This is a genomic window from Bradyrhizobium sp. HKCCYLS20291, assembly GCF_051167715.1.
Lineage (GTDB): Bacteria > Pseudomonadota > Alphaproteobacteria > Rhizobiales > Xanthobacteraceae > Bradyrhizobium.
In genome coordinates this window covers 283650-341320 of sequence record NZ_JBNPTO010000007.1, presented here as the reverse complement: position 1 = coordinate 341320, position 57671 = coordinate 283650, and the positions used below count along the sequence as shown (strand labels likewise).

Genomic DNA, 57671 nt, shown 5'->3' with positions numbered 1-57671 from the left:
ATGCGCTATGCGCCCTTATTCCGATGCCGGTTTGGTACCCCTACCGAACCGACAGATTCCCATTTGTCGTTCGCTTGTAGCCAATTTGAACCCTATGGCAAACGCCGGATGTCTCCGAATTTCCAAATTCGTTTCAAAACGTTGCCTATCGGCCACGTCGTAAAAATGCCTCGTTCAAGAGCCGGCGAGATGAAGGATGTCGTTATAGGTGGCGAACACCATCAGCATCAGGACGAGCCCAAGCCCGATTCGGAACCCCATCTCCTGCGCGCGCTCCGACAATGGGCGGCCGCGGACCGCCTCAACCCCGTAAAACAACAGGTGTCCGCCGTCGAGCAGCGGAACCGGGAACAGGTTCAGGAGGCCGATCGACACCGACAGCGTCGCGCAGAGCTGCACAACGAACTGGAAGCCCAGGCTCGCCGCCTGTCCCGAAAGTTGTGCGATTCGAATCGGGCCGCCGACGTCGCCGGCGCTCCCGGCGCCCGCGAATAGCGAAGCAATGAACTTGAAAGTTGTAGCGATGATGAACCAGACCTGCTCGAAGCCGATCTTGATCGATTCGAAGAACCCCACCGGGATCGAGCGCGATTCGTCAGGCTTGGCGTTGTACTGGATGCCCAACACGCCGATTCGGTGGCTGTTGCCGAACAGGTCCTTGACCTCCTTCAGCGCCGGCGTCGCCTTCAGCGTGAGTTCCGTGCCCTCACGCTTGATCAGAAAGGACAATTCGGTGCCGGCACTGACCGAGACGATGCGCTGCATATCGGCGAAGGTCTCGATCGCCCGGCCGTCGATGGCGGAGATCACGTCGCCGCTCTTGAAGCCCGCCGCGGCTGCGACGCTGTCCGGCTGAACCGCATCGACCCGGGGCGTCGTGTTCGGCTTGCCGAAATACAGCGCCATGCCGGCAAAGATGATGACGGCGAGGATGAAATTGGCGATCGGGCCGGCCGCCACGATGGCGGCGCGCTGGCTGACCGTCTTGTGATGGAAGCTGTCGGCCCGCTCCTCAGCGGTCATCTTGGCGAGCGCATCGGCCGACGGGGTGGACGCCTCGGACTCGTCGCCGAAGAACTTCACATAGCCGCCGAGCGGAATCGCCGAGATCTTCCAGCGGGTGTTGTGGCGGTCGTTGAAACCGATCAATTCCGGACCAAATCCGAGCGAAAACGTTAGGACCTTCACGCCGGCCCAGCGCGCGACCAGGAAGTGGCCGAGCTCGTGGAAGAAGACGACGATCGTCAGCACGAACAGGAACGGGACGATGGTGCCGAGCAGGCCGCTGCTCAACGTATTGAAAATGTGGTGGAAAAATTCGGACATCCCATAACCTTCCCGCGAGCCGGCGGCTCGCTCAACCCTCTAAGATGCTTTTGCGGCGATTTGAGGCAAGAGGCTAGCCGCCCTTTTTCGCGCATCATGGTCAATGGCGATGGCGTCGTCCGCCGAGCCAAGAGGTGCCTGATTACCTGATCTGGCCCAATGCTCGAGCGTCGCCTCGACGAGGCGGGCAATGGCGCCGAAGCGGATCTGCCCGCCGATGAAGGCCGCCACCGCGACCTCATTGGCCGCGTTGAAGACCGTCGTCGCGCCACGGCCGGCACGGAGCGAATCGTAGGCCAGCCGCAGCCCCGGGAACCGCTCGAAATCGGGCGCCTCGAACGTCAAGGTGCCGATCTTGGCGAGGTCGAGCCGCGCCGACGGTCCCTTGATGCGCTCCGGCCAGCCGAGGCAGTGGGCGATCGGGATGCGCATGTCGGGCGCGCCGAGCTGGGCGACAACCGACCGGTCGGAGAACTCGACCATGCCGTGGACGATCGACTGCGGGTGCACCAGCACGTCGATCTCGTCCGGAGACAGTGCGAACAGGTAGGACGCCTCGATCACCTCGAGGCCCTTGTTCATCATCGAGGCCGAATCGATCGTGATCTTTTGCCCCATGCTCCAGTTCGGATGCTTGAGCGCCTGCGCCAAGGTCGCCTGCTCGATGTCCTTGGCCGCCCAGGTCCGGAACGGACCACCCGAGGCGGTGATGATGACCCGGACCAGCTCCTCGCGATTGCCCGAGGACAGCGCCTGGAACAACGCGTTGTGCTCGGAATCGGCCGGCAGGATGCAGGCGTTGGCCTGGGCGGCGCGCTGCATGAAGAAATCGCCGGCACAAACCAGGCATTCCTTGTTGGCGAGCGCGACGGTCGCGCCGCGGTCGACCGCCGCCAGCGCCGGCTTGAGACCGGCGGCGCCGGAGACGGCGGCCATGACCCAGTCGGCGGGACGTGCGCCCGCCTCGATGATCGCGCTCTCCCCGGCCCCGCATTCGATTCCAGTGCCGGCGAGCGCCTCGCGCAACTCGCCCAGGCGAGCCGGATCGGCCACCGCCACGTACCGGGGATTGAACTCGCGGGCGAGCTTGGCGAGCCCCTCGATGTTGCTGTTGCCGGTCAGCGCCTCGACCCGGTAGCGCTCCGGCGCCCCGCGCAGGAGGTCCATGGTCGAATCGCCGATCGAGCCGGTGGCACCGAGCACGGTGATGCTGCGCACCTCCCCCGCCCCGGCCTTGTTGTTCCGCAATGGCACTGCACTCATGTTCTCACCAAACAATCTCGACCGGTCGGCAAATGCCGGTCACCAAACCAGAAGACCGCGGCCGACGCCATCGAGGCCGCCGCGCAACAAACCCACGATTGCCGCGAGCGCGATCGCCGCGACATAGCCGTCCAGGCGGTCCAGTAGGCCGCCATGACCGGGAATGATGTGACCTGAGTCCTTGACGCCGAACCGCCGCTTGACGGCGGACTCGGCGAGGTCGCCCAACTGCGACACTACCGACAGCACCGCCGCCAGCACCAGCATGGCGACGAGCCCGCCGGCACCGGCGAGCGACCATCCGGCCGCAGCGGCGAGGCTGGCGGCGAAGCCGCCGATCGCGCCGGCCCAGGTCTTGTTCGGGCTGATGCGCGGCGCGAGCTTGGGCCCGCCGATGCCGCGTCCCGCGACATAGCCGCCGATGTCGCTCGCCCACACCACCAGAAAAACCAGCACGAGCGAGTGCCATCCCTCGGACGCATCGAAGCGCAGCAGCACGGAGGCGAGCTCGGCCGCTGCGGCATAGACGAATCCGGTCGCGCTCCACAGGCGGCGGCCCGCCGCGAGGATCGTGACCAGCACCAGCCCGAGCGCGAGCACGGCAACGGCGAAATCGATCAGGCCGAAAGCGCAGCAGATGCCGGCGAGCGCAATCGCCAAGGCGCCGGCCGTGCCGACGCTCGTGGTGCGGACCTCGCCGACCACCATCAGCCATTCGAGATAGAGGCCGACCGCGACGACCGTCACCAATGCGGTCCAGAACACGCCGCCGGCATAGGCCGCGCCGAGCGCCAGTGGCACGAGAACGAGCGCAGCAGCGATCCGCATCACGAGATTGCTGGGCGCAGACTTTTTCGGCGGCGCGGCCTCATGGCCGGGCGCGGCCTCGTGGCCGTCCTTGGCGGCATCTTCCACGGCTGCGGTGTCCGGTTTGCTCACGAGGCGGTTTTCGCCACGAGGCCGCCGAAGCGGCGCTCGCGCCGGCTGAACTCGGCAATCGCGCCTTCGAGCGCGGCCTTGTCGAAGTCGGGCCAATGCTGGGGCACGAACACCAGCTCGCTATAGGCCGCCTGCCACATCAGGAAGTTCGACAACCGCTGCTCGCCGCTGGTGCGGATGATGAGATCGGGATCGGGAATGTCGGGCGCATCGAGATGGCTTCCGATGGTGTCGGCATCGATCGAGGACGGGTCGCGGCGTCCTTCGGCCACCTCGCGCGCCAGACGCTGCGCCGCGCGTGCGATCTCCTGGCGCGAGCCGTAATTGAAGGCGACCACCAGCGTGAGCCTGGTGTTGCTGCGGGTCAGTTCTTCGGCCTCGTTCAGCAGCGCACAGATGTCGGGCTCGAGCCCATAGCGCTCGCCGATCACCCGCACGCGCACGCCGTCACGATGCAGCGTTGCGAGATCGTTACGGATGAAGCGCCGCAGCAGGCCAAACAGATCGCCGATCTCACTCGCCGGGCGCGACCAGTTTTCCGACGAGAACGAGTAGATGGTGAGATAGCGGATGCCCAGTTCATGCGAGGCACGCACGACGCGGCGCAAGGCCTCGACGCCGCGGCGATGACCTTCCGCACGCGGCAGCCCGCGCGCCGCAGCCCAGCGGCCGTTGCCATCCATGATGATGGCAACATGGGCCGGCGCATCGGACCGGTCAGGCGCCTCCGTCGCGGGGGCCGCGGCATTGGACATGAAAAGCATCCTTCAGACGGTGAGGATTTCCTTTTCCTTCGCCGCCAGCAGCTGGTCGATCTCCGAGATCACGCTGTCCGTCGCCTTCTGCACGTCCCCGGCGAACCGCTCCTGATCGTCCTCCGACATCTCGTGATTCTTCTCGAGCTTCTTGAGCGTGTCGAGCCCGTCGCGGCGGACGTGACGCACCGCGACGCGGGCAGCTTCCGCATATTTGTGCGCGACCTTCACCAGCTCCTTGCGGCGCTCCTGGTTGAGCTCGGGGATGCGCAGCCGGATCACCTGGCCTTCGGTGGCTGGCGACAGGCCGAGATTGGAATCGACGATCGCCTTCTCGACGGCCTTGACCATCGAGCGGTCCCACACCTGCACCGAGAGCAGCCGCGGCTCCGGCACGGAGACCGTGGCGAGCTGGTTGAGCGGCATGTGCGAGCCATAGGCCTCGACCTGGACCGGCTCCACCATGGAGGCCGAAGCGCGGCCGGTGCGCAGGCCGCCGAGCTCGTGCTTCAGCGCCTGCGTCGCGCCCTGCATGCGGCGCTTCAGCTCGTTGAGGTCGAAATTGCCCGTGCTCATCACGCTTTCCTTTCCTGCAACCCGGGGCTCTGCGGCCGGTTCTGCCGGACCCTGAAGGGCTGGCGGCCGGACTCACGCTATTCCCCGATGAATTCCTGTCTCGCTTACGCTTCTACCGTAGGCTGGAGACCCGTCCAACACCGGCCGGCCGCGGACTTACCCCGCGACGATGGTACCGCGCCCGGCGCCCTGAAGCATCGCAACGATCGATCCGGGTTCGGCAATTGAGAAGACAATGATAGGCAGCGACGTTTCCCGGGCAAGGGCGAATGCGGTCGCGTCCATGACCTTGTAGCCGCCCTCGATCGCCTGCGAATGGGTCAGCCGGTCGAAGCGCTTGGCGGCCGGATCCTTCTTCGGATCGGCGCTGTACACGCCGTCGACATTGGTGGCCTTCAGCACGGCCTGGGCGCCGATCTCGGCAGCCCGCAGCACCGCCGTCGTATCGGTCGTGAAATAGGGATTGCCGGTGCCGCCGCCGAGCACGACGATGCGTCCTTCGGCGAGCGCCTTGTGCGCCGCAGCGCGCGTGAACAGCTCGCAGACCTGCGGCATCACGAAGGCCGACAGCGCCACCGCCGGCGCGGCCTTGCGCTGCAGGGCGGCCTCCAGGGCCAGGCTGTTCATGACCGTGGCCAGCATGCCCATGGTATCGCCGGTCGCGCGCGAGACACCTTGCGACGACACCTCGACGCCGCGCACCATGTTGCCGCCGCCGACGACGACGGCGATCTCGATGCCAAGCTTCTGGGCCGCGATGAGGTCGTCTGCGATGCGATCGACGGTCGGCTGGTCAATGCCGAAGGAATGCGGGCCCGCGAGATACTCGCCGGACAACTTGACCACGACGCGACGATAGACCGGCTCAGCCATGTGCCAATGCTCTCCTATCCCGCGCGTTGAGATCCGGCGCGAAGGCCGCGCCGGACCGTGACCGTTCCCAGTCGTTACTTCTTGCCGCTGGCGGCGGCGACTTCGGCGGCGAAGTCGGTCTCTTCCTTCTCGATGCCCTCACCGAGCGCGTAGCGCACGAAACCGGCCACCTTGATCGGACCGCCGACCTTGCCCTCGGCTTCCTTCAGCGCCTGCGCGACCGACTTGCCGCTGTCGTGGATGAAGGCCTGCTCGAGCAGGGTGACTTCCTTGTAGTAGGTCTTCAGGCCGGACTCGACGATCTTCTCGATCACGTTCTCCGGCTTGCCCTGCTGACGATACTTGTCGGCGAGCACATCCTTCTCGCGCTTGACGATGTCCGGATCGAGACCGGCGGCATCGATCGCCTGCGGGTTGGCGGCTGCGACATGCATCGCGAGCTGACGGCCGAGCACGGCGAGCTCGTCGGTCTTGCCCGGCGACTCCAGCGCCACGATGACGCCGAGCTTGCCGGCACCCTCGATGACCGCGCCATGGACGTAGCTCGCCACCACGCCCTCGCTCACTTCGAGCGCGGCCGCGCGGCGCAGCGACTGGTTCTCACCGATGGTCGCGATCGAATCGGCGATCGCCGCCTCGACGGTGATGCTCCCGACCTTGGCGGCCTTGATCTTCTCGACATCGGCGCCGACGTCGAGCGCGACCTGGGCGATCATCTTGACCAGCCCCTGGAAGTGCTCGTTGCGCGCAACGAAGTCGGTCTCGGAGTTGACCTCGACGACAACGCCCTTCTTGCCCGCGGTCAGCGCGCCGATCAGGCCCTCGGCCGCGACGCGGCCGGCCTTCTTGGCGGCCTTCGACAGACCCTTCTTGCGCAGCCAATCCTGCGCCGCCTGCATGTCGCCGCCGGTCTCGGTGAGCGCGGCCTTGCAATCCATCATGCCCGCGCCGGTCGACTCGCGCAGGTCCTTCACCATCGCTGCGGTGATATTCGCCATTGTTGAACGTCCTTTTGCCTGTCCAAAGCGCGACGCAGCGGATGGCTCATCGCCGTCCGCTGCCAGGAAAACCTATCTCAGTCGCGATGGCCGGCGTGCGACGCCGGCCAGATTCGTGTCGTGTCGTCTTAGGCGTCGGCGAGCGACTTGGCCTGGGCAACCCAGGCATCCGCACGGCTCGGCAGACCGACTTCTTCGCCGATCTTGTGCGCCGTGTCGTGGTTGAGCTCGGCGAGCTGCCAGTAGTGGAAGATGCCGAGGTCGTTGAGCTTCTTCTCGATCGCACCCGACACGCCGGTGAGCTTCTTGAGATCGTCGGCGGTGCCGCGCGGGCCAGGCAGGCCCTGGAAGGCGGACGCGGCCGGAAGATCTTCCTCGAGCGGAGCCGCCGAGGCGCCGATGTCGACGCCGAGATCGCCCTGCGCACGCGAGATGCCATCGATGGCGGCACGCGCGATCAGGTCGCAATAAATCGAGATGGCGCGGCCGGCGTCATCGTTGCCGGGGACCACGTAGGTGATGCCCTTCGGATCGCAGTTGGTGTCGACGATCGCGGCGACCGGAATGTTGAGGCGCTGGGCCTCCTGGATCGCGATGTCTTCCTTGTTGGTGTCGATCACGAAGATCAAGTCGGGCAGACCGCCCATGTCCTTGATGCCGCCGAGCGAGCGGTCGAGCTTGTCGCGCTCACGCTGCAGGGTCAGGCGCTCCTTCTTGGTGTAGGAGTTCGCCTCGCCGGAGGACAGGACCTCATCGAGGTGACGCAGGCGCTTGATCGACGCCGAGATCGTCTTCCAGTTGGTCAGCGTGCCGCCGAGCCAGCGCGAGTTGACGAAGTACTGCGCGCAGCGCTTGGCGGCGTCGGCGACGTTGTCCTGAGCCTGGCGCTTGGTGCCGACGAACAGGATGCGGCCGCCCTTGGCGACGGTGTCGCTGACGGCCTGCAGCGCCGTGTGCAGCAGCGGCACGGTCTGGGCGAGGTCGATGATGTGGATGTTGTTACGGGTCCCGAAAATGAAATCGGCCATTTTCGGATTCCAGCGGTGAGACTGGTGACCAAAGTGAACGCCAGCTTCGAGCAGCTGGCGCATAGTGAAGTCGGGCAGCGCCATTCTAATATTCTCCGGTTGATTCCTCCGGAAACGCGTGAGCAAAAACAGGCCGTTCGGCCCGGTTTGCCACCGGACGCCCTCTGGGAGAGCCAAGTTTCCGTGTGAGATGGCGCGCTATATAGCCGGATTTTGGCGCAACGCAAGGAAAATGGGCCCTATTCCGTCTGGAGCAGCTCCGCGATCGCAATCCGGGCGCTCGGCTCATCCAGCGGCCAGAGGTCGACCGGCCCCTGGTTGGGGTTGCTGGAACTCGCAACCGCCATCACCAAGGTCCGGTCAGGCCGCCGACGGGCGGACCGATCTTGCGCGAGACAGCCGCGTATTCCGTCCCTTCCTTACCCGTGGCGCATCTGGATACCATGAACGAGGCTACGACGGGAACTCGGGACCTTCGAACCTCAGGCCAAGAGACTCACGCTCTGCTCAGCGGTCCGCACCCGCTCCCCGTGCCTCGGCGCGATCGGCGTCGAGCTTGGCCTTCAGCCGGCCGACATCGTCGAACAGGGCCTCCTGGTTCCGCAGCGGGACCAGGCGCAGCGAGGGCGGCATGAGCAGGTGGCTGAGATTGGGCCGTCCGGAATTTGCGTAGGCTTCCGACCGCTGCAGCGTCTGCACCGCGATCGCGACGATCAGCAGGAGGCCGACAACGACGGCCTTGGCGAGCAGATGCGTCCGCCCCACCTCGCGCAGATGCAGCAGGCACGCTGCCGCCAGGACGATCCAGGAAACGACGTAGCCGTAGGTGAAGACGGCCGTCCAGTTCAGCGCGAACGAGGCGATCTGCGCGAGCTCGCTATACAGCCAGAACACGACGAGCCCGGCCTCGGCGATCAGGAGATGGCGCAGGAAATGCGAGCGCCCTGAGAACAGCCGCGCCAGCAGCGCCCAGACGCCCACCCAAGCCACGACCACCCCGATCATGGTCAGCGTCGGCACGAGATAGTCCGACAGATGCGGTTCGGAGACCTGTGCGAACCACACCAGGATCGCATTCATCGCAAGCAGCACCGCGCCGAGTGCGACGGCGGCGACGATCGGGAGCGCGCTGCTCTCGGATCCCGCGAGCCGCTCCGGCTCGACGGCATGGCCGGCGTCGCGCACCCGCAGCAGCGTTTGGCCGATGCGGATCGGCTTGATGCCGTCGAGCACGAGTTGCGGCTTGCGGCTCTTGCCGCGGTCGAGAAACAGACCGTTGGCGCTGCCGAGGTCCTCGGCAACGAGGCGGCCCTCACCGTCGCGGAAGATGCGAAGGTGGCGCGCGGCGACATAGGGATCGTCGAGGATTACGTGATTGTCGTAGCCGCGGCCGATGCTGATCTCAGTGGCATCGACACGGAAGCGGCCGGCGACGTCGCGATGCTTGGAGAGGATCTCGATCCAGATCATCGCGCGACCTGCAGCCGTTCGAGGAAGCCCTTGCCGAGCCGCAACGCGTCGTCATAGGCGATCGCCTGCAGGCTGAGCCGCGACACCAGGGCCTCGTCGGCGTGATCCTGCGTCACCGCGACCAGCACGACGTCATAGAGCCCCTCGAACTCGCGATAGCCTTGCGCACACCACATGACGCGCAACGGCGGATGATCGGCTGAAGGCGTGAGGCCGACGAAATCCTCGTGGCAATGCTGTGGCGTGTACCATTTGCGGAACGAGCCGCCCATCGTGAGCCGCGGCTGCGCCAGTTGCGTCAGCGCGGTCGCGAACTGGAATTGATTGAGGTCGATGGACTTGGCGTAGGAGTGATTGACCTCGACGGTGCCGGTGTTGAGGTCGGAGGCGACATAGACGCTCGCATCGGCCTTGCAGCTGGTCGAATTGATGCTGGCGCGAGGCTTTGGCGAGGCGCTGGCGTTGGTGCTGGCCCAGCATTCGAACCACGCCGCACGGGTTTCCGGTGCCTGATAGGACCCGAACACGCGATCGCGAAATCCCTCGTCACCGAGGGACTTGTAGAGCGCGGCGCGCCAGTTCGCGAGTTGCGCGATCACGTCCTTGCGCAGATCGCCGGCGGCCGGCCTGGCATCCTTGCGTTCGAGAAGCGCGGCGGCGAAACGGGCCGGCACCAGGAAGCTGATCAGTTGTCCGCCACGGCGCGTGGCCACGTTGACGCCGACCACCTGCCCCTGCGCATTGACTGCGGGACCGCCGCTCATGCCGGGATTGAGCGCGCCGGTGAAGTGGATGTGATCGTTGTAGCTGTGCTCGACCAGCCCGTTATACGTGCCTTCGATGATGGTGAAGCCGAGATCGAGCGGATTGCCGAGTGAATAGAGCCGCTCGCCCTTCGGCAGAGGGCCATCCAGCGCCGCCTTGTCGAACGCGAAGAACGGCGCATCCTGTTTGTCGACGCGAACCAGAGCGAGGTCGTTGGGAAGATCGACAGCCAGCAGCGTGACGGCGCCCTGGCTGCCGTCGGCTCCAGTGTATTCGAGCCGATAGGTCTTCGGCTCGAGCGCGGCGTCGGACACCACGTGGTAGTTGGTGATCGCAAGTCCGTCGGCGGAGACCAGGAAGCCCGACCCGGTCGAGGTCTGGCGGCCGGCATCGGCCAGCAGCGTGCGGATTTGCAGCAGGCGCGGCGGTGCCGAGGCATAGACGGTATCCGCGCCGGGCAGCGCCTGGGCTGCGGCCGGCGAGGTGAGACCCATCACGGCAGCGCAACAGACGGCAGCGATGGCGGCGCATCGCCACACCAGTGCGCGCAAGGATCCAACACGCAACAGTCCAAGACGCAAGGATCCGATGAACGCAACCACTGATGCCCCCGCAAGACGTCGTCGGCTGCCGACGTTCTGCGCCCACGATCGATCAGTCCGGCGGTCCGGCCAATATCGAAAACGAGCCGGCGTTGCAACCGCTGCGCCGCGAAAGCCGCGCGCGGCATCAACAACGCGGAACGTTCGGCGGACACTTCTTTCCGGCCGCAGGTGGGGGCGCCGGCCGTGGCGGAGGCGGCGGCGGCGCAGGCCTTGCCATTGGCGGCGGCGGTGGCGGCCGCGCCACGGCGGCCATCGGCGGCGGTGCCGGTCGTGCCATCTGCGGCGGCGGACTCGGACGCATCATCTGGGGCGGCGGGCTCGGGCGCGCCATTTGCGGCGGCGGCGGCGCCGGCCGTGCCATCGGCGGCGGGCCAGGCGGACGCATCATCGGCGGTGGAGACGCGGGCCGGGACGGCGCGGCGCGGGCCACAGGCGCAGACGGCGCCCGCGGCGGCGGCGCACTGAATCGGGTTGGCGGCGGTTCACGACGCTGGACCGGCGGCGGCGCGGCGTGCTGCATGCGCCGCGCGTCAGGACCGCGCGGTCCGGCCGATGGCGGCTCTGGGCGTCGCGTTGCCGATGGAGGCAGCGCGGCCGCGCCAGGCTGGGTGCGGTTCGCTTGCGGGCCCGACAGCTTCTGTCGCTCTGGCGGTGGGCCCGCCGACTGATTGGCGTGCGCCGGACCTGGCGAGGGCGACGGCGAGGCCGTCAGCGGCGCGCGCGGGTTCGGCGGGTTGGCGGATGGCGGAACCGGCGGCGCACCGCGGCCCGGCACCGGCAGCGCGTTCGCGGCCGGCGGCCCGCCAGGGCCTCCTGGCCTGCCCGCTTGCGGCGGCGGTCCGCCAAGCGAGGGATTGATAAACGGGCCACGTCCTCCCGGCTGCGCGCCTGCGCCAGGCAGCGGCGCCTTGCCCTGCTGAATCAAAGTCGCGCGCTGCATGGCGGCGGGCGGCAACGCCGGAGTCGCTACGGCGGCCGGCGTCGTCGCGGGAGCCGGGCCGGTCGGCAGTGGGCCCCCTCCCCCCGGTCCGGCGGGCGCAGGACGGTTGATCACGGTGTTGATGACGGTGGTGTTGTGGATGTTCTGATAGATGATGTTGTTCGGCGGCGGCACCACGATCGCCGGCGGCCGGACATAGACCGGGATCGGCACGAACACCGGCCGCGGCAGGATGAAGACGCCGACCGGTTCGTAGGGCGGCGCCAGGTCGATGAAGTCAGGTGGCGGCGGCGGCAGCACGTAGACCGGCGGCGGTGGCGGCGGCACGAAGTCGAATTCGGGATCCGAGAACATCAGCACCGGACGCTCGACATAGGTGATCTCGTCGAGCGGCGGCGGCGGCACGTCGTACTCGATCATCGCAAAGCTCGGCGGCGGCGCCAGCTGCGCCGACAACATCGACAGCCGGCGCCGGGCGTCCTCGGCATGCGCGCCATACGGATAGCGTTTCAGGTAGGACCAATAGGCTTCCGGGCTGTCGTTGCGATAGGTCCGGCGCCACGTCAGCGCCTCACGACGGGCGGCCACGATGGCGCGCACGCGCCGCGCCAGCGGATCGCCCGGATAGGCGGCCATGAAGTCCTCATAGCCCTGCAGGGTGTCGCGCTCCAGCGCGGCGGCATAGGCCTCCTGCACCGGCAGTTCGCGGATCGGCCGCGCACGCAGTGCCGCGGTCTGCTCGGCCGATGCCTGCGGCGCGGGCGCGTCCGGCGCGCGCTCGAAGAAGGTGAAGGCGGCCTGGACCTTCTGCGCATCCCACGGCACCTGCGCGCCCTTGGTCTCCTCGTTGACGCGCAGCCGCAGCCGGTCGAACACCTCCGGCAGCGACAGACCGCCGGTGCGGATCATCTCCGCGAGCGAACGCGCATAGACGCCGTAGGCGCCGGTCTCGTTCGGCGCGATCGTGCCCGGCGCCGCATTGAAGGCGATCAGCATGTTGTTGTCGGGCTCGACCAGCGCCAGTCCGCCCGCGATCGTCGTGGCGTTGGCGATGAAGGGCTGCTGGCGTGCCGCGTCGACGACGACGACGCCCGCCTTCAGCGGCGTCGCAGCAAGCTGGCGGATGTAGTCGCTCAGACGCAATCCCTCGGTCGGGATGTCCACATCGGCGGTGATGTTGGCGTCGACCGGGATGAAATAGTTCTCGCCGGCAAGCTGCATGCCGTAGCCGGCGAGATAGACCATCGCGACCGTGTCGCCATTCGACGACTGGGCCTTGTGAATGAAATCACGAAAGCTCTTGCGCAGGGTGTCGGCATCGAGGTCGCGGGCGCCGACCACGTCGAAGCCCGCCGCCTGCAGCGTCTGCGCGATCAGGCCGGCGTCATTGGCGGCGGTGGCCAGCGGCCCCTTGGCATAGGCGCTGTTCCCGATCACGAGCGCGATGCGCTTTTCGGTTCCCGGCTGCTGCGCTGCGGCAGGACTGGCCAGAGCGGCCAGCGCCAGCAGGCAGAACGAGACACTCAAGATGATCTTGGCCGTGCGCATCGCTTCGAGCCCTTTCAAGGCACCATCAACCGGATTCAGCGCGAGCATGGCTGAACCGCGGTTGAACGGAGGCGTGTCAGGACAGCCCGCGGCGAGCTTTTTCGTTCCGCATCATCCGTTCGGACCGTCAAACAACCGCGATCGGGGCTGCAGCGACGGGCACGACCGCTGACGGTCAGAGTTGCTGCACGTCGACCACGCCGGTCACCGCCTTGATGGCGCCTGCAATTTGTGGCGAAACCTTGAAGCGGCCCGGCAGCTTCATCTCCACCTCGGTCTCCAGGTCGAGCATCATCACCAGCGAGACCTCGCCCTCACCAGCCGCCGCCCGCGGCGCGAGCGGCGGTGCGGCACTCTTCGTGAGCGCGCCATGACCGTTCGCGGCCTCCGGCCCCTGCAGCCGCTTGACGATGGAATCGAGCGGCTTGGTGTCGCGCAGGAAGATGCGCAGGCCGCGCTGCGTCTTGGCGGCGGCATCATCGAGCGGCTCGGCATGCAGCACGCGCGCCCGCACGTCCTCGCCCTGAAGCTCGGCGCCGAGCTGCAGCAGCACGGCCGCGCCCGGCTCGAGCACGTCGCGATACTGCGCGAGCCCCTCCGAGAACAGCACGGCCTCGAAATGGCCGGTCGGGTCCGACAGGCCCATGATGCCCATCTTGTTGCCGGTCTTGGTGCGCCGCTCCATGCGCGACACCACGGTCGCGGCGACCTTGCCCGCGGTGGCGCCGGTCTTCACCGCGCGCGAGAACTCGGCCCAGCTCTGCACCCGCAGCCGCTTCAGCGCCGCGGCGTAGTCGTCGAGCGGATGGCCCGACAGGAAGAAGCCGATGGCGTCGTATTCGCGCCGCAGGCGCTCGGCCGGCAGCCAGTTCTCGATGTTCGGCAGAATGATCGCGGGGGCATCGGCGGCGTTGCCGAACATATCGTTCTGTCCGGACGTCGCAGCCTCGTTGGCGCGCTGGCAGGCGGCGACGATGGCGTCGGCGCCGGCGAACACGCGCGCGCGGTTCTTGTCGAGACAGTCGAAGGCGCCGGCGGCAGCCAGCGTCTCGATGATACGCTTGTTGATGGCGCGCGGATTGACGCGGGAGGCGAAGTCGGCGAGCGACGTGAACGGTCCGCCCTTGTTGCGAGCCTCGACGATCATCTCGATCGCCTGCGGACCGACGCCCTTCAGCGCGGCGAGCGCATAGAAGATGGTGTTGCCGCTGACCTCGAAGGTCGGGCCTGACCGGTTGATCGACGGCGGCTCGACCTTGATGCCCAGGCGCTGCGCCTCGGCGCGAAATTCCGAGAGCTTGTCCGTATTGTTGAGATCGAGCGTCATCGACGCCGCGATGAACTCCACCGGGTAATGCGCCTTCATATAGGCGGTGTGATAGGACACCAGCGCGTAGGCGGCGGCGTGCGACTTGTTGAAGCCGTAGTCGGCGAACTTCGCCAACAGATCGAAGATGGTGTCGGCCTGGTCCTTCGGCACGCCGTTCTTGACCGCGCCCTCGACGAAGCGGACGCGCTGCTTGTCCATCTCGGCGCGGATCTTCTTGCCCATGGCGCGGCGCAGCAGGTCGGCTTCGCCGAGCGAGTAGCCCGACATCTGCTGCGCGACCTGCATCACCTGCTCCTGGTAGATGATGACGCCGAAGGTTTCCTTGAGGATCGGCTCCAGGATCGGATGCAGATATTCCGGCTCCTCCTCGCCGTGCTTGCGGGCGCAGTAGGTCGGGATGTTGGCCATCGGGCCCGGGCGATACAGCGCCACCAGCGCGATGATGTCCTCGAAGCGGTCCGGGCGCATGTCGATCAGCGCCCGGCGCATGCCCTGGCTTTCAACCTGGAACACGCCGACCACATCGCCCCGCGCCAGCATCTGGTAGCTCGGCGCGTCGTCGATCGGCAAGGTCGCGAGATCGACATGGATGTCGCGCTGCTTCAACAGCTTCACCGCGACGTCGAGCACGGTCAGCGTCTTCAGGCCGAGGAAGTCGAACTTGACGAGACCGGCCGGCTCGACCCACTTCATGTTGAACTGGGTGACCGGCATGTCCGATTTCGGATCGCGATACATCGGCACCAGCTCGCTGAGCGGCCGGTCGCCGATCACGATGCCCGCGGCGTGGGTCGAGGCGTGGCGCGTCAGGCCTTCGAGGCGCATCGCGATGTCGAAGGCGCGCGCCACCACCGGGTCCTCGTCGCGGAACGCCTGCAGCTTCGGCTCGCCCTCGATCGCGGCGGCGAGCGTCACCGGCGCGGCTGGATTCTGCGGCACGAGCTTAGTGAGCTTGTCGACCTGGCCATAGGGCATCTGCAGCACGCGGCCGACGTCGCGCAGCACGCCGCGCGCCTGCAAGGTACCGAAGGTGATGATCTGCGCCACTTGGTCACGGCCATAGCGCTGCTGAACGTAGGAGATCACCTCGCCGCGGCGGTCCTGGCAGAAGTCGATGTCGAAGTCCGGCATCGACACGCGCTCGGGATTGAGGAAGCGTTCGAACAGCAGCGCAAAGCGCATCGGGTCGAGGTCGGTGATGGTCAAGACCCACGCGACCAGCGAGCCGGCGCCGGAGCCGCGGCCCGGTCCGACCGGGATGCCGTGCGCCTTGGCCCATTTGATGAAGTCGGACACGATCAGGAAGTAGCCCGCGTACTTCATGCGCATGATGACGTCGAGCTCGAAGGCGAGCCGCTTCTGATAGTCCTCTTCCGTCATGCCCGGCGCCATCCCGTGGACCTTGAGGCGGCGTGCGAGGCCCTCCTCCGCCTGACGCTTCAGCTCGGCGGCCTCGGCGCTGGCCGCGTCCACGGTATCGCCGCTGCCCGCGCCGACCGTGAAGAATGGCAGGATCGGCTTGCGCGTGCGCGGTCGGTAGGAGCAGCGCTCGGCGATCTCCACCGTCGACGCGAGCGCCTCCGGAATGTCGGCGAACAGCACCGCCATCTCCGCCCGCGTCTTGAAGCGATGCTCGGGCGTCAGCTGCACGCGCTCGGTGTCGGCGATCAGATGGCCGCCGGCGATGCACAGCAGCGCGTCATGCGCCTCGTAGTCGTCGGCGGTCGCGAAATATGGCTCGTTGGTCGCAACCAGCGGGAGCCCCTTCTCGTAGGCGATGTCGATCAGCCCGCCCTCGACGCGGCGTTCGCGCTCGATGCCGTGGCGCTGCAGCTCGATGTAGAGACGGTCGCCGAACAGGCTCGCCAGCCGCTCGCAGCGCTGCATGGCCAGCGCGGCCATGTCGTGCTGGAGCGCGAGCGAGATCGGCCCATCGGGACCGCCCGTCAGCGCGATCACGCCGTCGACGCCTTCGGTGAGCCAGTCGAACTTGATGTGCGGCGCCTGATGCGTCGGTGTGTCCAGGAACGCGCGCGAGTTCAGCCGCATGAGGTGGCGGTAGCCCTCCTCGCGCGCAGCCAGCAGAACGATTCGCGACGGCTGCGCCACCGCCCCCGCGTTGCGGGCGTTGGGGTCCATATCGCCGAAATCGATCGCGAGCTCGCAGCCGACGATCGGCTGGATGCCGTAGCCCGCCATCTTGTCTGAGAATTCCAGCCCGCCGAACATGTTGTCGGTATCGGTCAAGGCCAGCGCCGGCTGGCGATCGGCCTTGGCGAGTTCGCCGAGCTTGCCGATCTTGATCGAGCCCTTCAGCAGCGAATAGGCAGAGTGGACGTGGAGATGGACGAATCCGGCGCTGGACATGCTCGACTTGCGACTTCCCTGGGGGCGTTCCGAGATCACGGTGCGGTCCGGGGGCGCGCTCCGGTGTCATGAACCGCAGCCGTCAGGCGAGGTCATGAACCGATGCCAACCGATGTTCCCGACCGACTCGCTACGCATGATATCGGACGCCCGCGAGCGAGTCTGGCGGTCCGGCCCGCTGTCCGGCTTTTCCCCAGCAGCGACGGCCGCAAAAACCTACAGCTGCGGAATGATTTGGGCCCAGAGCGCAATCATCCCAACGAACAGCGTGATCGACGCCAGTGCGGCGGCTTCTTCGACGAAAACCTTCAGCATGGAGACCTCCCCGAGTCAGAACATATGAAGAACAATGTTCCTTTTTTGTTCTCAGGTCAAGCACACTGAAGGGCATAGCGACCAACCCGTGCAGCACGTGGTTAATCGGCACGGGTCAACTCACGAAAAAGCCCCGGCGCGAACGCCGGGGCTGGTCGATTCCGCCGATCTCAAATGGCCAATCAGTACTTGGAGATGGTCGGGCCGCCGAAGCGATAGTTCAGGCGGGCCGTGAACAGGTCGACGTCCTGCTTGATGCTGTCGGGACCGAACGCGCCGAAGCTGACGGTGTGGCGATCCATGAACAGATGGTCGTACTCGACGCCGAGCGACCAGTTCGGAGCAAAGCCGTACTCAAGGCCGGCACCGACCACCCCGCCCCAGCGCGTATCGGTGTTCGAGGCGAGGAATGCCCCGTTCACCGCGTTGGTGATCGTGTACGTGTTGCTGGTCAAGGCCGCACCGCCCTTGGCGTAGAGCAGCACGTTGTTCCAGGCGTAGCCGATCTGCCCGGTGAACAGACCGAACGCATCGGTCTTGGTGCGGTTGCGGGTTGCGAACACCGCGCTCAGATTGTCACCGGAGAAATCCGCCCAGTTGCCCTGCGCCTCGACGCCGAACACCACCGGACCGGTCTGCCAGCGATAGCCGACCTGGCCACCGACAGTGCCGCCCGTCGAATCGTGCGAGCCTTCGCGGCCACCGCCGACCAGATCCCACGTGTTGTGGCTCCAACCGCCGCCACCGTTCACACCGATGTAGAAACCGCTCCAGTCATAGATCGCCGCCATCATGGCCGGCGGTGCCTTCGTGTAGGGACGCGCGGCGAGGTCCGCAGCAAGCGCCGGCGAGGCCAGCACCACGAGCGCCGTCGTCGTCAACAGAAGTTTGTTCATCACAGGTCCAGTCTCGTCTCATTTGGCCCCCAGGCCAGCCGCACGTCTTACCGATCCGCGCCACAATTGCTGTAGCCGCGATGTCACAGCTGATGTTTGGAACGCCTCCGGACATGACACGAAATGTTGTTTAATCACAGTGTGTTGATGGAACTTCTCGGTACCGCCCAGCGGCGCAGCAAGGGAAGACTTTTGCGCCGCCGCCGCGACAGGCGGGGGTTCCAGCTATCGAGCGATGTGAGGGAGATCGGTGGCGTTTGAAATCTCTTTGCCGCCTTGTCCGCGCCGACCTCTTTGTCGAAACCCACGATCCGGAAGAGACAGCCGGCATCAGGTCCGCGCTCTGTCTGCAGGAGGACAAGTTATCCCCTGCTTCGCCGGCGTGAGCGACGATTCGCGCGCCGCCCTGTCCTGCCCCGATCGGCAATGCATCAAGCCGCGGCCAGCGCGGCTGGCCCCCCCGCCGCGACCTATCCGCGCGTGTTCGAACAGAACTGAGGAGTGCGCGACGGCGCCCGGCGCGTTGCCGACCTCATAAACGACAACGGGCGCCCGCCGCTCTACGCGACGAACGCCCGTTCTCGTTAAGAACGAAGCCTTAGTGCATCATTCCGAAGCCTGGGCCGAACTTGTAGTTCAGCTTCACGAGCCCGATGTCGACATCCTGCTTGATGCGATGGGTCATCGCGGGCTGGCCTGCGGCTGCCACGAAATTCAGATTCTTGTTGCCCAGGAAGATGTGATCATATTCGACGCCCACCGACCAGTTCGGGGCGAAGCCATATTCGAGGCCGGCACCGATCGTTGCCCCCCATCGCGTCGTGTTGGCGCGGTCGAGCATGACGTTGGTTCCGGTCGTGAACGTGTCGTAGCGGTCACTCACGACGGCCGCACCACCCTTGAAGTAGCCCAGGATGTTGTCCACGGAGTAACCGATCTGGCCCGTGAACAGGCCAAATGCGTTGGTCCGCGAGCGGTCGCTGACGTTGGGAAGAATCAGGTTGCGGTTGGTGCCCTGGAAATTGGCCCAGTCGCCCTGCGCTTCGGCACCGAACACCCAGTTCGCCATCTGGTAGCGATAGCCGACCTGGCCACCGACGGCCGCCCCGCCGCCGCCGGAACAGCCTTCGCGATTCGCGGCCGGATTGACCGCCACACCGGCGTTCGAGACGAGATTCCAGCAGTCACGGCTGGAGCCGCCACCGGCGTTGAAACCGACATAGAAGCCGCTCCAGTCATACACCGTCGCCATCACGGCGGGCGGAGCCTTGGTGTAGGCCCTCTTCATCGGAAGATCAGCTGCGAAAGCAGACGTCGCCACGGCCATCGCGCCGAGTCCCACCGTTGCGCCGAAAAGCGTTTTCATCATCGAACTCCGTAGCTTCTGTCCCAAGGTCCCCACACTCTCTGTTCCGTGCACAAGCATGCAACGCGACGAAGCGTTCATGCCTTTCGCAGCCGCTTCGCCGACATCAACCGATGTGCCAGATTAGAACCGCCGTTTCCGGCTTTTTGGGGGAGGTCAGCAAATACCTGTTTTGAAAGGCTTTGGTGGCAAACCGAACAAACAACTAACAGGATGTGTGGAGGAGTCGTGACCAGAATCCACGCTCCGCCACAATGCGACCGGCGCAAAAAGCGCGACAGAGAAACTCCCCGCCGCGGAACCTGCCTCATCGCGTCTCAATCGTGAATTCTTCAGGGCTTCACGATAGAACTGCGAATGCTTGGCATCATCATACGCAAACCTGACGAATGTGTGATCGCGATTCGTGTACGCACGTCGAACACACGCAACCACCCGCCGGCCGCGGCGCCAGCATTCACGTGTAGTAGATCGCAAGCTTCAGCGCTGGATCGTCGTTGGACTGGAACGTCGCATAGCGGAGCCTCACGCACCCCTTCTTCGGATGCTCGACCAGCTTCTCTCCGGCCGCAAGCGGCGTGACGTCGTGAGCCGCCCACAACGCGTCGAACTCGCGACTCCCGTGTCGCAGCCGCTCGATCAGATCCATAAAGGCAGGATCGCCCGCGAACAAATCGTAGGTCGCCCGAAACTGCGCGACCATCCGCTGCGCCAGGTCTTTCCATTGCCCGCCGAACAGCCGGCGGACGCGCGGAATGCACAGCATGAGCAGCAGCGTGTTGCGCTCCTCGTCAGCGAGTTGTGAGAACCCGAAGATCTCATCCGCCGCGGCGTTCCAGGCCAGGACGTCCCATCGTCGGCCGGAGATGTAAGCAGGCTGATTCAAGCTCTGCACCATCTCGCGCAATCTGGCCGGCACCTGTTCGCGTACGAACGGCTTTCGCGCAGGCTCACGCACCAGCGCCCTGAGGTGAGCGTGCTCGGTCCGGTTCAGGCGGAGGGCACGCGCCAGCGCGTCGATCGTCGAGGACGACGGCTTCACGGCGCGGCCCTGCTCGAGCCGGATGTACCAATCGACGCCGATGCCGGCGAGCTCAGCGACTTCCTCCCGCCGCAGCCCCGCGGTGCGCCGCCGCCGCCCGGGCGCGAGCCCGACCGCCTGCGGCGTCAGCTTCTCACGCCGTGAGCGCAGGAAGTTGCCGAGTTCGGCATGTCTTCTATCACGATGTCTTGGATCACTATGTCTTGGATCACTCACGGCACGCTCCAGACGCCGGGCTGGGCTCATCCAATCCCAGGATAATACCAGGCCTTCCTACGCGCAGCATAGACCGGCAGGTTTGGCCACGACACCAGCGAATGGAGAAGGACCATGAAGGCAGCCGTGCTGAAGCGCTTTGGATCGCCGCTTGCGATCGAGCCTGTCGATGACCCCGTGCTCGGCACCGGAGAGGTCATCGTCGACATCGCCGCGGCAAGCGTGCTGTCCTACGCGAACGAGGTGTTCAGCGGTGAGCGCAAATATCTGCTCGAGCCGCCGGCCATCCCCGGGACGGGCGGCATCGGACGGGTCAGCGCGCTCGGCCCCGATGCGACGCATCTCGCCGTCGGCGACTGGGTGTATTGCGATCCGACGGTGCGCTCACGTGACGATGAGCTCGCTCCCGACATCACGCTGCAGGGCCTGAGCGCGCGCGGCCCCGGCGGCTTGAAGCTGCAGCAGCATTTCCGGCACGGCTCGTTCGCGCAGCGCATGCGCATCCCGACCGAGAATGCCAAGCCGATCGGCGCCATCGCCCCTGATGAGGCCGCGCAATGGTGCGCGCTCGGCACGCTGCTCGTGCCCTATGGCGGCTTTCTCGCCGCCAATCTGCAGGCCGGCGAGACGGTGCTGGTCAGCGGCGCCACGGGGCGGTTCGGCAGCGCCGCCGTCGCGGTGGCGCTGGCAATGGGCGCCACTGCAGTCGTGGCGCCCGGCCGCAACGAGGCCATGCTGGGAGAGCTCCAGCGCAGGTTCGGCCCTCGTGTCCATCCGGTCAGGCTGTCGGGCGACGAGAGCGAGGACACCGCGCGCATGATGCGCGCCGCGCCCGGCCCGATCGACTGCGTGCTCGACATCATGCCGCCCTCGGTCGCCACCAGCGTGGTGCGCGCGGCCGTGATGACCGTGCGTCCCTATGGGCGGGTTGTACTGATGGGCGGTGTCGGCATGCTTGGCGGCAGCGGGCTCGACCTGCCCTATCCCTGGATCATGCGCAACTGCGTCACCATCCACGGCGTCTGGATGTATCCGCCCAGCGCAGCGGTCCGGATGGTCGGGCTGATCAGGGCGGGACTTCTCGATCTCACGCAGTTCAAGCCGACCTGTTTCGACCTCGATCGCGCCAACGACGCCGTCGCCCATGCGGCCGCGCATCGCCAGCCGTTCGAGATGACCGTGATCACGCCCTGATCTTGGCGGGGCTCAATCCAGCTCGACGACCTTGCCGCCGACGATGGAGACGCGCCGGTCCATGCGGCCCGCCAGCTCCATGTTGTGGGTTGCGATCAGCATCGCGACCCGCGTGGCCTTCACGAGCTGCATCAGGGCGTGAAAGACGTGATCGGCAGTGCCGGGATCGAGATTGCCGGTCGGCTCGTCCGCCAGCAGTGCGCGCGGCGCGTTGGCCACCGCCCGTGCGATCGCGACCCGCTGCTGCTCGCCGCCGGAAAGCTCGGCCGGACGATGCTTGATGCGCTCGCTCAGGCCGAGATAGGCCAGGATCTCGGTTGCCCGCTTCACCGTCTCGGATCGCTTCAGGCCGCGGATCATCTGCGGCAGCATCACGTTCTCGAGCGCAGTGAATTCTGGCAGCAGCCGATGCGACTGGTAGACGAAGCCGATGTCGGTGCGGCGCATCTGGGTGCGCTCGATGTCGGTCAGCTGCGACGTCGGCACGCCGCCGACATAGACCTCGCCCTCGTCGGGACTTTCCAGCAGACCCGCGATGTGCAGCAGGGTCGACTTGCCCGAGCCCGACGGCGCCACCAGCGCCACCGACTGTCCAGCCCAGAGCGCCAGCTTGGCGCCGTCCAGGATCGTCAGCGGCTTTTCGCCCTGCATGTACTGGCGCTTCACCTCGTGAAGATAAACGACCGGTACATCCTCCGCCCCCTGCTCGTCCATCAGCGCCTCACTCGTAGCGCAACGCTTCGACCGGATCTAACCGGGCGGCGCGCCACGATGGGTAGAGGGTAGCCAGAAAAGACAGCGTCAGCGCCATGATCACCACGGCGCTGGTCTCACCGGGATCGATCTCGGCCGGCAGCTTCGACAGGAAATACAGCGTCGGATCGAACAGGTCCGTATTGGTCAGCCACGAGAGAAACAGCCGGATGGTCTCGATGTTCAGGCAGATCAGCAATCCCACGATGAATCCGGTGAGCGTGCCGACCACGCCGATCGAGGCGCCGGTGATCAGGAAGATCCGCATGATGGCGCCCTGCGAGGCGCCCATCGTCCTGAGCACCGCGATATCCTGCCCCTTGTCCTTCACCAGCATGATCAGCCCCGACACGATGTTAAGGGCGGCTACCAGCACGATCAGGGTCAGGATCAGGAACATCACGTTGCGCTCGACCTGGAGCGCATTGAAGAAGGTCGAATTGCGCTGCCGCCAGTCGACCAGAAAGATGGGCCGGCCGGCCGCCTCGGTCACCGTCTTGCGGAACTGCTCGACCTTGTCGGGATTGCTGGTGAAGATCTCGATCGCGGTGACGTCGTTGTTGCGGTTGAAATACGCCTGCGCCTCCGCCAGCGGCATGAAGACGAAGCTGGAATCGTATTCCGACATGCCGATCTCGAACACCGCCGCGACCTTGTAGGGCTTGATGCGCGGCGTGGTCCCCATCGGCGTGACGGCGCCCTTCGGAGCGACCAGCGTGATGCTGTCGCCGGCGTGCAGCGACAGCTGGTCCGCAAGCCGGCGGCCGATCGCGACTCCCTGCCCCTCGTCGAACCCTTCGAGCGAGCCCTGCTTGATGTTCTTGGCAATCGACGTCAGGTTGATCAGGTCCTGCGAGCGGATGCCGCGGATGAAGACGCCGGAGGCGTTGAACGGCGACGAGCCCAGTCCCTGGCCATCGACCACGGGCGCAGCGAGCCGGATGCCCTGCACCTGCGCGATCCGATCCGAGACGTCCTTCCAGTCCGTCAGCGGCGATTCCAGCGGCTGCACCAGCAGATGTCCGTTGAGACCGAGGATCTTGTCGAGCAGCTCCTTGCGAAAGCCGTTCATGACGGCCATCACGATGATCAGGGTCGCGACACCCAGCATGATGCCGAGGAACGAGAACCCTGCGATGACGGAGATGAACCCTTCCCGGCGGCGCGCGCGCAGATAACGCCCCGAGAGCATCCACTCGAAGGGGGCGAAGGGCGCCGTCTGCACGGGGTCGGTCATGGTGTCATCCATCGCGCGATCATCCCATGATTCGGGCCGAATGTGGCCGGATTGGCCTTGAGCGGGCTGGCTGCCACGGTGGATAATCCGCTGATCGAACGTCCGCTCAGCCCGCAACAGTTCCGCCGAGCCGCGCCACGACGTCGGCGGGCGACATCATGTGCCGCGCGCCGTCGCTGCGCGCCTTCACCTCGACCTTGCCTTCGGCAAGGCTCTTGGGGCCGACCATGATCTGCCAGGGAATGCCGATCAGGTCGGCGGTGGCAAACTTGCCGCCGGCACGCTGCTCGGTGTCGTCGTAGAGCACGTCGACGCCCTTGGCGAGCAGATCGCGATAGAGCTGCTCGCAGGCCGCATCCGTATCAGAGCCGCCCTGCTTGAGGTTGAGGATGACGGCGCGGAACGGCGCGACCTCCTCCGGCCATTTGATGCCGGCATCGTCGTGGCAGGCCTCGATGATGGCGCCCGCGAGGCGCGAGACGCCGACGCCATAGGAGCCGCCATGGACGGTGACTTCGGCGCCTTCGGGACCGGCGACCAGCGCCTTCATCGGCTCGGAATATTTGGTGCCGAAGTAGAAGATCTGGCCGACCTCGATGCCGCGGGTGTGGACGCGCCGCTCCGCCGGCACCTCGGCCTCGAAGCGGGCGCCGTCATGGACGTCCTCGGTCGCAGCGTAGAGCGAGGTCCATTCCTTGATGATCGGCGTCAGGTCGCCGTCATAGTCGACAGAAGCCGGCGGGATCGGCAGGTCGAGCACGTTGCGGTCGCAATACACGCCGGACTCGCCGGTCTCGGCGAGCACGATGAACTCGTGGCTGAGATCGCCGCCGATCGGGCCGGTCTCGGCGCGCATCGGGATGCCCTTCAGGCCCATCCGCGCAAAGGTCCGCAAATAGGCGACGAACATCTTGTTGTAGGCGCGCCGCGCCCCGGCTTCGTCGAGATCGAACGAATAGGCGTCCTTCATCAGGAATTCGCGGCCGCGCATCACGCCGAAGCGCGGACGCTGCTCGTCGCGGAATTTCCATTGGATATGATAGAGATTGAGCGGCAGGTTACGGTAGGACTTCACGTAGGCCCGGAAGATCTCCGTGATCATTTCCTCGTTGGTCGGCCCGTACAGCAGCTCGCGCTTGTGGCGATCGGCGATGCGCAGCATCTCCGGACCATAGGCGTCGTAGCGGCCGCTCTCGCGCCAGAGGTCGGCGAGCTGTAGCGTCGGCATCAGCAGCTCCAGCGCGCCGGCCCGGTTCTGCTCCTCGCGGACGATCTGCTCGATCTTCTTCAGCACCTTGAAGCCCAGCGGCAGCCAGGCATAGATCCCGGCGGCCTCCTGCCGCAGCATGCCGGCGCGCAGCATCAGGCGGTGCGAGACGATCTCGGCTTCCTTCGGGTTTTCTTTCAGGATCGGCAGGAAAAACCGCGACAGACGCATGGGGCCAGGCCTTCGGGATTCGGTTTGGGCTGGCGCAGTCAAACCGGATCGAGCGGCAAAACACAAGACTGGGATTGAGAAAAAGCGGCTAAGCCGCCGGATTCCCAATCATTTTACTGGCTGCGCTGAAGCGGAGGATGAACGGCGGACGGTGGCCCCGTCGGCCCCGGCCGCGACGATTGCGGCCGGCCTGGCTCGTTACGGACGCGCTATTGCCGCCGCGCGTGTTCCGAGGACCACTTGTCGAGATCGCTGATCTCGGCGCTGCCTTCGATCGTCTCCACCTTGCCGTCTCCCGTCACCAGCATGGTGCGAGGAATGTCGCCTTGCCAGGACGGGTCGATCTCGAACCGCAGACGTTCGACAAAGCCGTCGTTGAAGATGAAGTTCTCCGCGGCAGCCAGGCCGGCCTTGTCCAGCATGGACTGGGTCGCAGCGTTGAGGTTCGGCACGAGGTCGGCGCTGACCGTGACGACGTCGATCTCGGGATGATCCGCCATGAACTTGCCGAGCTGCGGCAGCTCGATCTTGCATGGGCCGCACGTCACGCCCCAGAAATGGATCAGGGTCGGACGGCCCGCATGGGCGCGCAGCACCTCCCGCCAGGAGCCGCGTTCGAACGGCTTCAGCGAGGGCGGCGCCGCCGTGCTCGAGGCCGTCAAGGCGATCAGGCTACCAAGGGCGAGGCCAAGCAAAACCCGTTTCATGACTCGTCTCCAATCGCCTGCAACCGATAGCCGTCCGCCTTGGTCATCCACGACAGAAACACCTGCCCACCCCGAGCGACCAGCAGCGGATGATCCGACGCGTTGTCCGTGCTGGCGACGGCGCGCGGCTTGGACCACGTCTGACCATCGTCCCGCGACTGCATGACCAGCACCGTGGTCCGTTCGCCGTCGAACTCCTTCCACGCCAGCGTCGTGGCATCCGGGGTTGCCAGCACGTAAGGCCGCGTCGGATTGCGGTCGGCCTGCCCGATGGCCATGGGCTCGGAGAACGTCCGTCCGCCGTCGCGCGAATGCGCATAGAACAGCCCCTTGCGGACCTTGCCGCTGGTGAACCAGGCTGCATGGTAGGTCCCGCCGGGCGCCACGGTCAGGCTCGGGCCCTGATGCGGACAAGCCTTGATCTGCCAGTCATCGGTGCTGACGCGATAGACCTCGCCGGGGGTTGCAAGGTCGGTGAACGTCACCACCGCATGATCGCGCACGCTGCCTTCGAAGATGTTGCGGAACATCACGACCGGACGACCCGGCCCGGCAAAGGCGAGGCCCAGCCTGCAGCATTCGCAGGTATTGTCCTGGGCCAGGGTGGCCTCGGCATAGGTGTCGCCGCCATCGCGCGACGTCGCGAAGAACAACCCGGCGCCCTCATAGGCGCGCCCGGCCGCCTTCGCCGGCGCACGGTTGCGCTTGTCGAGCCAGGCCACGAAGACCGTGCCGTCCTGGTCGAGCGCCAGCGCCTCGAAGCGCTGGCTCTCGTTGCTCGCGGTGATCGGACGGACGGCGGCGAAGCTTTTCCCGCCATCCTCGGATCGCGTGTACAGCACCTGGCCATTGAATGCCTGATCGCGGAAGATCGAGAACGCTACAGCCACGGTGCCCTTGCCGTCGACCACGACCTTGGGCCTGGCATCAGGTCCCCAGTCCAGATTGAGCGGCTGCTCGGTGACCGCCACCGGGTCGGCATAGGTCCGGCCGAAGTCGCTCGAGCTCGCCACCGACACGCGCCCGCCCGCCATCCAGGCCAGCCACAGCTTGCCGTCGGCGGCGACGAACGGCGTCACCTTGGTCGCACATCGCAGCTCGGTGCCGTCGCAGGCCGCATCCGAGCCATGCTGGTGGGCCATCTGGGCCTGAGCTGTGAGCGGAGAGAGCAAGGCCATCGTCAGACCGATGAAACCTCCGCGCAGCCATACAGACCTTGTCATGCTGGTCCTCCTCATCGGAATGCCACCTTCATACCCGCTACGAATGCGCGCGGTGAGCCCGCGTAGATCGTCCCGGTGGTCGCCACGTCCTGCACGCCGGACTTCATCGCATTCTGCACGTTGTTGGCCGAGGCGATGTAGGTGCGGTCGAACACGTTACGGACCTCGAAGAAGACGTTCAGCGACTTCAACGTCTCCGACACCAACTCGGTCTTATAGTGAACGTTCAGGTTAACCAGCTCGTAGCCGGGCGCTTTCAACAAATTCCCGTTGTCCATATAGAAGGAATCCTTCCATTGGACCTCGACGAAACCACCGAGCCCAGCCAGTCTCCCGCTGTCGTGATCGTAGCCGATCCGTGCGGTCAGTTCGTTCGGCGAGATGCCGGGTATCTTGTTGCCGGCACGGTTGAAGCTGAAGAGAGTCAACCCGCTCGCGAGGTTCTCGGTGTACTCGGTGTAGACTTGGTCGAGGTAGGTGTAGGCGGCGGTGAACCGCCAGCCCGGCAGAAACTGCCAATCTGCCGCCAGCTCGACGCCCTTGTGTTCCGAACGCGGCGCGTTGAAGGTATAGGACGCGTTCTGCGCGCCGGTGACGGCCTGGGTCAAGATCTCATTGCGGAAGAACTCGTAGAAGCCGGTCGCGCTGAGGGTCAAAGCCCGGTTCGGCGTCCAGTCGAAACCAACGTCGTAACCGAGATTGGCCTGCGACTGCAGCTGCGTGTTGTTGCCGAAGGCGCCGCTCGGCAGAACGAACAGGTTGGAGGCCTGCGGCGTCCCATAGCCGGTGGCGACGCGGGCTCGCAGCAGCCAGTCGCTGTTCACCCGGTAGAGCAGCGCCAGTTCGGGCGCGAGATTGTCGAACTGCCGGTCCGCGGTCGTGATCCCCGGCGGCGTCGAGCCGACCAGCGGATACCCGTAGGCCGCGTTCACGCCGCGAAGATGCGTACGTTCCCAGCCGAGCCCGGCGACCGCGGTCAAGGCGGCCGTCAGCTTGAGCTCCTCGCGCGCCCGCAGGCCATAATTGGTGGTCTCGCTCCAGGTGTTGCCCGAGAGCCGGCCAAGCGTGGCGTTGCCGCCGGGCATGACGAAGCGCGTATCGCTCGAGGCCGTGAGCGTGTTGTAGAACGCGCCGAAATAGGCCGTCGACTCCAGGCCGAAGATCTCGCCGCGCCGGGTGACGTCGCTCATGTAGTTGTAGGACGGAAAGTCGCCGATCGCGCTGGTCGATCCCGTGGGCTGGCTGATGTTGCGATCATCGAACACGAACTGGTTGCGCCAGGTGGTGTTGTTGTCGAAATCGTGCTCCCAACGTCCGCCCACGATGGTGCGGCGATCGTTGCGGCCAAGCCCGGCCTGCAGCGCAGTCTCCTGGTCGACCCCAGCGGCCGCGTTGAAGCCGTTCTTGTTGAGCCCGACGAGCGCGCAGCCGGCGGCCCTGGAGGCGAAGGTGGCGCAGCCCTGTTGATATGGGTTCTGATAGTATTGGTCGAGCGTGTAGCGCAGCGGCAGTCGCGTCACCAAGTCGTTGTTGATGATCTTGACCGTGAAGCGGTCGTCCGGCGTGACCTTCAAAGTCCCGAGGAAATTCACCGTCTGGGTGTTGAACCAGCCATTGCCGAGATAGCCGTCGCCACGCACGTCGCTGGTGAACAGCGAGCCTTCGAAATTGCCGACCTTCTTGCCGTAGGTCAGATAGTTGCTGAGATAGCCGAAGCTGCCGCCTTCACTGCCGATCTCCGCGCCATCGATACTGCCGCCCGGCCGGGTGCGGAAGTTGATCGCGCCGCCGGTCGCATAGTTGCCGTACAGCGCCGAGGACGGCCCGCGGATGACGTCGACCGCACCATAGGCATGGGGGTCGATGAGGTCGCTGCGCGACAGCCCGTCCGGCTGCGTGACCGGAAAGCCGTCGTCGAACAGCACGACGTTGCGGATGCCAAACCCGTTGCGGGCGTTGGAGCCGCGGATGGAGATGCCGAGGTCGCGCGGTCCGTTGCCTTGCTTCACCGAGACGCCGGGACTTTCACGCAGGATGTCGCCCACCGTGAAGGCCGGTCGGTCGTCGTAGCGGCTGCGATCGATCATGGTCGCCGTCTGGCCGGACGGCGCCTGGCTGAGCCGGTCACGGGCGTCGCTCGCGCCGGCAAGCCGGCCGGATGCGGCTGCGCCCTGCCCGGAGCTATTAGCCACCGACGCTGCCGGCGGCTTGGATGGGCGGGTGGTCAGCACAGCCGCGGGCGCAGCCGGCTTGCGCACGGCCCGCTGTGGCGCGGCGCGCGGTGCGTCGACGGTGACGGATGGCAATTCCCGCTCGGGCTGGGCGTGCGCGATAGTGGCCGGCTGCAACAACACGAGCTGCAGAGCGACCACACTCACGCCACCGAGGGCATGACGACGAAACATGTTTTGACTTCCCCAATGCCGGCTCCCATGGCCGGTCTTCCTGATCAGATGCCGCGTGGGCGCAAGCGCCTGCTGCTGGTTGTGATGGTCGTGGTCAGGACAGGGAGGGAGGCGCTCGAGGCTGCGTTTGCGTGCGGGCGAGGAGATGGATCAGGCCGAGTTCGCGCCCGCTCCATGCTATCCGCGCCCATCCGCGCGGCGGGGCTGCGTGGGTCGGAACGAGTGGCGTATCGAGGGCTGCTGCGGCGTGGACGACGCAGCACATGACGCAGTCCAGGCCGCAGGCCGCCCGGTCGCCGTCGGAATTCGTGGGCGCGCCGTCGATTTCGGCATGGCAGATCACGGCGCCGCCGAGCGAAGCGGCGGCTGCGAGCGTTGCCGCCGTCATTGCCGACGCCGCCACAGGCGCCAGAACCTGAATAATCAGGGCGAACAGAGCCAGCGGCAGACTGCGCAGTATCCATCGGCGCCGCCCATTGCCGCGGGCACGGCCAACGGGCTTGCGCAAACCATGAATGATCGCGCGGCAGGACCTCATGGGATGCCGAGCCTCGCACCGGCGGAACGTGATGCCTGCTCGGCCTGCCGGATCAGCGGGGCGCGCTGGGTCAGCACCGCGTTGGTGGCGTCCGCGCCGGCGCGCTCCGGCGAGCCGGCCGCAAAAGGCGGCTGTGGATCGTATTCGATCAGGAGCTGGATCCGCCTCGCAGTGTCTTCGCTGGTGAGCTTTGCAGCCAGCGCGAGGCCAAAGTCGATGCCGGCCGTGACGCCTCCCGCCGTGATGTGGTTGCGGTCCGCCACCACGCGATCCGCCACCATCGTCGCGCCCATCAGCGGCAGCAGATCGCGCACGTACCAATGCGAGGTGGCGTTGTAGCCCTTCAACAGGCCCGCAGCGCCCAGCAGCAGCGAGCCGGTACAAACGCTGGTGACAAAACGCGCCCGCTCGCCGCGCGCAGCGAGGAAATCGACGGTGCGCGGATCGTTCATGCCGTCAACGGTGCCCTTCAGTCCGCCCGGCACGAACAGCACGTCGAGCTCCGCCGGCGCCGTCTCGAAGCTGTGGGTCGGAGCCACGGGAATGCCGACGTCGGTCGTGACCGGCGCCATCGCAGCCGCCATCAGGCGGATATCGGCTTGCATGATGTTGAAGACGGTCAGCGGCCCCGTGAGATCGAGCAGGATCATGCCGGGATAGACCAGCAATCCGATGACGGGCTTGCCGGCAGAGTGCGCCGTCTGCTGGGCGCGAGCGCCCGGCAGCAGCAGGCCCGCGAGCGAGCCTGCCAGAAGAGACGAGTTGAAGGCGCGTCGGTCCATTGAAGGCACCCGCTCTCGGACAGCGGCGTTACATCTTGTGCTCGTGCTTCATCATGCTGCCGCCCTCGCCGCCCGGCGCCTTGGCACCGACCGCCTGCACGTCGAGCGTCACGGCCACCTTGCCGGCCTTCTCGAACTCGAGCGTGACCGGCAGCTTGTCGCCCTGCTTCAGCGGTCCCTTCAGCTCCATCAGCATCAGGTGATAGCCGCCGGGCGCCAGCGCCACGACCTTGCCCGGCTCGATGACGAGGCCCTTCTCGAGCGGACGCATCGTCATGACGCCATTGGTGACGGCCATCTCATGGACCTCGATTCGGCCAGCCACCTCGCCCGACGCGGCGACCAGACGATCGGGCGCGGCGCCCTTGTTTTCGATGGTCAGATAACCGGCGCCGGTCTTGGCTCCGCCCGGTGTCGCCCGGCTCCACGGCTGGCTGATGACGAGGTCACCTGCCTTCACGTCAGCAGCAAAGGCCGCGGGAGCGCCAGCCGATAGCAGAACGAGCGCGAGCAGAGAGCGTCTGAAGAACGTCATGTCGATAAATCCTCTCAATGGTCATTGGATGCGCCAGATCGACTCGTCGGCGCATCTCCCCCGCCGGACAAGGCAAGGCCGATGATGCAGATGGCTACTTCACATTTCACGGAAACAGCGGCCGCATGGCGGCCAACGCATCACAGCGGTGGTGGCGCTCTCGCCCGGGCGTGGGAAAATGCCCGCCCGACATGGACATCCGGCGCAGGCGCGCGCCAGACGATGTCCGAGACTGCGCGTTGCGAAAGGCCGATGGCGACCCTTGCCGGCGCATCCAGCGCGGTCGGCTGAGCCGCGCAGCACAGCGCACAGTCGCCCCGGACTTGCTTGGCCCGCGACTCATCATCAGCCGGGGAACCAGCCTGCCCGTGGCAGATCTCGATTCCGCGCAGAGGATCGGCGGCGGCCGCCGCGGCAGCCCATGCAGCACCGATCGGCGCCAGGATTTGCACCATGAGTGCAACCAGCACGATCGGAAGAAAAGCTTGCAGCCGCTGCCGCATCGATGCTCGCCAAATGAACGGAACCGTTGTGCCCGAGCGCGCGTCGAGAGTCGAGGTCGCAGAGAGCACAGTCAGGACATTTGGCCGGGCCGTCGCTGACCAAGAACGAGCACGGCGAGGTTCCGGGACCGTCCACGATCACGGTATTTCAGCACCTTGGCCGAAAAAGCGCGAGAGCAAAAGCGGCCAATTGCAAGCACTTACCGATCATTTCAGGAAGTGCGCGAAATTTGAACAATCGTTGCCGAAAAGGATGACAAACGCAAAAAGATCGTCTACGAATTCGGGCCTCAGGCTAACGCTTGCGGAAGTCTGGTGGTCCAAGTCTCGGGAGGAGCCCTGGCGCGCAACAAGCAGCGTCACCCCGCTTAACAAGATCAAATCTGAACTTGCGGGATATTTAAAGGGTCGACACAATTTCCGAGCAGGGCCCGCTGCCCTGCTCTATTTTTTTGAGCAAATATTGGGCAGCCAGCATGTCAGAGCAGACGGTACCGGTCTGCGCATGAATGCCACCTGAACACGCTTCCGATCTTCAGCCATCTGATGCTCACCTATCGACAGCTGACCTGAACGACGACAATGGCGCCCGCCAGCGCGGTTTCACGCGCGGCCACGGCAGCGTGACCGAAAGCGGCTCGCGCCCGGAAATGGTCCAACGCACCACGCCGTCGTCGATCTCCAACAGACCCGCAGCTTCGGCCGGCTCACCGGAGATGAACGTTTCGGTCAGCGATTGCAGGGTGAGGTGCGGCGTGCCGTCAACTGTCGTCAAAGTGCTCCAATGCACGTGCCCGGCAAGAGCGATGATGGGACACGGCGCCTGCGCGATCACGCCCCGGATGGAATCGATTTCGGCGTAGGTCGCGTGGCCGGGATTGCGCTCGAAGTAGAAATTGCCGGTCTGCGCATGGCCCGACAAGGGAACATGGCTGATCAGCAAGGTCGGACGCTCATCCGCCAGCAGCTGCCGGAGATCGGCGATGTCATCCGCGGCGAGATGAAGACCGCGCTCTCGCGTGAGTCTCACATCGGGCTGCCAGAATGCGCACCTGACATCGCCGATCACCAGCGCACGCGATCCCGTCGGCCGGCCCAGAATGACTTCGTTGTCGGCAAGGCTCAGCATGGCGACGTCATGGTTGCCGCTGACATGATGACGCGGCGCCGACAGCCTCGTGAATTGATCGGCGACCTCCTGCGCCAGCTTGCGATCGCGCTCGGGACTTTCATCCGATATGCGGTCGCCGAGCTCGATCACCGCATCGATCCGAACGGCATTGACCTCTGCGACAAAACGGCTCAGCAGCGGCATCGCCGCTGATCCCCGTTTGGTGGGCGTGTCCCGGCCGTGATGGATGTCGCCGATCACGGCGATGCGGGTCGAACTCAACTTGATCTCCTAGTGCGCAAGGCACATGCGCGTGACGCGCCGCCTAGCATCGCAACATCACAGCTTCCTGACATCGCGCGTGCAGCGCCACACATTCAGGATGCAGCGCACAACATGTCGCTGTAGCGAGATGCAAAGCGATGTGAAACAGTGTCGATCTTGGTAGCGCAATCAATGACGCCGCCAGACAACGATGGGACAGGGAGCACGGAATGTCCGGCACTGACAAAACGTCCAACAAAATCATCAACACGAGGCGCGATCTTCTCCAGGCGGCGACGGTCGCCGGCTCTGCGGCGGCGCTGCTCGCCGGTTTCGGAATCAATCCGGCCATGGCCGCTGAAATGGGCCGCTCTGAAAAGCCGCTCAAGGCTGCATTCTCCAACGCCGGCCTGCAGGCGACCTGGTGCGCCCAGGGCAAGCAGGCGGCGGAATGGTGGGGCAAGCTGCTCAACGTCGAAGTGACCTGGTTCGACGGCCAGCTCGACGCTGTGAAGCAGCGCGCGGCGATCGACAACATGGCGTCGCAGAAATGGGACTTCGTCGCGATCCAGGCGTTCGGCATCGGCACCCTGACGCAGCCCGTGCAGAAGATGATCGACGCGGGCATTCCCGTGATCGACATGGACACGCTGATCGCGCCGCTCGATCAGATCAACGTCCACTCGTTCCTCGCCCCCGACAACGAGTTCATGGGCGCCTCGGTGACCCAGGCGCTCGCGACCGCGATGGGCGGCAAGGGCAAGATCATCATGACCCAGGGCGCGCTCGGTCACACCGGCGCCCAGGGCCGCGCCAAGGGCTTCAACTCGGTCATCAAGCAGTTCCCGAACATCGAGGTGCTCGATACGCAGCCGGCCGATTGGGATGTCTCGAAGGCGGCACGCCTGTGGGAGACCTACCTGACGAAGTATCCGCAGATCGACGCGGCGTTCTTCCATAACGACGACATGGCGCTCGCGGCCTACAACATCATGAAGGCGCGCAACCGTACCAACATCCTGATCGGCGGCGTCGACGCCATGCCGCCGGCGATCCAGGCGGTCAGCGACGGCCGCATGTTCGCAACCGTCCGCAATCCATCCTGCCGCATCCATGGCGGCGCGATCGTCGCGGGTGTCGCCGCGGTCACGGCCGGCGAAAAGAGCGGCCAGGGCATTCCGAAGAGTGTGGTGACCGACGGCCCCGTCGTGACCAAAGCCAACGCCGCGGGCATGCAATGGATGGAGGATCACTTCCTGATCTGAAGTCTCTCCCATGTCGGACAGCCGCCCGCCTCTTCTGGAATTGCAGGACATCACCAAGTCGTTCGGCGGCGTCACCGCCTTGCGCGGCGTCGACTTCACGCTTCGCCCCGGCGAGATCCATGGTCTCGTCGGGGAGAACGGCGCCGGCAAGAGCACGCTGATGAAGATCATCGCCGGCGTGCACACCGGATTCTCCGGCCGTTTCCTGCTTGACGGCCGCGAGGTTCATTTCAACTCCGCGCGGGATGCCCGCGCGGCCGGCATCGCCATGGTGCATCAGGAGCTCAGTGTCGCCCCTGATCTCACCGTGGCCGAGAACGTGTTTCTCGGCAATCAGCCGACCAACGCGCTCGGCATCGTGCAGTGGCGACGCATGGCGCGCGAGGCCGCGGAGCAGCTTAAGCGACTCGGCATCGAGGCCGATCCGATGAGCCGCCTCGGCGACCTGCCGATCGGCGTGCAGCAGCTGATCGAGATCGCGCGCGTGCTGTTCTCCGGCGCGCGCATCATCATCCTGGACGAGCCGACCTCGGCGCTGTCGCCGCCGGAAGTCGAGCGGCTGTTTGCAGCCTTGCGGAAGCTGCGCGAAGAGGGCACCGGGATCATCTTCATCTCGCATTTCATCGAGGACATCCTGCTGATCTCCGACGAGGTCACGGTGTTCCGCAATGGCCGCAAGATCATGGAGACGCGCGCGGCCGACACCAGCAAGGCCGCGCTGATCGAGGCCATGATCGGCAAGGGCCGCGACGCGCTGGAGGACAGCTACACCCACGACATCACCCTGCCCGCGCCGCCGGCCGGCAAGCCGGTGGTGGTCGAAGCCGACGGCCTGTCGCTGGCGCGCAATCTCAAGCGCGTCTCGTTCTCGGTTCATGCCGGCGAGGTGCTCGGAATCTACGGCTTCATGGGCTGCGGCCAGCTCGAGCTGGCGCGGATCCTGTTCGGCAAGCTCGCCCCCGATGCGGGCGAGCTGCGCATCTCCGGCGAGCGCAACCGCTTCAAGAGCACGGCTGATGCGCGCCGCGCCGGCATCGCCTTCGTGCCGGAAAGCCGGCGCGACATGCTGTTCCTGCAGGAACCGGTCTACAAGAACGTCTCGATCAGCATCCTCGACCGCATCAATGCGGTGCTGCTGAAGCCCTCGCGCGAGCGCGAACTCGCGCGGCGCCAGGTCGAGCAGCTGCAGATCCGCCCCGCTGACGTCGAGATCGACCTCGGCCTGCTCTCCGGCGGCAACCAGCAGAAGGTGGCGCTCGCCAAATGGCTCAGCCATCCGCCGCGGCTCCTGGTGCTGTGCGAGCCGACCCGCGGCATGGATGTCGGCGCCAAGAGCGACGTGATCGGAATTGTCCGGCAGCTGCGCGACCAGGGCATCGCCGTGATCGTGCTATCAACCGAGCCGGAGACGGTGCTGTCGCTGGCCGACCGCGTCATCGTGCTCAAGCGCGGCGAGGTCGTGCGCGAATTCGCCGGCGAGACCATCAGCAAAGACCGTCTGCTCGAGGCGGCGTAAGGAGAATCTCATGGCGCATGGCGACACCGTTCCGATTCCGGAGGCGCAGCAGCAACGCGCGGGCGGCATCGGCTCGATGCTGCGCTCGCAGATGCGCAACATCGCCCCATTCCTGACGCTGATCTTTCTGAGCGCGTTTTTCGCGATCGCCTCGCCGTCGTTCGCGACCCTCGACAATGTCGGCAACATCCTGACCCAGGTCTCGGTGACCGGCATCATCGCAGTCGGCCTCACCTTCGTGATCCTGTGCGCCGAGATCGACCTGTCGATCGCGGCCATCGCCAACGTGACCGGCATCGCGGTGGCCTACTTCACCTTGCAGGAATCCTACGTCAACATCGCCAACGTACCGATGCCCGGCTTTGCCGCCATCCTGCTCGCGCTGGCGCTGTGCGCCCTGCTCGGCGTGGTCAATGCCTTCGGCCTGACGGTGATCGGCATCCCCTCCTTCATCATGACGCTCGCGATGATGCAGATCGCCGCCGGCGTGTCGGCGATGCTGGTGCGCGGCCAGATTGCCTACAAGGTCCCGCCCATCATCACCACGCTCGGCTCGGGCTCCGTCGCGGGCATCCCGTGGATCGTGATCGTCGCCGCCCTGATGCTGCTGCTGGGTCATCTCGTGCTGACCTACACGCGGTTCGGCCGCTACGTCTACATGGTCGGCGGCAACCGCGAAGCGGCTGAATATTCCGGCCTGAACGTGAAGCTCATCCTCGGCAGCGTGATGGTGATCTCGGCGGTCTGCTCCGGCATCGGCGGCATGCTCGGCGTGGCGCATTTCGGCAGCGCGCAGCAGAACGAGTTCGACACCTACCTGCTCGACTCGATCGCCGCCGTCGTGGTCGGCGGCACCAGCCTGTTCGGCGGCCGTGGCGGCATCGGCAACACCATCGTCGGCCTGTTCGTGCTCGGCGTCCTCAACAACGGCCTCGACCACGTCAACATCGACAGCTTCCTGAAGATCCTGATCCGCGGCCTGATCCTGCTGGCCGCACTGGTGATCAACGTCTACGCCCAGCGGCTGCGGGCAAAGGCGGCGGATTGAGCGGGATCCTGTAGGGTGGGCAAAGCCGCCGCCCGCAGGGCGGCAGCGTGCCCACCGTCCATCAACGCGTTCGTGCGCGAATGGTGGGCACGGCGCGCGAAAGAGCCAAGCCTGGCTGACACATCGTGCCGCGCCTTTGCCCACCCTACGCGGCGTCTTCCGTCATTGCGAGCGCAGCGAAGCAATCCAGGGTTACGCGCTCGATTCTGGATCGATTCGTCGCTGCGCTCCTCGCAATGACGAGAGCTTCGACATCAGAACTCCGGCTGCCATTCTCGCAGTTCGCGTGCAGCCTTCGTCACCGCATCGATCGACGTGAACGATGCCGTCTCGGTCATCAGCCTTCGCGCCAGCCGCAGCGCCCTTGCCTCGCACACCGCGCGCTGCTTCGCATCTTCGATCAGCTCGAAGTCGATGTTGTGCGCGAGACCAAGGATGCGGCGGATGATCTTGGCGGCCGTGAAGCCGACGGCATCCTGGAACAGCCTCGCCATGTATGCCTGGCGCTCCGTCTCCAGCCGCGCGGCGCCCGCGTCGCCGGGGAATAGCGACAGCGGATAGGCATCTCCGGTCGCCTCGCTGCGCCAGAGCGCGAGGAATTTGCCCGCGAACCCGTTCCAGACCTGATCGACCGTGCCCAGCACCCAGCCCTCGAAGGCCTGCCTGTCACCCGGGGTCCGCTCGTGACCGGCCGAGGCAAAGTACGCCATCAGCAGGTTGGCCAGGACGGCGCCGACGTCAAAACCCATCGGACCGTAGAAGGCGAATTCCGGATCGATCACCTTGGTCTCGGTGTCCGTCACCATGATCGAGCCCGTGTGCAGGTCGCCATGGATCAGCGCCTCGGCGCTCGACATGAACTTCAGCTTCAGCCGGGAGATCGCGACGTGCAGATCGAGATCGGCGCGGATGTCGGCCGCGGTCGCGTCCAGCCATGGTGATGTCCAGCGGTTCTGCTCGGCGACCCGATACGGATCGGTGAAGATCAGGTCCTCCGTGATCTTGCACAGCGCATGGTTGCCGGCGAAGCTCGCGATGGCCTCCTTCTTCTCCGCAGCCGACAGCGCAAGATCGGACGAGAAGAACAAGGTCCGCGCCATGAACGTCGTGATGTGATCGACGAAGGCCGGATAGATCGTGCCTGCCACCATGCCCTTGCGCATGATGATGTGAGGCTCCAGCAGCTCCATCGCGGTCAGCGCCAAAGCGGCATCGTGATGCACGATCGCAGGCACCGACGCCGGCGCCAGCCGGGCCTGATGCGAGAGCGCGAGATGCTCATAATGCGCGCGGGACAGCGGCAGCGGCCAGCTCTCACCGACGAGCCGCACGTAGGGCAACGCCTGTTTCACGGCGAGACCGCCTGTCGTCCCCTTGACGATGAAGACGAGGTTGAGATTGCCGTCGCCCACCTCCACAATGGTCCAGCGCTCGGCCGGTCCACCGAGTTGCCCGGCCACTGCCGGTATCGCGGCGAGATAGAGGCGAAGATCCGCCTCGTTCAGAATGCGATAACCCGATGGTGTCTGCTGCCGAGCGGCGGCCGATGTCGTCACGCGCAACCTCCCTGTCGATCTCGTTTCGCTCCCTATAGCAAAAAAGCCGACGCGCGTCCGCGCATCGGCTTCGGGATGGCTGTTGTGCGATGCAAGCGGACTAGAACGGCATCCCCATCAGTCTGGACAGCCGCTCGATGTTGAGATAGCCGGCCTGATAGGCCATCAGGCCCAGGCCGAAGATGACGGCCGACAGCAGCGTCGTCCAGATCAGGCGGCGGCCCATCAGACTGATGGTCGGTGCGCCCGGATCGGTGCCGGGCGCAACGCCGCCCGTCTCATGCTGACTGCGCACGCCGAACGGCAGGATCACGAACAGGGTCACCCACCACAGGACGAAGTAGATCGCGAGCCAGGTTGAGATCGTATAGGCCATGATCGTGCCGATGCCTCAGGCCTGCTCGATCTCGACGAGCGCGCCGGAAAAATCCTTCGGATGCAGGAACAGCACGGGCTTGCCGTGCGCACCGATTTTCGGCTGGCCATCCCCGAGCACCCGGGCGCCCTCCTTGATCAGCGTGTCGCGCGAGGCGATGATGTCGGCCACCTCGTAGCAGACGTGATGGATGCCGCCATCGGCATTGCGTTCGAGAAATTTGGCGATCGGCGAGGCCTCGCCGAGCGGCTGGATGAACTCGATCTTGGTGTTGGGCAATGTGACGAACACGGTGATGACGCCGTGCTCGGGCAGCGGCACCGCGGCTGAGATCTCCGCGCCGAATGCCGCGCCATAGATCTTGGCGGCCTTCTCGGCGTCCTTGACAGCGATGGCGACGTGGTTGAGCCGGCCCAGCATGACTTCCTCCACTCTTCTTTCGGCCGTTCGATCGGCGCGCGTCAGACGACCAACACTCAGACTTCCAGCACGTGGACGATGCAGATCGGCTTTTTGCCCCACTGCTCGTTCACGGTCGAGCGAACCGCCCGCCGCACCGATTCCGCGGCAGCATCGGGATCGCGCTTCCGCGCCCGCGGCAGACCTTCGAAAGTCGAGACCACGGCATCGAACACGATGTCGTCCATCTCCTCTCCGGCAGCATTCTTCTCGGGAATGCCGACCATGTCGACCTCGGGATCGTCGGCCAGCTCGCCCTTTTCGGTGATGGCCAGCGCCACGAAGATGCAGCCGGCAAAGCTGATCTTGCGGCGCTCGACGACGGCGCGCGACTTCGAATCCTCAAGGATGTTGCCGTCCTTGTAGAGGCGTCCTGACGGCAGCTGGTCGATGATCCCGGGATCTCCAGGGCCGAGCTTGACGAGGTCACCGTTGCGGCAGGTGATCACCTTCGGCACGCCGCAGGCGCGCGCCAGCTGCGCGTGCTCGTGCAGGTGCAGCGCTTCGCCATGCACCGGGATCAGGAGCTGAGGCCGCGTCCAGGCGATCATGTCGCGCAGCTCGTCGCGACGCGGATGGCCGGAGACATGAACCAGATGATTGCGATCGGTGATGATCTCGATGCCCTGCTGCACCAGGCCGTTGATGACGGCGCCGACCGCCTTCTCATTGCCGGGGATGGTGCGCGAGGAGAAGATGACGGTGTCGCCCTTGTTCAACGTGACCAGCGGATGATCGTCATTGGCGATACGCGCCAGCGCGGCGCGTGCTTCGCCCTGGCTGCCGGTGCACAGCGCCAGCACCTTGTCGGCCGGGAAATGACCGTACATATCCATGCCGCGGAAATTCTGCACGCCGTCGAGATAGCCGGTCTCGCGCGCGACCTGGACCACGCGCTCCATGGCGCGGCCGACGATGACGACCTCGCGCTCGGCCTCGCGCGCAGCTTCGGCGACAGCGCGGATGCGGGCGACGTTCGAGGCGAAGGTGGTGACGGCGACGCGGCCCTTGGCTTCCTTGACGAGGGCTGCGATCGTCTTGGCGACCTCCGCCTCGGACGGCGAGCGTCCCTCGCGCACGGCGTTGGTGGAATCGCCGATCAGCGCGAGCAGCCCGGCATCGCCGAGCTCGCGCAGACGCTTCTCGTCGGTCGGCGCACCCAGCACCGGCGTCGGATCGATCTTCCAGTCGCCGGTATGCAGGACGGTGCCGACCTCGGTGTGGATGGCGAGCGCATGCGATTCCGGAATCGAATGCGCGACCGGGATGAACTCGACATTGAATGGCCCGATGTCGACGCGGCCGCCCGATGGGATCACCTTGACCGGGATCTTGGCCGGCAGCCGTTCGGCCTCGCACTTCGCCTCGAACAGCGCGGCACTGAACTTGGTCGCGTAGATCGGACATTTCAGCCGCGGCCAGAGATCGATGATGGCGCCGAAATGGTCCTCATGCGCGTGCGTCAGCACCAGGCCGACGAGGTTCTTGCCCTCCTTCTCCAGGAAAGCGACGTCGGGCATGATCAGGTCGATGCCCGGCAAGTGCTCCTCGTCGCCGAACGAGACGCCGAGATCGATCGCAAGCCAGGAGCGCTGGTGGCGATTGCCGAGGCCGTAGATCGACAGGTTCATGCCGATCTCGCCGACGCCGCCGAGCGGCGCAAATGTCAATTCGTCCGGACGCGCCATCTAGACCGCTCCCTTGGATGCAACCGAGCCGAAATGAACATCACCGGCCGTGATCGGCTCCAATCGTCCCTCCGCGGTCCGCACCAGCATACAACCCTGTTCGTCGATCGTGTCGAAAATCCCCTCGATGATAGCATGTCCGGACCTGATGGCGACCGGCTGGCCGAGGCCCGCCGCGCGCTCGAGCCACAACTTGCGGATATCACCGAAGCCGCGGCCCTCGTTCCAGATGCCGACATACTCGACCCAGCTGTCGGACAGCGCGGAGAACAGATCCTCGGCGCTGACCTCGACCCCGAGATCCCGCAGCGAGACCGCAGGTGTCGGGGTATCGGTCGGCGCTGCTACCACATTGGTGCCGATGCCGGCCACGACCGCCAGCCCGCCGGCCACCTGCTCCGCCTCGAGCAGCATGCCGACGATCTTGCGACCGCCGGCGAGCACGTCATTCGGCCACTTCACCTCGAAATCGAGCGCTGAACTGCCGCCGGTCCGCAGCACCGCCTCCCGGCTCACTTGGCGCAGCGCGCTCGAGATCGCGAGGCCGGCAGCGAAGCCGAGCGTGGCGGCGACGGCCGGTCCGACGTTCAGCACTTCGAGCACTGACGAGGCCAAGTTGCCGCGCGGCGCGATCCATGGCCGCTGGCGACGGCCACGCCCGGCGGTCTGCTCCGTGGTGACGAACCAGCACGCCTTGGCTTCCTGCCGAGCGCCGGCCATAGCCTCGATATTGGTCGAGCCGGCCTGATCGAAGACGACGAGCCCGTAACCGCTGGCAGCGGCACGGGCCCCGAGCGCAAACGACATCTAGAACAGCGACTTCGCCGCGGCCGCGGCGGCGCTGACCAGCGGGCCGGGATAGGCGAAGAACAGGATGTTGAAGATGCCGGAGATGGCGAGCACGGTGCGCAGCTCGATCCGGACAGGATCGAGCGTGGCGAGAGGCTCGTCGAAATACATCGTCTTGACGATCAGAAGGTAGTAGTAGGCGCCGACCACGCTGGTGAGGACACCGATCACCGACAGCGTGAACAGGCCGCCCTTGATCGCGGCGACGAACACGTACCACTTGGCGAAGAAGCCCGCGAGCGGCGGCACGCCGGCCAGCGAGAACAGCAGCATCGCGAAGAAGAACGCGAGCAGCGGGTTGGTCCGCGACAGGCCAGAGAAATCGCTGATCTTCTCGAACGACTGGCCGTTGCGCTTGATCGCCATGATTACGGCGAACGAGCCCAGCGTCATCGCGACGTAGATCGCGATGTAGGTCAGCACGCCCTGCGCGCCCTCCACCGTGCCGGCGGCGAGGCCGACCAGCGCGAAGCCCATGTGGCCGATCGACGAATAAGCCATCAGGCGCTTGATGTTGGTCTGGCCGATCGCGGCGAACGAGCCGAGCGCCATCGAGGCGATCGAGACGAACACGATGATCTGCTGCCACTGGAAGGTGATGCCGGGAAACGCCGTCAGCGCGACGCGCGCGAACACGGCAATCGCCGCGACCTTCGGTGCGGAGGCGAAGAACGCCGTGACCGGGGTCGGCGCGCCCTCATAGACATCAGGCGTCCACATGTGGAACGGCACCGCCGAGACCTTAAAGCACATGCCGGCGAACAGGAAGACGAGGCCGAAGATGATGCCAACGCTGCCGGTCTTGGTGGCCGCGGCAATCCCGGCAAAGCTCACCGTGCCGGTGAAGCCGTAGATCAGCGAGGCGCCGTAAAGCAGCATGCCGGACGACAGCGCGCCGAGCACGAAGTACTTCAGGCCGGCTTCGGTCGACTTGACGTTGTCGCGATGGCTGGCGGCGACGACGTAGAGCGCCAGCGACATCAGCTCGAGGCCGAGATAGAGCGTGATCAGGTCGCCGGCCGAGATCAGGACCAGCATGCCCAAGGTCGAAAGCAGCACCAGGATCGCATATTCGAAGATGCGGCGGTCCGGCTTCGACAGGAACTCCGCCGACATGATCAGCGTCGCGGCAGAGCCGATGATCGCCAGGATCTTCAGGAAGCGCGCGTAACTGTCGGCGATGAAGCTGCCGCCAAAGGCCTGACCGCCAGGCTGTCTCAGCACGAGGATGCCGACCACGATCAGCAGCGCGACGGCGAGGCCGGTGACGACCCCCGTCGTACCCTGCCCGCGAAACGCGCCCAGCATCAACAGCGCCATGGCCCCCAAGGCCAGCAGCAGCTCCGGCAGCACCACCCAAAGCTGAGGCCCAAGATTCTCGATCATCGTCTCTGTCCCGACCCCTGGGGTCTCATCATTGGAGCAGCGCGGCGGCCTTCACGGCCGTCACGGCGGTATTGTAGTTGGTCACGAGCTGCTGCACCGAGGCCGCCGACATGTCCAGGATCGGCTTCGGATAGACGCCGAACAGGATGGTCAGCGCCACCAGCGGAAACAGGATCACACCTTCACGGAAGGTGAGGTCCTTGATGCTCGCGAGCGACGGCTTGGTCAGCGCGCCGAACACCACCTTGCGGTACAGCCACAGCGCATAGCCGGCCGAGAGGATGACACCGAACGTCGCGAAGAACGCCGTCGGGATCGACACCTTGAAGGTGCCGAGCAAGGTCATGAACTCGCCGACGAAGCCGGAGGTGCCGGGCAGGCCGACATTGGCCATGGTGAACACCATGAACACTAGCGCATAGACCGGCATCCGGTTGACGAGGCCGCCGTAGGCCGCGATCTCGCGGGTGTGCATGCGGTCGTAGACGACGCCGACGCAGAGGAACAGTGCGCCCGAGACGATGCCGTGCGAGATCATCTGGAACACGCCGCCGGCGACACCCTGCATGGTGCCGGCGAAGATGCCCATCGTGACGAAGCCCATATGCGCCACCGACGAGTAGGCAATGAGCTTCTTGATGTCCTCCTGCATCAGCGCGACCAGCGAGGTGTAGATGATCGCGATCGCCGACAGCGTGAACACCAGCGGCGCGAAATCGTGCGAGGCCAGCGGGAACATCGGCAGCGAGAAGCGCAGGAAGCCGTAGCCGCCCATCTTCAGCAGGATCGCCGCCAGGATCACCGAGCCCGCCGTTGGCGCCTCGACGTGCGCGTCCGGCAGCCAGGTATGAACAGGCCACATCGGCATCTTCACCGCGAAGGACGCGAAGAAGGCCAGCCAAGCCCAGGTCTGCAGGTTGCGCGGCACCGCCGTGTGCATCAGCGTCGGGATGTCCGTGGTCCCTGCGTTCCAGTACAGCGCCATGATGGCGAGCAGCATCAGGACCGAGCCGAGCAAGGTGTAGAGGAAGAACTTGAACGACGCGTAGACCCGGCGCGGACCGCCCCAGACGCCGATGATCAGGAACATCGGGATCAGGCCGCCCTCGAAGAACAGGTAGAACAGCACGAGGTCGAGCGCCGAGAAGGTACCGACCATCAGCGTTTCCAGGATCAGGAACGCCATCATGTATTCGCGCAGCCGGTTGGTCACCGACTTCCAGCTCGCGATGATGCAGAACGGCATCAGGGCGGTGGTCAGGATGACGAACGGCAGCGAGATGCCATCGACGCCCATGTGGTAGCTGATGCCGGCCGCCAGCCAGTTCTTCTTCTCGACGAACTGGAAGTCGGTCAGGTTGGGGTCGAAGCGCAGCACCAGGATCACCGACACCGCGAAGGTGATCAGCGTGGTCCACAGCGCGATCCAGCGCGCGTTGCGGCGGGCAGCCTCGTCGTCGCCGCGCACCAGATAGATCAGCAGCGCACCGACGACGGGCAGGAAGGTGACGACGGAGAGAATTGGCCAGGTGGTCATTGCTGGCCCCCCATGAACATGAACCAGGTGATCAGGCCGGCGACGCCGATCAGCATGGCAAAGGCATAGTGATAGAGATAACCGGTCTGGATCTTGACGACGTTGCGCGTGACGTCGAGCACCCGCGCCGAGACACCATCCGGACCGAAGCCGTCGATGACGAGACCGTCGCCCTTCTTCCAGAGGAAGCGGCCGAGCCACTTCGCCGGACGGACGAAGATGAGGTCATAGAGCTCGTCGAAGTACCACTTGTTGAGCAGGAATTTGTAGAGCAGCGGCTGCTGCGCGGCGAGCTCCTCCGGCAGGTACGGACGGCTGACGTAGAACAGCCAGGACATGAAGAAGCCCCCGACCATCATCGCAAACGGCAACAGGCCGAGCCAGAACGGCATGTGCTCCATGTCTTCCAGGATGTGCGGATTCATCTTCAGCGACTCGCCGAAGAACTCCTCGACACCGTGCGGATGAACGAAGAAGCCCTTGAAGAGGACACCTGCCAGGACCGAGCCCGCAGCGAGCGCGCCGATCGGGATCAGCATCCAGATCGGGCTCTCATGCGCGGCGTCGTAGTGATGCTGGTCGTGCGGCGTGCCGAAGAAGGTCTTGAACACCAGGCGCCAGGAGTAGAACGAGGTCAGCCCGGCCGCGACGATCGTGAGGAAGTAGGCATAGGTCGCGAACGGATTGTGCGCGGCATAGGCAGCCTCGATGATCGCGTCCTTGGAATAGAAGCCGGCGAAGCCCGGGAAGCCGGTCAGCGCCAGGGTGCCGACCGTCATCACCGCGAAGGTATACGGGATCTTCTTCCACAGGCCGCCCATGTTGCGGATGTCCTGCTCGTGGTGCATCGCATAGATCACCGAGCCGGAGCCCAAGAACAGCAGCGCCTTGAAGAAGGCGTGCGTGAACAAATGGAACATGCCGACCGAATAGGCCCCTGCTCCCATCGCCACGAACATGTAGCCGAGCTGCGAGCAGGTCGAATAGGCGACGATGCGCTTGATGTCGTTCTGCACGAGGCCGACGGTCGCGGCGAAGAACGCCGTGGTGGCGCCGAAGAACATCACGACGGCCTGCGCGTTCGGCGCCAGCTCGAACAGCGGCGACAGGCGCGCCACCATGAACACGCCGGCGGTTACCATGGTCGCGGCGTGGATGAGCGCCGAGACCGGGGTCGGACCTTCCATCGCGTCCGGCAGCCAGGTGTGCAGCAGGAACTGCGCCGACTTGCCCATCGCGCCCATGAACAGCAGCAGGCAGGTGAGCGTCAGCGCATCCGCATGCCAGCCGAGGAAGTTGATGGTCGTCTTGCCGGCGATGCTCGGTGCGGCGGCGAAGATGGTCTCGAAGTCGGTCGACTTCGTCAGCAGGAAGATTGCGAAGATTCCCAGCGCGAAGCCGAAGTCACCGACGCGGTTGACGACGAAGGCCTTGATCGCCGCAGCGTTCGCCGACGGCTTCTGGAACCAGAAGCCGATCAGCAGGTAGCTGGCGAGACCGACGCCTTCCCAGCCGAAGAACAGCTGCACCAGATTGTTCGCAGTCACCAGCATCAGCATGGCGAAGGTGAACAGCGAGAGATAGGCGAAGAAGCGCGGACGGTTCGGATCCTCGTCCATGTAGCCGATCGAGTAGAGATGCACGAGCGACGACACGCTGGTCACCACGACCAGCATCACCGCCGTCAGCGTGTCGACGCGCAGCGACCAGGCGACCTGCAGCTCGCCGGAGTTGATCCAGGGCAGCAGCTCCTTCACCCCGGCCTCGTGGTGCATGAAGCCGACGCTGACCAGCATCGCCCAGGACAGTGCTGCCGAGACGAACAGCAGCGCGGTGGTGATCGCCTGCGCGGCCCAGGTGCCGGCCGCCGGCGGCTCCGCGACATGGTGATCGTCGTGACCGCCGTGGCCGTGGTCGTCATGCGCATGGGCGTGCGCGTCGGCGGCGCCGTGGCCATGGCCGTCGTGATGATGCTCGACCTCGTCGCCGCTCGGATGGCGCGCATGCGCCCCGAGCAGCGCGATCAGGCCGGCCAGGATGGCGCCCAGCAGCGGCAGAAAGACAATGGCCTGGATCATTCGCCCGTTCCCTTACGCATGACCTTGCCGGCGAGCCGGCCCCCACTTGTGCGGTTCATGCGCCCTTAGCCCTTCATCAGATTGACGTCTTCGACCGCGATCGAGCCGCGGTTGCGGAAGTAGACCACCAGCACGGCAAGACCGATCGCAGCCTCCGCCGCCGCCACCGTCAGCACCAGCAGCGCGAACACCTGGCCGACGATGTCGCCGAGGAAGGTCGAGAACGCCACCAGGTTGATGTTGACCGCGAGCAGGATCAGCTCGACCGACATCAGGATGACGATGATGTTCTTGCGGTTCAGGAAGATGCCGAGGATGCCGAGCGTGAACAGCATCGCGGCCACCGCGAGGTAATGTCCCAGTCCGATGGTCATTTCACCCACTCCGCGGCGTCCGTGTCCTGCAGCCCCTGCCCGACCGCGACCTTGCGGACGGCCATCGCCATCTCCGGCGTGCGGGCGTTCTGGACGTTGATGTCCTGGCGCTTGACGCTGGCCTTGTGGCGGAGCGTCAGCACGATCGCGCCGATCATCGCCACCAGCAGGATCATGCCCGACAGCTGGAAGTAATGAATGTACTTCGTATACAGCACGAGGCCGAGCGCCTCGGTGTTGGTGACGTTGGTCGGGATCGCCGCCGTGATCGCCTTCGGCGTCGTCGGGTTGATGACCCAGTAGGACACGGTCAGCAGCAGCTCGAACAGGAAGATGCCACCGATCACGAGACCGATCGGCATGTACTGCAGGAAGCCCTCGCGCAGCTCGGTGAAATCGACGTCGAGCATCATGATCACGAACAGGAACAGCACCGCGACCGCGCCGACATAGACGACGACCAGGATCATCGCCAGGAACTCGGCGCCCATCAGCACGAACAGGCCGGAGGCGTTCACGAAGGCGAGGATCAGGTAGAGCACCGAGTGAACGGGGTTCTTCGAGACGATGACCATCACGGCCGAGGCCACGCAGACCGCCGCGAACAGGTAGAAGAAGAGCGCAGGAAGGATCATCGGACGGCCTCAGCGGTACGGCGCGTCGAGCGCGATGGCTTTGGAGATTTCGCGCTCCCAGCGGTCGCCGTTCGCGAGCAGCTTGGCCTTGTCATAGTACAGCTCCTCGCGGGTCTCGGTCGCGAACTCGAAGTTCGGTCCCTCGACGATGGCGTCGACCGGGCAGGCTTCCTGGCACAGGCCGCAATAGATGCACTTCACCATGTCGATGTCGTAGCGCACCGTGCGGCGGGTGCCGTCGTTGCGGCGCGGACCGGCCTCGATCGTGATCGCCTGCGCCGGGCAGACGGCCTCGCACAGCTTGCAGGCGATGCAGCGCTCTTCGCCATTGGGATAGCGGCGCAGCGCATGCTCGCCGCGGAAACGCGGCGAGATCGGGCCCTTCTCGAACGGGTAGTTCAGGGTCGGCTTGGGCTGGAAGAAGTAGCGCATCGCGAGGAAGAACGCGGAGACGAACTCCTGCAGTAGCAGCGACCGTGCGGTGGCGGAGATGTTCATGACAGCCTCATTTCGGCGCGATGCCGGCGAATTGCAGCACGCCCGCGACGATCACCACCATGGCCAGCGACAGCGGAAGGAACACTTTCCAGCCGAGTCGCATCAATTGGTCGTAGCGGTAGCGCGGCACGATCGCTTTCGCCATCGCGATCAGGAAGAACATGAAGAACAGCTTGAGCGCGAACCAGATCACGCCCGGCACCCAGTTGAAGGGCGGCAGGTCGATCGGCGGCAGCCAGCCCCCTAAGAACAGGATCGTCGCCAGCGCGCACATCGTGGTGATCGCGACGTATTCGCCGAGCATGAACAGCAGGTACGGGGTCGAGCCGTACTCCACCATGAAGCCGGCGACGAGCTCCGACTCGGCTTCCACGAGGTCGAATGGCGGACGGTTGGTCTCGGCGAGCGCCGAGACGTAGAACACCACGAACATCGGGAACAGCGGCCAGACGTACCAGTTCAGAATCGTCAGCTGCGGCAGGCCGATCAGGCTGGCGAGCCCGCGGGCGTGCTGCGCCTCGACCACCCCCGAGAGGTTCAAGGTGCCAGCGCAGAGCAGCACGGTGATGATCACGAAGCCGATCGAGACCTCGTACGACACCATCTGCGCCGCCGAGCGCAGCGCCGCCAGGAACGGGTATTTCGAGTTCGACGACCAGCCGGCCATGATGATGCCGTAGATCGACAGCGACGAGATCGCGAAGATGAAGAGGATGCCGACATTGATGTCGGCGATCGCCCAGCCGAGATTGGTCGGGATCACCGCCCAGGCCGCCAGCGCCAGCACGCAGGACACCAGCGGTGCGAGCAGGAAGACGCCCTTGTTGGCGCCGGCCGGAATGATCGGCTCCTTGAGCACGAACTTCAGCAGGTCGGCGAACGACTGGAACAGGCCCCACGGCCCGACCACATTGGGACCCCTGCGGATCTGCACCGCCGCCCAGATCTTGCGGTCCGCCAGCAGGATGTAGGCGATCGCGACCAGGAGGACGACGAGGAGCAGCACGCTCTGCGCGATCATGATGATCAGCGGCCAGAGGAAACCGGTCCAGAATGAGCTCGCGAAGAAATCAGCCATCAGGTCACGCTCACTCCGCTGCCGTCAGCATCTGCCCGGAGGCCAGGCGGGAGCATTCCGCCATGACCGCCGACGCGCGTGCGATCGGGTTGGTGAGATAGAAATCATTGATGACAGGCTTGAACGGCGCCTTCTCGAGGCTGCCGCCCTTGCCTGCCAGGGTCTTGATGTCGGCGATCTTGCCGGCCTCGATCTGGTCGATGCGGCCGAGATGCGGCACCGCCTTGACGATCTCGGCACGCAGCGCCGCAAGTGAGTCATAGCCGAGCTTGCGGCCGAGCACGTCGGACAATGCGCGAATGATCGCCCAGTCCTCGCGCGCCTCGCCCGGCGGGAACGACGCCCGGCCAGCGATCTGCACCCGGCCCTCGGTGTTGACGTAGAGCCCGGACTTCTCGGTGTAGGCCGCGCCCGGCAGGATGACGTCGGCGCGGTGCGCGCCGCGGTCGCCATGGGTGCCAATGTAGACGACGAACGCACCCTCGGGCACCTCGACCTCGTCGGCGGCAAGCAGGAACATCGCATCCATGGTGCCGAAGGTCGTCATCTGCGCGGCCGTGAGACCGGTGCCGTTGAAGCCGATGTCGAGCGCGCCGACGCGAGAGGCGGTGTCGTGCAGCACGGCAAAGCCGTTCCAGTCGTCACGCACGGCGTTGACGTCCATCGCGATCTTGGCGGCGAGCGCCAGAATCGCGCCGCCGTCGTGACGCGCGGCGGCGCCAGCACCGACCAGCACGATCGGGTTCTTTGCGTTGCGGAACGTCGTCGCGAAGGAATGCTTGCCGGCGGCGACGTCGCTCAGCGAGTCCGTGCCGGCGCCGATGTGCTCATAGGCATAGGTGAGATCGACCTTCGGGCCGACCACGCCGACCTTGAGCTGGCCCGAGCGCCAGCGCTTGCGGATGCGGGCGTTGAGAACAGCGGCTTCCTTGCGCGGATTGGCGCCGATGATCAGGATCGCATCGGCCTGCTCGATGCCGGCGATGGTCGGATTGAACAGATAGGACGCGCGGCCGAGCTTGGTGTCGAAGCTGTCACCGCCCTGCACGGCGACGTTGGTCGAGCCGAGCTTGGCGAGCAGATCCTTCAGCGCATACATCTCCTCGACCGCTGCGAGATCGCCGGCGATGGCGCCGATGCGCTTGCCGTCGATCCGCGCCAGCTTGGTCGCGATCGCCTTGAACGCCTCCTGCCATGACGCCGGGCGCAGCTTGCCCTCCTCGCGCACGTAGGGACGATCGAGTCGCTGCGTGCGCAGGCCGTCGACGACATGGCGGGTCTTGTCGGAGATCCACTCCTCGTTCACGGAGTCGTTGATGCGCGGCAGGATGCGCATCACCTCGCGGCCGCGGGTGTCGACCCGGATCGCCGAGCCCACGCCGTCCATGACGTCGATCGACTGCGTCTTGCCGAGCTCCCAGGGACGCGCGGCGAAGGCGTAGGGCTTCGAGGTCAGCGCGCCCACGGGGCAGATATCGACCAGGTTGCCCTGCAGCTCCGAGCTCAGCGCCTGCTCGAGATAGGTCGTGATCTCCATGTCCTCGCCACGGCCGATCGCGCCCATCTCCGGCACGCCGCACACTTCCGCGGAGAAGCGGACGCAGCGCGTGCACTGGATGCAGCGGGTCATCGAGGTCTTGACCAGCGCGCCGAGATACTTGTCCTCGACGGCGCGCTTGTTCTCGGCGTAGCGGCTGGTGTCGACACCATAGCCCATCGCCTGGTCCTGCAGGTCGCACTCGCCACCCTGGTCGCAGATCGGGCAGTCCAGCGGATGGTTGATCAGAAGGAATTCCATCACGCCTTCGCGTGCCTTCTTGACCATCGGCGATCGCGTCGAGATCTCCGGCGGCTCGCCCTTCGGGCCCGGACGGCAGTCGCGCACGCCCCAGGCGCAGCTCGCCACCGGCTTCGGTCCGCCCTTCACTTCGACGAGGCACATCCGGCAGTTGCCGGCGATCGACAGCCGCTCATGATAGCAGAAGCGCGGAATCTCGGCGCCCGCCGCCTCGCACGCCTGCAGCAGCGTGTACTCCGCCGGCACATCGATCTCTTTGCCATCGATGATGATCTTGGTCATTGCCTCACATCTCTCTCAAACCACGGACCACCGCGCTGCGCGCCGTGAGGGCGCAAGCGCGGGGGAAAACCTTGCTGGCGGACCGGACCGCCATCGCCTACTCCGCCGCCACCATGTGCGCGGGATCGCGCACGCCGACATCGTCGGCATCGGCCTTGTGCGAATACTGGTCGATGCGCGCTTCGATCTCGTGACGGAAATGCGTGATCAGGCCCTGGATCGGCCAGGCCGCGGCGTCGCCCAGCGCGCAGATCGTGTGTCCCTCGATCTGCTTGGTGACCTCCAGCAGCATGTCGATCTCGCGCTTGTGGGCGCGGCCCTCGGCCATGCGCGTCAGCACGCGCCACATCCAGCCGGTGCCCTCGCGGCACGGCGTGCACTGGCCGCAGCTCTCATGCTTGTAGAAATAGGAGATGCGCGCGATCGCCCGGATCAGGTCGGTCGACTTGTCCATCACGATCACGGCCGCGGTGCCCAAGCCGGAGCGCAGCTTCGACAGGCTGTCGAAATCCATCGGGGTATCGATGATCTGCTCGGCCGGCACCATACGCACCGACGAGCCGCCCGGGATGACAGCCTTCAGATTGTCCCAGCCGCCGCGAATGCCGCCGCAATGCTTCTCGATCAGCTCGCGGAACGGAATGCCCATCGCCTCTTCGACGTTGCAGGGCCGCTCGACGTGACCGGAGATGCAGAACAGCTTGGTGCCGACATTGTTCGGCCGGCCGATGCCGGCGAACCAGGACGCGCCACGGCGCAGGATGGTCGGCGCGACCGCGATCGACTCGACGTTGTTCACCGTGGTCGGGCAGCCGTAGAGGCCGACATTGGCGGGGAATGGCGGCTTCAGCCGCGGCTGGCCCTTCTTGCCCTCGAGGCTTTCGAGCAGCGCGGTCTCCTCGCCGCAGATATAGGCGCCGGCGCCATGCGCGACATAGATGTCGAACGGCCAGCCATGGATGTTGTCCTTGCCGACCAGCTTCGCCTCATAGGCCTGGTCGATCGCCGCCTGCAGCCGCTCGCGCTCCCGGATGAACTCGCCGCGCACATAGATATAGCAGGTGTGCGCGTTCATCGCGAAGCTGGCGAGCAGGCAGCCCTCGACGAGATGATGCGGATCGTGCCGCATGATCTCGCGATCCTTGCAGGTGCCGGGCTCGGATTCGTCGGCGTTGACGACGAGATAGCTCGGCCGGCCGTCGGTCGACTCCTTCGGCATGAACGACCATTTCAAACCGGTCGGGAAGCCGGCGCCGCCGCGGCCGCGCAGGCCAGAGGCCTTCATCTCGTTGATGATCCAGTCGCGGCCCTTCTCGATCAGCCCCTTGGTGCCGTCCCAGCTGCCGCGCCGGCGCGCGCCTTCGAGGCCCCAATCGTGCAGGCCGTAGAGGTTGGTGAAGATGCGGTCCTTGTCGTCGAGCATCAGACGGCTTCCTCTGGCATCAGCGGTTCGACTGCATGTTGGCGACGAAGGCGGCGCAGCCGCCAAACACCAAGGCCCACAGCAGACTGGACTCCAGCGTCGCGTTGAGCGCGAACCGCTGCAGTACGAAAATGAAAACGGCGGCAACAACGGTGTGCAGCGCCACGTAGCGCCAGTTCTTCATCGCGGCGCCCTCTTCCGTCAGGGCCGCAACGCGGATGCGATTGCGGCTCATGTCTTCTCCTTCAACGTCGTCGGACCGCCCGCCGGCGCCGAGAACTGGCGGCCATTCTGCGGGCCCGGCGTCGGCAGGTTGCCGGTCGCGAAGCCGTCGAGCACCTTGCCGAAGCTCTCCGGCGTCAGGTCCTCATAGGTATCTTTCCAGACCTGCACCATCGGCGCATTCACACAGGCACCCAGGCACTCGACTTCTTCCCAGCTGAAGTCGCCGTCCTTGGACAGATGAAACGGGTCGTGATGGATACGGTGCTTGCAGACCTCGATCAGCTCCTCGGCGCCACGCAGCCGGCACGGCGTGGTGCCGCAGACCTGGACGTGCGCCTTCTTGCCGACCGGCTGCAGCTGGAACATCGTGTAGAACGTCGCGACCTCGAGCACGCGGATGTAGGGCATGCTCAGCATGTCGGCGACGACGCGGATCGCGGCTTCCGACACCCAGCCCTCGTTCTGCTCTTGGGCACGCCACAGGATCGCGATCACGGCCGACGCCTGACGACCCTCCGGATACTTGGCGATCTGCGCTTTGGCGAAGGCAAGGTTCTCGTCCGTGAACGCAAAGCTCGCGGGCTGGACTTCCTTCGGGGCAAGACGGCGGACGGACATGGCTCTCTAGTCTTTCATTGCATGCGGCGCGCGGCACTTGCATTGAGCGCTGCGACGCGATTCTGCCAGAAGGCACTTGCAGTTCCGAACACGTTATAGCCGACGTGCGCGGACACCTTGATGCGGTCGAGGATCGACAATTCGGTCACGGTCTCGAAGCGGCGGCTCGCGGGGTCGTAGACCATCAGCTGCATCGGCGTCTGCTCGAGGATGTAGCGCGACACCGTATGATTGCGGTCCTGCCCGTGCTCCTCGCACAGGATCATGCTGTCGGTTGACAGCAGCCGCGCCCCGCCCTTGATCGCCTCGATCTCGACGCCTTCGACGTCGAGCTTGATCAGGTACTTTCCGGATGCCGCGACCTTGCCGTCGTCGATGAGGTCATCGAGCGCCATCACCGGCACCTGCTCGCCGCCGGCGCTGCCGCCAGCGATGCTGAAAGCCTCGTGCTTGGTGCCGGTCAGATAGGCCGTGCCGCGGCTGGCGCCGATGGCGCATTTCATCACATCGAAACGGCCGGTGTTGATGCGGGCGTTGTTGGCGAGCTTGGCGAAGTTTGCCGAGGACGGCTCGATCGCGATCGCCTTGTGCGATCCATACGGTGCGCTGGAGACCAGCACCGACCAGTAGCCGTAATTGGCGCCGCCATCGATGAAGGTGTAGTCGACGTCGACAGCTCCGAGAAACAGCAGCTCGAGTTCGTCCTCGTAGTGATAGGCGCGATTGAGCAGCTTGCTCCAATAGCCGTCGCCATACGGGAACTCGAACACGGCGTCGGGGTTGAGCTTCACCGCGAGGTTGCGCTCCGGCAGAGCCATGCGCAGCAGATTGGCGCAGCGGTTGTACCCGCGATGCGAGAAGTGCGACGAGATCTTCGAGCCGGTGGACAGCGCCAATGCAGCCGTGCGCTCCCAGAGGTTCGCTCCTTCGAGCGCTCCGGACGCACGATCGAACTGGATCGGCGCATGGCCCATCAGCGATCCACCTCTCCGAACACGATGTCGAGCGAGCCGAGGATGGCCGAGACGTCGGCCAGCAGATGGCCGCGGCACAGGAAGTCCATCGCCTGCAGATGGGCGAAGCCCGGCGCGCGGATCTTGCACTTGTACGGCTTGTTGGTGCCGTCGGAGACCAGGTAGACGCCGAACTCGCCCTTCGGCGCCTCGACGGCGGCATAGATCTCGCCGGCCGGCACGTGAACGCCCTCGGTGTAGAGCTTGAAGTGATGGATCAGCGCTTCCATCGAGCGCTTCATCTCGCCCCGGCGCGGCGGCGAGATCTTGTTGTCGGCGACGACGACCGGGCCCTGCCCGTCCGGCGCGCGCAGCTTCTGGATGCACTGCTTCATGATACGCACGGACTGGCGCATCTCTTCCATGCGGATCAGGTAGCGGTCGTAACAGTCGCCGTTCTTGCCGATCGGGATGTCGAACTCCATCTCGGCGTAGCAGTCGTAGGGCTGCGACTTGCGCAGGTCCCAGGCGGCGCCCGAGCCGCGCACCATCACGCCGGAGAAGCCCCACTCCCAGGCCTGCTTCAGGGTGACGACGCCGATGTCGACGTTGCGCTGCTTGAAGATGCGGTTGGCGGTCAGAAGCTGGTCGAGGTCGTCAACGACCTTCAGGAACGGATCGCAGAACGCGTCGATATCGTCGACCAGCTTCGTCGGCAGATCCTGGTGGACTCCGCCGATGCGGAAGTAGTTGGCGTGCATGCGCGAGCCGGAGGCGCGCTCATAGAACACCATCAGCTTCTCGCGCTCTTCAAAGCCCCACAACGGAGGGGTCAGCGCGCCGACGTCCATGGCCTGCGTGGTGACGTTGAGGAGATGCGACAGCAGGCGGCCGATCTCGCAATACAGCACGCGGATCAGTTGGCCCCGGCGCGGTACCTCGATGCCGAGCAGCCGCTCGGCGGCGAGGCAGAACGCATGCTCCTGGTTCATCGGCGCGACGTAGTCGAGCCGATCGAAATAGGGCATCGCCTGCATATAGGTCTTGGTCTCGATCAGCTTTTCGGTGCCGCGGTGAAGCAGGCCGATATGCGGATCGACGCGCTCGACGACCTCGCCATCCAGCTCCAGCACCAGGCGCAGCACGCCGTGCGCCGCCGGATGCTGCGGGCCGAAATTGATCGTGAAGTTGCGAAGTGCGGGGCTCTGCTCGTTCATACTCGCGCTCCCACTCACTTGGTCGCTTTTTCGTCGCCGGGCAGCGGATAGTCCGCGCCTTCCCAGGGCGAGAGGAAATCGAACTTGCGGAATTCCTGGTTGAGCCTGACCGGCTCGTAGATCACCCGCTTCTCCTGGTCGTCGTAGCGCACCTCGACGAAGCCGGTGGTCGGGAAGTCCTTGCGCAGCGGGTGGCCGTCGAAGCCGTAGTCGGTCAGGATGCGGCGCATGTCCGGATGACCCACAAAGATCACGCCATAGAGGTCGTAGGTCTCGCGCTCGAACCAGTCCGCGCCGGGAAACACCTCGATGAGCGAGGGCACCTGGGTGGTCTCGTCAGCCTCCGCCTTGAGGCGGATGCGCGTATTCAGCGTCGGTGACATGAAGTGATAGACCACGTCGAAGCGCTTCGCGCGCTCCGGGTAGTCGACCGCCGTAATGTCGGTGAAGTTAATGAAACGGCAGGCCGGGTCGTCGCGCAGATACTTCACGACCTCGACGATCCGGGCGGGCTCCACGGTCACCGTGAGCTGGTTGAAAGCAACCGAATGCCCGATCGCCGCGCCCGGGAGCGCGCTCACGATCGTCTGCCCAAGGGCGTCGAGCCTGCCGTCGTCCATAACGAAAAACCTTCAGCGTTCGATGGTGCCGGTGCGCCGGATCTTCTTCTGCAACAGCAGAACACCGTACAGCAGCGCTTCCGCGGTCGGCGGACAGCCGGGCACATAGATGTCGATGGGGACGATGCGATCGCAGCCGCGGACCACCGAGTAGGAATAGTGGTAGTAGCCGCCGCCGTTGGCGCAGCTGCCCATCGAGATGACGTAGCGCGGCTCCGGCATCTGATCGTAGACCTTGCGCAGCGCCGGCGCCATCTTGTTGGTCAGGGTGCCGGCGACGATCATCACGTCGGACTGGCGCGGCGAGGCGCGCGGTGCGAAGCCGAAGCGCTCGACGTCGTAGCGCGGCATCGAGACCTGCATCATCTCGACGGCGCAGCAGGCCAGACCGAACGTCATCCACATCAACGAGCCGGTACGGGCCCAGGTGATGAGGTCGTCAGCGGTGGCAACGAAAAATCCCTTGTCCGACAGCTCGTGCCTGACCTCGAGGAAATAAGGGTCGTTGGCACCGATCGGCCTGCCGGTCGCGGGATCGAGAATGCCCTTCGGGGCCGGTGCGATCACCGGACCAGAGGACGGGGTCGGGCTCAATCCCATTCAAGCGCGCCTTTCTTCCATTCGTAGGCAAACCCGACCGTCAGCACGGCCAGGAACACCAGCATCGACCAGAAGCCGGCGGCGCCGAGCTTGCCGAATGCGACTGCCCAGGGGAACAGGAAGGCGACTTCGAGGTCGAAGATGATGAAAAGGATGGCAACCAGGTAGAAGCGGACGTCGAACTTCATGCGGGCGTCGTCGAAGGCATTGAAGCCGCACTCGTACGCGGAAAGCTTCTCCGGATCGGGCTGCTGATAGGCGACCAGGAAAGGTGCGATCAGCAG

52 protein-coding genes (2 of these 52 cut by a window edge) are annotated in these 57671 nt (G+C 65.5%); 4 read left to right on the top strand and 48 right to left on the bottom strand.

Annotation, left to right across the window (positions count from 1 at the left end):
• The 16 genes from bamA to ACQR07_RS18555 form a co-directional block, all read right to left on the bottom strand.
• Positions 1-2, bottom strand: a 2-nt sliver of a protein-coding gene (gene bamA / locus ACQR07_RS18630) for an outer membrane protein assembly factor BamA (RefSeq protein ID WP_434903671.1). The gene continues 2557 nt to the left of window position 1, outside the view; only 2 of the gene's 2559 nt are visible here; the start codon is cut by the window's left edge — 2 of its three bases fall inside, at positions 1-2; its stop codon lies beyond the left edge, outside the window.
• Positions 3-174: 172 nt separating this feature from the next.
• Positions 175-1326, bottom strand: a complete 1152-nt coding sequence (gene rseP / locus ACQR07_RS18625) for an RIP metalloprotease RseP (protein ID WP_434903670.1) — start codon at positions 1324-1326, stop codon at positions 175-177.
• A 39-nt stretch (positions 1327-1365) separates the two neighbouring features.
• Positions 1366-2589, bottom strand: coding sequence for a 1-deoxy-D-xylulose-5-phosphate reductoisomerase (gene dxr / locus ACQR07_RS18620; RefSeq protein WP_434903669.1), 1224 nt, complete (start codon positions 2587-2589; stop codon positions 1366-1368).
• 39 nt (positions 2590-2628) lie between these two features.
• On the bottom strand, positions 2629-3528 hold the full coding sequence (locus tag ACQR07_RS18615; protein WP_434903668.1) for a phosphatidate cytidylyltransferase: 900 nt from the start codon (positions 3526-3528) through the stop codon (positions 2629-2631).
• Positions 3525-4283: an isoprenyl transferase gene (locus tag ACQR07_RS18610; RefSeq protein ID WP_434903667.1), complete on the bottom strand. Its 759-nt coding sequence runs from the start codon at positions 4281-4283 to the stop codon at positions 3525-3527. Before ACQR07_RS18610 ends, ACQR07_RS18615 begins: the two co-directional genes overlap by 4 nt.
• 12 nt (positions 4284-4295) lie before the next feature.
• A complete protein-coding gene (gene frr / locus ACQR07_RS18605; protein WP_315799731.1) occupies positions 4296-4859 on the bottom strand; it encodes a ribosome recycling factor in 564 nt (187 codons plus the stop codon).
• A 156-nt stretch (positions 4860-5015) separates the two neighbouring features.
• Positions 5016-5732: a UMP kinase gene (gene pyrH / locus ACQR07_RS18600; protein ID WP_434903666.1), complete on the bottom strand. Its 717-nt coding sequence runs from the start codon at positions 5730-5732 to the stop codon at positions 5016-5018.
• A 74-nt stretch (positions 5733-5806) separates the two neighbouring features.
• On the bottom strand, positions 5807-6730 hold the full coding sequence (gene tsf, locus ACQR07_RS18595; RefSeq protein WP_434903665.1) for a translation elongation factor Ts: 924 nt from the start codon (positions 6728-6730) through the stop codon (positions 5807-5809).
• Positions 6731-6858: 128 nt separating this feature from the next.
• Complete coding sequence (locus ACQR07_RS18590; RefSeq protein ID WP_434870104.1) at positions 6859-7842, bottom strand: 30S ribosomal protein S2; 984 nt, start codon at positions 7840-7842, stop codon at positions 6859-6861.
• A 423-nt stretch (positions 7843-8265) separates the two neighbouring features.
• Entirely contained in the window at positions 8266-9228 is a 963-nt protein-coding gene (locus ACQR07_RS18585; protein ID WP_434903664.1) for an FHA domain-containing protein, read from the bottom strand.
• Positions 9225-10487 carry a S1C family serine protease gene (locus tag ACQR07_RS18580; protein WP_434903663.1) on the bottom strand — a complete coding sequence of 421 codons (1263 nt, stop codon included), beginning with the start codon at positions 10485-10487 and terminating at the stop codon, positions 9225-9227. The genes ACQR07_RS18585 and ACQR07_RS18580 overlap by 4 nt, the downstream gene beginning before the upstream one ends.
• A 235-nt stretch (positions 10488-10722) precedes the next feature.
• Complete coding sequence (locus tag ACQR07_RS18575) at positions 10723-13086, bottom strand: caspase family protein (protein WP_434903716.1); 2364 nt, start codon at positions 13084-13086, stop codon at positions 10723-10725.
• A 175-nt stretch (positions 13087-13261) separates the two neighbouring features.
• On the bottom strand, positions 13262-16783 hold the full coding sequence (gene dnaE / locus ACQR07_RS18570; protein WP_434903662.1) for a DNA polymerase III subunit alpha: 3522 nt from the start codon (positions 16781-16783) through the stop codon (positions 13262-13264).
• A gap of 497 nt (positions 16784-17280) precedes the next feature.
• Positions 17281-17994, bottom strand: coding sequence for an outer membrane protein (locus ACQR07_RS18565; RefSeq protein WP_434903661.1), 714 nt, complete (start codon positions 17992-17994; stop codon positions 17281-17283).
• A 598-nt stretch (positions 17995-18592) separates the two neighbouring features.
• A complete protein-coding gene (locus tag ACQR07_RS18560; RefSeq protein WP_434903660.1) occupies positions 18593-19363 on the bottom strand; it encodes an outer membrane protein in 771 nt (256 codons plus the stop codon).
• A gap of 454 nt (positions 19364-19817) precedes the next feature.
• A complete protein-coding gene (locus tag ACQR07_RS18555; RefSeq protein WP_434903659.1) occupies positions 19818-20618 on the bottom strand; it encodes a helix-turn-helix transcriptional regulator in 801 nt (266 codons plus the stop codon).
• 114 nt (positions 20619-20732) lie between these two features.
• Here ACQR07_RS18555 and ACQR07_RS18550 point away from each other — a divergent pair, with 114 nt between their 5' ends.
• Positions 20733-21812: an alcohol dehydrogenase catalytic domain-containing protein gene (locus ACQR07_RS18550; protein WP_434903658.1), complete on the top strand. Its 1080-nt coding sequence runs from the start codon at positions 20733-20735 to the stop codon at positions 21810-21812.
• Positions 21813-21824: 12 nt separating this feature from the next.
• Here ACQR07_RS18550 and ACQR07_RS18545 read toward each other — a convergent pair whose 3' ends face one another.
• From ACQR07_RS18545 to ACQR07_RS18495, 11 genes are all read right to left on the bottom strand, one after another.
• Entirely contained in the window at positions 21825-22526 is a 702-nt protein-coding gene (locus tag ACQR07_RS18545; RefSeq protein WP_434903657.1) for an ABC transporter ATP-binding protein, read from the bottom strand.
• Between the two features lie 7 nt (positions 22527-22533).
• A complete protein-coding gene (locus ACQR07_RS18540; RefSeq protein WP_434903656.1) occupies positions 22534-23814 on the bottom strand; it encodes a lipoprotein-releasing ABC transporter permease subunit in 1281 nt (426 codons plus the stop codon).
• A gap of 94 nt (positions 23815-23908) precedes the next feature.
• The gene (gene proS / locus ACQR07_RS18535) at positions 23909-25240 is read right to left on the bottom strand and encodes a proline--tRNA ligase (RefSeq protein ID WP_434903655.1); all 1332 of its coding nucleotides are present in this window, start codon (positions 25238-25240) and stop codon (positions 23909-23911) included.
• 209 nt (positions 25241-25449) lie between these two features.
• Entirely contained in the window at positions 25450-25947 is a 498-nt protein-coding gene (locus ACQR07_RS18530; protein WP_434903654.1) for a TlpA family protein disulfide reductase, read from the bottom strand.
• Positions 25944-27170: a sialidase family protein gene (locus tag ACQR07_RS18525; RefSeq protein ID WP_434903653.1), complete on the bottom strand. Its 1227-nt coding sequence runs from the start codon at positions 27168-27170 to the stop codon at positions 25944-25946. The genes ACQR07_RS18530 and ACQR07_RS18525 overlap by 4 nt, the downstream gene beginning before the upstream one ends.
• Positions 27171-27181: 11 nt before the next feature.
• Complete coding sequence (locus ACQR07_RS18520; protein ID WP_434903652.1) at positions 27182-29575, bottom strand: TonB-dependent receptor domain-containing protein; 2394 nt, start codon at positions 29573-29575, stop codon at positions 27182-27184.
• A 94-nt stretch (positions 29576-29669) separates the two neighbouring features.
• Positions 29670-30113 carry a DUF2946 family protein gene (locus ACQR07_RS18515; protein WP_434903651.1) on the bottom strand — a complete coding sequence of 148 codons (444 nt, stop codon included), beginning with the start codon at positions 30111-30113 and terminating at the stop codon, positions 29670-29672.
• A complete protein-coding gene (locus ACQR07_RS18510; RefSeq protein WP_434903650.1) occupies positions 30110-30895 on the bottom strand; it encodes a DJ-1/PfpI family protein in 786 nt (261 codons plus the stop codon). Before ACQR07_RS18510 ends, ACQR07_RS18515 begins: the two co-directional genes overlap by 4 nt.
• Before the next feature lie 28 nt (positions 30896-30923).
• Entirely contained in the window at positions 30924-31430 is a 507-nt protein-coding gene (locus ACQR07_RS18505) for a copper chaperone PCu(A)C (RefSeq protein ID WP_434903649.1), read from the bottom strand.
• A gap of 140 nt (positions 31431-31570) precedes the next feature.
• The gene (locus ACQR07_RS18500) at positions 31571-31933 is read right to left on the bottom strand and encodes a DUF2946 family protein (protein WP_434903648.1); all 363 of its coding nucleotides are present in this window, start codon (positions 31931-31933) and stop codon (positions 31571-31573) included.
• A 550-nt stretch (positions 31934-32483) separates the two neighbouring features.
• Complete coding sequence (locus ACQR07_RS18495) at positions 32484-33326, bottom strand: metallophosphoesterase family protein (protein ID WP_434903647.1); 843 nt, start codon at positions 33324-33326, stop codon at positions 32484-32486.
• A gap of 212 nt (positions 33327-33538) precedes the next feature.
• On the opposite strand from ACQR07_RS18495, the gene ACQR07_RS18490 reads away from it, so the two are divergent.
• Genes ACQR07_RS18490 through ACQR07_RS18480 form a run of 3 tightly spaced genes read left to right on the top strand, consistent with a single transcriptional unit; the run spans position 33539 to position 37137 of the window.
• The gene (locus ACQR07_RS18490; RefSeq protein WP_434903646.1) at positions 33539-34573 is read left to right on the top strand and encodes a sugar ABC transporter substrate-binding protein; all 1035 of its coding nucleotides are present in this window, start codon (positions 33539-33541) and stop codon (positions 34571-34573) included.
• A 10-nt stretch (positions 34574-34583) separates the two neighbouring features.
• A complete protein-coding gene (locus ACQR07_RS18485; protein ID WP_434903645.1) occupies positions 34584-36089 on the top strand; it encodes a sugar ABC transporter ATP-binding protein in 1506 nt (501 codons plus the stop codon).
• Between the two features lie 10 nt (positions 36090-36099).
• Positions 36100-37137, top strand: a complete 1038-nt coding sequence (locus ACQR07_RS18480) for an ABC transporter permease (RefSeq protein WP_434903644.1) — start codon at positions 36100-36102, stop codon at positions 37135-37137.
• 254 nt (positions 37138-37391) lie between these two features.
• On the opposite strand, the gene mtnK is transcribed toward ACQR07_RS18480, so the two are convergent.
• The 21 genes from mtnK to ACQR07_RS18375 form a co-directional block, all read right to left on the bottom strand.
• On the bottom strand, positions 37392-38693 hold the full coding sequence (gene mtnK, locus ACQR07_RS18475; RefSeq protein ID WP_434903643.1) for an S-methyl-5-thioribose kinase: 1302 nt from the start codon (positions 38691-38693) through the stop codon (positions 37392-37394).
• Positions 38694-38793: 100 nt separating this feature from the next.
• Positions 38794-39069, bottom strand: a complete 276-nt coding sequence (locus ACQR07_RS18470; protein ID WP_434903642.1) for a DUF1467 family protein — start codon at positions 39067-39069, stop codon at positions 38794-38796.
• 15 nt (positions 39070-39084) lie between these two features.
• The gene (gene mce, locus ACQR07_RS18465; protein WP_434833332.1) at positions 39085-39489 is read right to left on the bottom strand and encodes a methylmalonyl-CoA epimerase; all 405 of its coding nucleotides are present in this window, start codon (positions 39487-39489) and stop codon (positions 39085-39087) included.
• Positions 39490-39545: 56 nt separating this feature from the next.
• Entirely contained in the window at positions 39546-41216 is a 1671-nt protein-coding gene (locus tag ACQR07_RS18460; RefSeq protein WP_434903641.1) for a ribonuclease J, read from the bottom strand.
• Positions 41217-42023, bottom strand: coding sequence for a biotin--[acetyl-CoA-carboxylase] ligase (locus tag ACQR07_RS18455; RefSeq protein WP_434903640.1), 807 nt, complete (start codon positions 42021-42023; stop codon positions 41217-41219). It abuts the gene before it with no gap.
• Entirely contained in the window at positions 42024-43451 is a 1428-nt protein-coding gene (gene nuoN / locus ACQR07_RS18450) for an NADH-quinone oxidoreductase subunit NuoN (RefSeq protein WP_434903639.1), read from the bottom strand.
• A 28-nt stretch (positions 43452-43479) separates the two neighbouring features.
• Complete coding sequence (locus ACQR07_RS18445; protein ID WP_434903638.1) at positions 43480-44988, bottom strand: NADH-quinone oxidoreductase subunit M; 1509 nt, start codon at positions 44986-44988, stop codon at positions 43480-43482.
• Positions 44985-47066, bottom strand: a complete 2082-nt coding sequence (gene nuoL / locus ACQR07_RS18440) for an NADH-quinone oxidoreductase subunit L (RefSeq protein ID WP_434903637.1) — start codon at positions 47064-47066, stop codon at positions 44985-44987. The genes ACQR07_RS18445 and nuoL overlap by 4 nt, the downstream gene beginning before the upstream one ends.
• A gap of 65 nt (positions 47067-47131) precedes the next feature.
• On the bottom strand, positions 47132-47440 hold the full coding sequence (gene nuoK / locus ACQR07_RS18435) for an NADH-quinone oxidoreductase subunit NuoK (protein ID WP_006611001.1): 309 nt from the start codon (positions 47438-47440) through the stop codon (positions 47132-47134).
• The gene (locus ACQR07_RS18430; RefSeq protein ID WP_015666525.1) at positions 47437-48075 is read right to left on the bottom strand and encodes an NADH-quinone oxidoreductase subunit J; all 639 of its coding nucleotides are present in this window, start codon (positions 48073-48075) and stop codon (positions 47437-47439) included. Before ACQR07_RS18430 ends, nuoK begins: the two co-directional genes overlap by 4 nt.
• A gap of 9 nt (positions 48076-48084) precedes the next feature.
• On the bottom strand, positions 48085-48573 hold the full coding sequence (gene nuoI, locus ACQR07_RS18425) for an NADH-quinone oxidoreductase subunit NuoI (protein ID WP_006611003.1): 489 nt from the start codon (positions 48571-48573) through the stop codon (positions 48085-48087).
• Positions 48574-48580: 7 nt separating this feature from the next.
• Complete coding sequence (nuoH, locus tag ACQR07_RS18420; protein ID WP_434903636.1) at positions 48581-49651, bottom strand: NADH-quinone oxidoreductase subunit NuoH; 1071 nt, start codon at positions 49649-49651, stop codon at positions 48581-48583.
• 10 nt (positions 49652-49661) lie between these two features.
• Positions 49662-51731, bottom strand: coding sequence for an NADH-quinone oxidoreductase subunit NuoG (nuoG, locus tag ACQR07_RS18415; RefSeq protein ID WP_434903635.1), 2070 nt, complete (start codon positions 51729-51731; stop codon positions 49662-49664).
• Positions 51732-51828: 97 nt separating this feature from the next.
• Positions 51829-53154, bottom strand: a complete 1326-nt coding sequence (gene nuoF, locus ACQR07_RS18410) for an NADH-quinone oxidoreductase subunit NuoF (RefSeq protein ID WP_434903634.1) — start codon at positions 53152-53154, stop codon at positions 51829-51831.
• A gap of 19 nt (positions 53155-53173) precedes the next feature.
• Positions 53174-53389 carry a hypothetical protein gene (locus tag ACQR07_RS18405; protein WP_434903633.1) on the bottom strand — a complete coding sequence of 72 codons (216 nt, stop codon included), beginning with the start codon at positions 53387-53389 and terminating at the stop codon, positions 53174-53176.
• Positions 53386-53997, bottom strand: coding sequence for an NADH-quinone oxidoreductase subunit NuoE (gene nuoE, locus ACQR07_RS18400; RefSeq protein ID WP_434903632.1), 612 nt, complete (start codon positions 53995-53997; stop codon positions 53386-53388). The genes ACQR07_RS18405 and nuoE overlap by 4 nt, the downstream gene beginning before the upstream one ends.
• Before the next feature lie 14 nt (positions 53998-54011).
• A complete protein-coding gene (locus tag ACQR07_RS18395; RefSeq protein WP_434903631.1) occupies positions 54012-54971 on the bottom strand; it encodes an FkbM family methyltransferase in 960 nt (319 codons plus the stop codon).
• Positions 54971-56167 (bottom strand): NADH-quinone oxidoreductase subunit D, encoded by a 1197-nt coding sequence (locus ACQR07_RS18390; protein WP_434903630.1) that lies wholly within the window; start codon positions 56165-56167, stop codon positions 54971-54973. Before ACQR07_RS18390 ends, ACQR07_RS18395 begins: the two co-directional genes overlap by 1 nt.
• Before the next feature lie 14 nt (positions 56168-56181).
• Positions 56182-56787, bottom strand: a complete 606-nt coding sequence (locus ACQR07_RS18385; RefSeq protein WP_434903629.1) for an NADH-quinone oxidoreductase subunit C — start codon at positions 56785-56787, stop codon at positions 56182-56184.
• Between the two features lie 12 nt (positions 56788-56799).
• The gene (locus ACQR07_RS18380) at positions 56800-57381 is read right to left on the bottom strand and encodes a NuoB/complex I 20 kDa subunit family protein (protein ID WP_172132828.1); all 582 of its coding nucleotides are present in this window, start codon (positions 57379-57381) and stop codon (positions 56800-56802) included.
• Positions 57378-57671 carry the 3' portion of an NADH-quinone oxidoreductase subunit A gene (locus ACQR07_RS18375; RefSeq protein ID WP_008964559.1) on the bottom strand. 72 nt of this gene lie beyond the right edge of the window, so 294 of the gene's 366 nt are visible here — the last part of the coding sequence; the start codon falls outside the window, past its right edge; the stop codon is at positions 57378-57380. The genes ACQR07_RS18380 and ACQR07_RS18375 overlap by 4 nt, the downstream gene beginning before the upstream one ends.

Bases quoted from the DNA above. Each gene is read 5' to 3' on its own strand.
- ACQR07_RS18500 (WP_434903648.1), bottom strand. From the start codon at position 31,933: ATGCGGCAGCGGCTGCAAGCTTTTCTTCCGATCGTGCTGGTTGCACTC.
- ACQR07_RS18460 (WP_434903641.1), bottom strand. From the start codon at position 41,216: ATGGCGCGTCCGGACGAATTGACATTTGCGCCGCTCGGCGGCGTCGGC.
- ACQR07_RS18490 (WP_434903646.1), top strand. From the start codon at position 33,539: ATGTCCGGCACTGACAAAACGTCCAACAAAATCATCAACACGAGGCGC.
- ACQR07_RS18385 (WP_434903629.1), bottom strand. From the start codon at position 56,787: ATGGACGACGGCAGGCTCGACGCCCTTGGGCAGACGATCGTGAGCGCG.
- rseP (WP_434903670.1), bottom strand. From the start codon at position 1,326: ATGTCCGAATTTTTCCACCACATTTTCAATACGTTGAGCAGCGGCCTG.
- ACQR07_RS18505 (WP_434903649.1), bottom strand. From the start codon at position 31,430: ATGACGTTCTTCAGACGCTCTCTGCTCGCGCTCGTTCTGCTATCGGCT.
- nuoF (WP_434903634.1), bottom strand. From the start codon at position 53,154: ATGCTCGACGACAAGGACCGCATCTTCACCAACCTCTACGGCCTGCAC.
- nuoH (WP_434903636.1), bottom strand. From the start codon at position 49,651: ATGGCTGATTTCTTCGCGAGCTCATTCTGGACCGGTTTCCTCTGGCCG.
- ACQR07_RS18540 (WP_434903656.1), bottom strand. From the start codon at position 23,814: ATGGATGACACCATGACCGACCCCGTGCAGACGGCGCCCTTCGCCCCC.
- nuoG (WP_434903635.1), bottom strand. From the start codon at position 51,731: ATGACCAAGATCATCATCGATGGCAAAGAGATCGATGTGCCGGCGGAG.
- pyrH (WP_434903666.1), bottom strand. From the start codon at position 5,732: ATGGCTGAGCCGGTCTATCGTCGCGTCGTGGTCAAGTTGTCCGGCGAG.
- nuoE (WP_434903632.1), bottom strand. From the start codon at position 53,997: ATGTCCGTCCGCCGTCTTGCCCCGAAGGAAGTCCAGCCCGCGAGCTTT.
- nuoL (WP_434903637.1), bottom strand. From the start codon at position 47,066: ATGATCCAGGCCATTGTCTTTCTGCCGCTGCTGGGCGCCATCCTGGCC.
- ACQR07_RS18575 (WP_434903716.1), bottom strand. From the start codon at position 13,086: ATGCGCACGGCCAAGATCATCTTGAGTGTCTCGTTCTGCCTGCTGGCG.
- ACQR07_RS18510 (WP_434903650.1), bottom strand. From the start codon at position 30,895: ATGGACCGACGCGCCTTCAACTCGTCTCTTCTGGCAGGCTCGCTCGCG.
- ACQR07_RS18530 (WP_434903654.1), bottom strand. From the start codon at position 25,947: ATGAAACGGGTTTTGCTTGGCCTCGCCCTTGGTAGCCTGATCGCCTTG.
- ACQR07_RS18515 (WP_434903651.1), bottom strand. From the start codon at position 30,113: ATGAGGTCCTGCCGCGCGATCATTCATGGTTTGCGCAAGCCCGTTGGC.
- dnaE (WP_434903662.1), bottom strand. From the start codon at position 16,783: ATGTCCAGCGCCGGATTCGTCCATCTCCACGTCCACTCTGCCTATTCG.
- nuoK (WP_006611001.1), bottom strand. From the start codon at position 47,440: ATGACCATCGGACTGGGACATTACCTCGCGGTGGCCGCGATGCTGTTC.
- dxr (WP_434903669.1), bottom strand. From the start codon at position 2,589: ATGAGTGCAGTGCCATTGCGGAACAACAAGGCCGGGGCGGGGGAGGTG.
- ACQR07_RS18445 (WP_434903638.1), bottom strand. From the start codon at position 44,988: ATGACCACCTGGCCAATTCTCTCCGTCGTCACCTTCCTGCCCGTCGTC.
- tsf (WP_434903665.1), bottom strand. From the start codon at position 6,730: ATGGCGAATATCACCGCAGCGATGGTGAAGGACCTGCGCGAGTCGACC.
- ACQR07_RS18585 (WP_434903664.1), bottom strand. From the start codon at position 9,228: ATGATCTGGATCGAGATCCTCTCCAAGCATCGCGACGTCGCCGGCCGC.
- ACQR07_RS18560 (WP_434903660.1), bottom strand. From the start codon at position 19,363: ATGATGAAAACGCTTTTCGGCGCAACGGTGGGACTCGGCGCGATGGCC.
- mce (WP_434833332.1), bottom strand. From the start codon at position 39,489: ATGCTGGGCCGGCTCAACCACGTCGCCATCGCTGTCAAGGACGCCGAG.
- ACQR07_RS18455 (WP_434903640.1), bottom strand. From the start codon at position 42,023: ATGTCGTTTGCGCTCGGGGCCCGTGCCGCTGCCAGCGGTTACGGGCTC.
- ACQR07_RS18480 (WP_434903644.1), top strand. From the start codon at position 36,100: ATGGCGCATGGCGACACCGTTCCGATTCCGGAGGCGCAGCAGCAACGC.
- ACQR07_RS18395 (WP_434903631.1), bottom strand. From the start codon at position 54,971: ATGGGCCATGCGCCGATCCAGTTCGATCGTGCGTCCGGAGCGCTCGAA.
- ACQR07_RS18485 (WP_434903645.1), top strand. From the start codon at position 34,584: ATGTCGGACAGCCGCCCGCCTCTTCTGGAATTGCAGGACATCACCAAG.
- ACQR07_RS18590 (WP_434870104.1), bottom strand. From the start codon at position 7,842: ATGGCGCTGCCCGACTTCACTATGCGCCAGCTGCTCGAAGCTGGCGTT.
- nuoN (WP_434903639.1), bottom strand. From the start codon at position 43,451: ATGATCGAGAATCTTGGGCCTCAGCTTTGGGTGGTGCTGCCGGAGCTG.
- ACQR07_RS18580 (WP_434903663.1), bottom strand. From the start codon at position 10,487: ATGGGTCTCACCTCGCCGGCCGCAGCCCAGGCGCTGCCCGGCGCGGAT.
- ACQR07_RS18565 (WP_434903661.1), bottom strand. From the start codon at position 17,994: ATGAACAAACTTCTGTTGACGACGACGGCGCTCGTGGTGCTGGCCTCG.
- ACQR07_RS18545 (WP_434903657.1), bottom strand. From the start codon at position 22,526: ATGGACGAGCAGGGGGCGGAGGATGTACCGGTCGTTTATCTTCACGAG.
- ACQR07_RS18405 (WP_434903633.1), bottom strand. From the start codon at position 53,389: ATGAGCCGCAATCGCATCCGCGTTGCGGCCCTGACGGAAGAGGGCGCC.
- ACQR07_RS18390 (WP_434903630.1), bottom strand. From the start codon at position 56,167: ATGAACGAGCAGAGCCCCGCACTTCGCAACTTCACGATCAATTTCGGC.
- ACQR07_RS18470 (WP_434903642.1), bottom strand. From the start codon at position 39,069: ATGGCCTATACGATCTCAACCTGGCTCGCGATCTACTTCGTCCTGTGG.
- ACQR07_RS18610 (WP_434903667.1), bottom strand. From the start codon at position 4,283: ATGTCCAATGCCGCGGCCCCCGCGACGGAGGCGCCTGACCGGTCCGAT.
- ACQR07_RS18550 (WP_434903658.1), top strand. From the start codon at position 20,733: ATGAAGGCAGCCGTGCTGAAGCGCTTTGGATCGCCGCTTGCGATCGAG.
- ACQR07_RS18520 (WP_434903652.1), bottom strand. From the start codon at position 29,575: ATGTTTCGTCGTCATGCCCTCGGTGGCGTGAGTGTGGTCGCTCTGCAG.
- nuoI (WP_006611003.1), bottom strand. From the start codon at position 48,573: ATGAACATCTCCGCCACCGCACGGTCGCTGCTACTGCAGGAGTTCGTC.
- ACQR07_RS18525 (WP_434903653.1), bottom strand. From the start codon at position 27,170: ATGACAAGGTCTGTATGGCTGCGCGGAGGTTTCATCGGTCTGACGATG.
- frr (WP_315799731.1), bottom strand. From the start codon at position 4,859: ATGAGCACGGGCAATTTCGACCTCAACGAGCTGAAGCGCCGCATGCAG.
- ACQR07_RS18430 (WP_015666525.1), bottom strand. From the start codon at position 48,075: ATGATCCTTCCTGCGCTCTTCTTCTACCTGTTCGCGGCGGTCTGCGTG.
- proS (WP_434903655.1), bottom strand. From the start codon at position 25,240: ATGCGTCTGTCGCGGTTTTTCCTGCCGATCCTGAAAGAAAACCCGAAG.